The sequence below is a fragment of the Thalassotalea ganghwensis genome (genome assembly GCF_053485795.1).
Genome location: NZ_JBQRUM010000012.1, coordinates 57,672 through 115,342, shown reverse-complemented (window position 1 = coordinate 115,342; position 57,671 = coordinate 57,672). Strand labels below are relative to the sequence as shown.

Genomic DNA, 57,671 nt, shown 5'->3' with positions numbered 1-57,671 from the left:
TTTAAATTACTGGCTTGCAATTGCTCAGTCCGCTGATTAACAATCACCTCAAGCTCATGCTTACTGCGTTGAATATTGTCTTGGGCTGTTTTACGCAAAATTGCGGTGGCAATATGTTGGCTAACAAAACGAATAATCTCTAAGTCTTCCTGTTGATAGGCTTTATCGTCTTGATAATGTTGAATCGCTAAAACACCAATGGCTTTACCACGATCAATTAAAGGCGCGCCAAGCCATGCTTGCGGTAATCGCTCTAACGGATACTTCATGGTAAACGGCTGTGTTTCTATGCACCCGTCTTCTTCTAGGGTATGAATAACCCGATTACTAATCAGCAAGGGTTTGCCCATCTTAAGTGCAAGTTCAGTTAAACCATTAGCAAACTTTCTCGGTTTAGGATGGTCAATTTTTTCATCATGATAATAGGTAAAATCTAACATTGAAGTGCTAGCATTTAATAAAGCAATATAGAGATTACTTGCTGGCAACAATGTTTTTATCTGGCCATGTATGGTTTGATAAAAAATATTGATATCTTCGGTTGTTGCGGTTAATTCTGATATCGCTAACAACGCTTTATGCACTTTTACCGCACGTTGTCTTTCCGCAATTTCTTGTTGTAGCCTTAAGTTAGCTTCGGTTAATTTTTGCGTACGATGGCGAATTTTTTGTTCGAGCAGCTCACGGCCTCGCACCCTATCAATAGCGGTAACCAAATGCTCGGCAATAAACTCTAGCAATTGACAATCCCGATCATCAAAATAGAGCTTATTATTGTAGCTTTGCAGTGCAATAACGCCGATAACCTGATGACCTCTACGCAATGGTACCCCTAGCCAATCGACACAAGACGAACCATATAAAATTATCTTACCCGCTTTAGCTAACGCCATTCGTTCCGCAGAACTGCAATGCATAGGTTCTTCATTTTGAAAGACAATACCGGTGAGGCTTTGGCGCCATTGGCTCCAATCTATTTTATCGATAAGACGAGCATCTTCTTGATTTTGGCAGTAGGCCAGCTCTAATTGGCGATGTTGATTGAGTAAAGATATGTGAAAGCTATCAGTGATAAAGAGCGATTCAATCACTGAAGTTAGGGCAGAATAAAACGACTGCATATCGGTAACCTTGCTGGCTAATTCTGATAATTGCAGCAAACCAGTTTGCATCGTTTTAAAGTGACGATATTTTTTTAATAATGATTTTAGCTTGGGAAGCTGCCTTGCAGCCAATTCGTCACTTGTTGCCTTGACTTCCATTAAGGCGACCATCTCTTTTTAGTATTATTATTAGGCAGCTAGTCTATCAAATTATCAGAGTGAAACCAGCGTTATTGTCCAAAAAAACAGCGTTTTTGTTAATTTTTTTCTAATGATGTAAACACAAAGCATTCAAACTTAACATTTCGGCTAAAAACAATAATGCCGACATCTAGCCGGCATTATTATTAAAGAACCTGTTAAACACTAAGCTGCCATCGCACCTTTGAGTTTATTTAAAGCATTTTTTTCTAGCTGACGGACACGCTCAGCAGAAATTTGGTATTTATCAGCAAGCTCTTGCAGTGTACTTTTATCATCATCTAACCAACGAGTTTTAATGATATCTTGACTACGGTCATCAAGTGCCACTAGCGCGTTAGCTAACTGCTGATTGGCATGTTCTTCCCAGTTTTGATCTTCTACTTCTGTTGCAAGATCTGATTGTTTATCTTCTAAATACTGAGCTGGAGAGAAACTGCTACCACTTGCACTGTTATCATCGTCATCCGAAGACAACTCGAAAGCCTGATCTTGATTGCTCATGCGAGATTCCATCTCCATGACATCTTTCTCGCTCACACCAAGCGATTGAGCAACGTTGCTTATTTCATCATTGCTAAACCAACCCAAACGCTTTTTATTTTTGCGCAAATTAAAGAAAAGCTTACGTTGTGCTTTGGTGGTCGCGACTTTAACGATACGCCAATTGCGTAAAACAAACTCGTGAATTTCTGCTTTTATCCAATGCACAGCAAATGAAACAAGGCGAACACCAACATCGGGGTTAAAGCGCTTAACCGCTTTCATCAAACCAACATTGCCTTCTTGGATTAAATCAGCTTGCGGCAAACCATAACCTGCATAACCCTTGGCTACATGAACAACAAAACGCAGGTGCGACATAATTAACTCTTGCGCCGCTTGTAAATCGTCGTTTTCATGTAAACGAGTAGCAAGCTCATGTTCACGCTCAGCTGTCAGCATAGGAACGCTGTAGGCTGATTGTACATAGGCTTCAATGCTGCCGCTTTGCGGAACCGTAAGCGCCATAGATTGCATTGTATTACTCATTGAAAAACTCCTCTTTAATCATGCTCGCGATTTTAGCACAACAAGCTTCGGATCGCGAACGCTGACGGCAAACATTACCTTAGTAGACAGGGTTTCACAACCTTATCTTTCAAAAATATCCGCTTTTTTAAAGGATAGCTTTCGCGAACGTGAAATTTAACTTTGCTAAACAATAGATTAGTGAACATACATCTAAATGTTACAATTTATTGACATAAATTGTTCATCATCAATCAGCAGTAGGCTCTATCGCTCGAATATGCTTACGCACTGATATAAAGCTACCAGAAAGCCCAAGCAGTACGGCTAAGACAATCAAAAAGATCATTTCGCTTGTATCGAGGTTTTTCAATGAAAAGCTGCTGTGATACAACTCAGTTAGCTCGACTATCGATGCAGAAAAATAATAGACAAGGATGCTGACCGAGATACTCGCTACCAAGCCGCCTAGCACCCCATACCAAACCCCAGCATATAAAAAAGGCCTTTGAATAAATGCATCAGTCGCACCAACAAGCTTCATCACTGCTATTGCGTCTTTTTGATTAAGAATAGCTAAGCGAATGGTATTGCCAATAATCAATACTACCGATAAACACAATAAAACCGCTAGCCCAAGAACAACATCCTCGATTAATCGGGCAATTGCCTCAAGCCTGGTTAACCATTCAAGGTCGAGTTTTCCTTGTTCAACTTCTCGCTCTTGTTCTAATTTTTGTAGTAGCTCTTGTGCCGCTTCTGTCTTGCTGGAGCGACTTGTTGGCGTCACTAATACCGTTGCGGGCAAAGGGTTACTGTCTAAATAGGATAATGCTTCACCAAAACCCGATGATGCTTTAAATTGCGTCAAGGCATCTTGCGATGAAATATACTCTACGTTAGCAATTTCGGGATATAGCTTGATGCGTTCTACAAACTGTAACGCCTGTTTTTCAGAAATTGATAGTTTTAAAAACAAGCTAATTTCTGAAGCTGAATCCCACTGAGCGGAAATTTGATTCGCATTTTTAACAAAAACGTGAAGTGTTGCAGGCAAGGTTAAACTGATCCCCAAAACAAGCACTGTCATTATTGACGTAAAAGGAGTTCGCCACAAGTCACCTAGGCTGCCAATGCCTTGTTGCAGATGTCGAACAACACGACCCATTACTCTATCGATAAGATGACGCTTTTTCCGGCTTGAAGTAGGAGAATCATGCATAGTTATTACCTGATGATTGCATACCTTCGAGTAAGCCATCGTTAATCATGTTGCCTTGTTTTAGTGTTAATGTTCGATAGCGCAATCGAGCAATTAACCCCAGATCATGAGTGGCAATTAACACCGCAACCCCGACATCGTTAAATTCTTCAAATAGACGAATAATTTCTAATGACAGCTTAGGGTCAAGATTGCCGGTTGGCTCATCGGCAAGCAGAATAGGGGGCTTATTGACAATCGCCCGAGCAATACCGACGCGTTGTTGTTCACCGCCGGACAACATATTGGGGAAACTTTTAATTTTATGGCCTAAATGTACCTTATCGAGCGCAGCTTCGACACGTTTTTTTGTCTCTTTGTGGCTATATCCTTCGATAATTAACGGTAATGCGACATTATCAAAAACGGTTCTATCCATCAGCAGGTTATGATTTTGAAAAATCATCCCGATCCGGCGCCGCACATAAGGAATTTGATTGTAAGTGACCGAAGAAAGCTCTTGTCCATTAATGCGAATATTGCCACTGGTTGGCTTTTCCATCAAACTCATTAATTTCAATAACGTACTTTTACCTGCGCCAGAATGGCCAGTCAAAAAAGCCATTTCACCAGCAGCAAGCTGAAAACTCACGTTTTGTAGCGCAATAACGCCTCCGGCGTAAGTTTTACTGACATTATTGAAACGGATCATAAACTAGTTTGTTACCCTATGGTCATTACTCTTCTGTAAATAAGGCATCAATAAAATCTTCGCCGTCGAAAGGACGTAAATCATCTATGCCTTCACCGACACCTAAGTATCTGATAGGTATACCATACTTATCTGCTATCGCAAAAACAACTCCCCCTTTTGCGGTACCATCGAGTTTGGTTAACGTTAATCCGGAGAGGCCAACAGCCTCATTAAACAATTGCGTTTGACTCAACGCATTTTGTCCGGTTCCAGCATCTAAAGTCAGCATAATTTCATGAGGGGCATGTTCATCATGCTTTTTCATGACTCGAACCACTTTCTTCAGTTCCTCCATTAAATGGCTCTTGTTTTGTAAACGACCCGCAGTATCAGCGATCAAGACGTCGATATTACGCGCCTTGGCAGCACTTAACGCATCAAAGATAACTGAAGCACTGTCTGCACCTGTATGTTGGGCGATAACAGGGATATCATTACGCTCCCCCCATACTTGCAATTGCTCAACCGCTGCCGCTCTAAATGTATCACCTGCCGCTAACATCACTGATTTACCTTGGGCTTGATACTGCTTAGCAAGCTTACCAATGGTGGTCGTTTTACCAACACCATTGACACCGACCATAAGAATGACAAAGGGGCCTTGTGCATTTTCAATTGCCAACGGCTCACTTACCGGCTTAATGAGAGTTTGAAGCTCGACTTTTAGTAATTGGTACAAGGCTTCAGCATCTTTTAACTGCGAACGACTAGCACTTTGCGTTAATGAGTCAATAATTTTTGTGGTGGTTTCAACGCCAACATCAGCAAGCAGCAGATGTGTTTCCAATTCTTCAAATAAGTCATCATCGATTTTTTTACCACGAAACAAATCGAAAATACCGCCACCTAAGTTTTGGCGAGTCTTACTGAGCCCTTGTTTTAGGCGTGCAAATAAACCTTTCTTGGGCTCTGGCTCTGGCTCTGGCTCTGGCTCTGGCTCTGGCTCTGGCTCTGGCTCTGGCTCTGGCTCTGGCTCTGGCTCTGGCTCTGGCTCTGGCTCTGGCTCTGGCTCTGGCAACACAGTGTTTGCGATAACATCATCATTGTCATCTTTTTTCTCGGATATTTCTTGTGTTTTCTCTAGCAATTCTGGCGAATCTGTCTGTTCTTTTTCAGCAACATCAGCTTCTTTAGGGGCGTCTTTTTGACTACCAAAACCTAACCAAGAAAACATACCTTTTTTCTTTGACATACTTACAATTTCTTCTGAAAGCGCAGATTAATGATAGTAATTGCGCGGTAAACAAGGATAAAATTGCAGCTATAGTAACATCTAAATCGCCGATAAAAAAATAAAAGCCTCAGACAAATGACCAGAGCCAAGAAAACGCATCAAAAAAATAAAACAACCTGTAGCAAAATGGGCGCTATTAGAGTCATTGCTGGCAAATATCGCGGGCGTAAGTTGCCGGTACTGATGTCTGAGGGTCTTCGTCCAACCACCGATAGAGTAAAAGAAACCTTGTTTAATTGGTTAATGCCCTATATTCAGGATACTTGTTGCTTAGATTGCTTTGCAGGCGCTGGAAGCCTTGGATTTGAGGCGTTATCTCGCGGTGCAAAAGATGTTACCTTGCTAGAATTTGACCAGCAGGTCGCCAAACAACTCGATCAAAACAAGCAACGATTAGAAGCGACAAACTGCAAAGTCATTCAAACAAACACGCTTGCTTATTTAAGCCAACCCGCTGACCAGCACTATGACATAGTCTTTATTGATCCTCCTTTTCGAAAACAATATGTAGAACAGACCTGCCAGCTAATAAATGCCGGTTGGTTAGCGCCAGACGCGCTAATTTATGTCGAGATGGAAAACGAGCCTTGTCAATGGGTTGCCCCCAATAACTGGACGTTAATAAAGGAAAAGAACGCTGGTCAAGTCAGCTATCGCCTATATCAATACGATGCGAACGTAAGTGAATAGGTAAAGGTTTTGTCTAACGATAAGATAAAAATATATTGCTTACCTGGTACCATGTGTAACCAAAGATTGTGGCAACTGTTGATCCCTTTATTACCAGATCATTTAGCGTTGGTTCATGTTGAAATACCAAAAGGTGGTAGTATCGATGACATCGCCACTCAGCTTATCGATAATCTGCCGCAGCATCCATGTTATTTGCTAGGTTTTTCGTTAGGTGGGTACCTTGCAGCATATATCGCTTGCCATTATCCCGAGAGAATAAAAAGCTTATTTATTGTCAGCAATACGCCGACTCAGTTACCCGAACATGAACTATTGCTCAGAGCGCAAACATTAGCGTGGCTAGAGGAAAACCACTATCAAGGCCTAACAACGATAAAAGCGAAAAACCTACTGGATAAAAGCAGCGATCAATCAGCCCTGATAACAAGTCTGCAACTGATGGATAAAGAGTTAGGTGCAGAGACTTTATATTGGCAAATAAAGGCAACCACAGTGCGCAGTGATTTGCTTTCGCCATTAGCGCACAATCAAACTAGCGTCAGTTTCTATTACAGCGAACAAGATCCGCTCATCAATAATCATTGGTTAAAAAAGGCAGCTGCATATAAGAATTTTTCGCTATATCGAGGGCTCGGAACAGGACACATGTTACCGCTGGAGCAACCTAAGCAACTTGCCAAGCATATTACAACATGGGTTATTTAAAGGCTTTTTCAAAATAACGCACCGCTGGCTCGCCTTCGAAAAGTGGTTTCATATCTACGAACGCAAAACCAAGCTTTTCTAATACAGCAATAGACGGCTGGTTATTAGGGGACGTAATTGCTGCAATTTTATCGATACGGCAATCTACATGAGCACTTTCAAGAACGCCTGTAGCCGCCTCTTTTGCGTATCCGAGCCCCCAAAATTCAGGTAAAAGTGAATAACCTAGATCAGGTAAATCGAGCTCTGCTCGTTTGAGCACACCACACAGACCAACAGGTCGAAGCGTTTGCCGTTCAATAACCGCACTCAAACCAAAACCATTTGCTTTATAACTGGCTATTGGTCCTTCGATATATTCGATGGCATCTTCGCGATTGCGTACGCCTTTATCGCCAATATACTCAATAAATGCGGGCTCATTGAGTAAACGTATAATAAAGTCTGCATCGGCATGAGCTAAGTGGCGAACGATTAAACGTGAGGTTTGGCATACAATAGTCATCCGTGATCTCCAATCAATAAAGTAGATAGGCGGCTAATCGCTTAAGCTATACTTTGGATAGTGGTAAAGTCTGTACGGGATTGTAAGGGTAATTCATTAAAAATAGAATGACCGTGATGACAATATTTTGTCATAAAATATTGCAGATAAATGTAAAAATCATCGGCATTACGGAAAATAATACCGATGATACATAGTTAAAAGTAAACCTTCGTTGACTACTTAGCGGGTTTTAGCTTCAAATCATGAAAATCAAAACTAAAGTCCGTTAGATTAGAAACCGCTTTCATCGTTGCGTAGTCAATAGAACCATCAACATCTAAGGCAAAGTTAATAAAAGCATCCGCTTCTAAAGTTCGATCATCCCAACGAACGATAAAAGTATTATGTTGATAATGCTCTAACGTACCGCGAAGCTCTGCTGTTTTGGTAAATTGCATGTATAACTGACCATCTACTTCTATGATCTCAATTTCACCGTACCAATCATCTTTATAAACTTGCGCATATTGTTCCAGCGGCAATGAAGGAGATGAATTTTTATCAACCTCTCCCTCAGCTTTGGCTAGACGTTCTTTTTCTTTTGATAAACGATCATCCAGTCGCTTCTTATAATGAGCGATCCAATCTTTATTTGGTAAAGACAAATACTCAGTTAAGATAGTGTTTGCTATGGCGTTAAAAGCATAACCTGATTGTTGATTAGTTAAGATCACCAAACCTAATTTTTCTTCAGGAATTAATACCACTTTAGATACCATTCCTAAGATACCACCTGTGTGTTGAACAAGCTTAACGCCATGATAATCCTTCATAAACCAACCAAGCCCATAGGCAAGAAAGTGGGTTTTATCATTTTCCGTCATCGATGCTGACACGGGTAGTAACGTTCGAGGTTGCCACATAGTTTCACTTTGCTTTTCACTAAACAGCCTTAACTCTTTATCACCATCTTTTGCATAAACCCCTTGATTTAAAAGAGCTTGCAACCACTTACTCATGTCATTGACATTAGAAGCTACTGATCCTGCTGAGCTGAACTTTTCAAGAAAGTTACCACCAACGACGTTTAACTCACCGTCTAAAGGGACATGAGCACGGGCAACATTTTTATTGCTTGGAGGGATCAGCGAATACTTAGCTTTAGTCGTTTTCATCCCTAAAGGTTGAAAAATACGCTGAGTAATATTCTCTTGCCATGACTTACCAGTAACGCGAGCAACTACCTCGCCAGCAATAATGTACATTAAGTTATCGTATGCAAATTCACTACGAAAACTGCTGACTTCAGGCAAGTATTTAATGCCTTTAATAATGTCATCAATGGTATGAGTGGTTTCAGGCCATATCATTAAATCACCAGCACCTAAACCCAAGCCACTATTGTGGGCAAGTAAATCCGTTATGGTAAACTCGCGCGTAACATAAGCATCAGGCATTTGAAACTCTGGAATAATATCAATAACCGGTGTTGACCAGCTTATTTTTCCCTCATCGACAAGCTGGGCTAATAATGCAGCGGTCATTGCTTTCGTATTTGACGCTATACCAAACAAGGTATCAGCGTTGACTTTGTTGTTGGTGCCATATTGAGTCACACCAAAACCTTGACTAAGCACGGTTTGGCCATCTTTAACAATTGCAACAGCTACGCCTGGTACTTGAAATGTCTCCATAGACTTTTCAATGGCATTTTTGATATTGCTGACCTTGTCATCAGCGGCAAGCAGGTTAACACTAAAAAGCGCAACGAAACCAAGCACGAATGTGCGAACTAACTTCATATAAATATCCTTGGTATTGTTTTTTGCCATAACCTTAACGTAATTAGAAATCTAGCACTAGCATTTACCCATAAGTTCTTGATTAACTCGGTAAACAAATAGTTACGTAAAAACAAAAAAAGGCGCACCCAAAGCAGGTTCGCCTTACTATAGTTGCAGGTATTGAGTATCGGTTAAAATTCTATCCCTAAATTGCTGAGATTTTCCATTAATGCAAGTTTTTTAAGTTGTAGGCAAGTTGCTTTATTTTCAATCGCTTCTTTAGCGAAATCAAATAACGCATTTTGCATTTCTTTTTCCCAAACCATTAATGGATGTTGCTCAATCATTGCAGGTTCAACTAATTCGCTTTCAGCTAATTCTTGGCTAATTAATAATTCGATATAAAAGCTGACACTGTTATACGATAACCGAGATACCGCAATAAAACCTTCATTGTCTTCACTGTATTGCAAATTTTGAAATAAGGACATTAACGCCATGCAGGTATCAAGAGCCGGATAAACACCAAAAAAATCAAAATCCTCCGGTTCAGGGGTCTGATCTTCGAGTTTGGCAAGCTGTGCATCATAGTTAATTTTTATTTTCTGGCTTTTATCTAACCGTTGCCAAACTAAATCGAGTTGATTTCTCAGTACGTTAAAATCCCCAAAATCAGCAGCCTGCGAAAACATTTGATAATTAGGGAGCATACGCTCCAACAGTGCTGCACAAAATGCGGTTCGTTGCCATATAGACAACTTAGAGAAAGGGAGGTTAATAGCCACTGTAAATTTCTTTTAAAATGATAGTTAAGACATTATAACCAAGCGCATTAACCTTGTTGAGCTAATTGTTTTTGTGCGTATTCAAACCTGAGACGATATTCGGTTAGTTGCGTTTCTAAATCAGCGACTTGATTGGTTAATTTTTCATTAAGTTGATGGTTTTCATCACGCAAATACTTGATGGTTTCTCTGGCTTTATTATATTCCGCTTCTTGCTTATCACGGTTAGCGCTAAAACGCTCTGTGCTCGCTTCGACTTGCTGCTGAGCTTCTTTAAGTTGGTTACTAAGTGACTCTATCTGTTGCTCTTGATCAACAAATGCCTTTTGCATTTGCTCAATTCTAGCGGTTAACTCACTATGTTCAGCAGCCAGCTTCTCTTGCGCTTGTTGTTGTTCGGTTAATTTAACTTGGGCTTCTTCACGCTCTTTGGAGAGCTTTTCATTATTTTCCGTTAATTGCTTAATGACTGCTTGTTGTTGCTCTTTAGTTGCAACGAGCTCTTTTTCAAGCTTAGCAACTAAGTCTTCTTTTTCTTTTAAGACGCTGTCATGCGAAGACGTTTGTTCTGTTAATGCCGCAATTTTCGCTTTTGCTTCCTCAGCGGTCGATTTAGACTCAACCCTCAGCTTCTCTAATTGTTCAGTTAAACTATTACGTTGCTGCTCAAATTCTTTAGCCGCAGCTTCTTGTTTCGATGTTTCTTGGGCAAGCGCTTTAGTTAATGTTTCAACTTGCGCCTTCTCTTTAGTTAATTCATCTTTGACATCATTAACTTCTTTCGACAAGGCTTCACATTGTTTAGCAAATTGAATTGCCTGAGTTTGATGCTCTGAAACAGAATCTGAGGTAGCAGCAATTTTACTGGCAAACTCTGCTTTAGCGTGGGCTTGCTCGGCAAGCGCTTTATTTAATTGGTCTTTAAGGTCCGATATTTGTTGATTTTGAACACCTAAAGTTGCGGCTTTAGCCTGATCAGTCTTGCGCAGATTTTGTTCACTTTCAACCAACTCAGTGACCTTTGCTAATTGTTTATTTAATTCTAACGTTTGCTGATTAAGTAATTGTTCTTGTTGGGCTGCCTTTTCTTCTAACTGCTGAACTTTATCCTGTAATTCATTGTTTTCATTTAATTTTTCTTTTAATACCGTTTCGGTATCCGACAGTTTAGCGCCTTTCATATCAGCAGCATTCTTGAGTTCTTTTTGTTGCTGAGTACTTTGCGCTTGCAGCTGCTCGATTTGGGATTTTTGCGCTGCCAGTTGCTCATTTAATTGCTTAATTGCGTCCTGACTTTGTTTTTCTTGAGCTTCATTTTGCTGCTTTAACTCTTGAAATACAGGGTGCTGCTGAACAACATCGACTGAGATGGCGACATCTTTTTGAGAAGCTAAAACCAGTTCAGCAACTTTCTCTTCAATTTGCACATAAATATCACCAGCAAGACTTTGAATACTCTCTTCTAATTTGCCAGGAATTTTTTTTTGTTCAGCCATATTATCCCCTAATTTAAATACAGCAATAAGATAAACTAGCACAGCTTAAAAGCACTGTTAATCTTTATTAAAACAATTTAACGATGAATTAACAACAACGATAGAAGGGTTTTGTTAGATTGTTCTGCTTAAAAAAATAAAAAAAAGGAGCCATTCGGCTCCTTTCTCTGTGATTATTTTCTATTTAGCTTCTACTGGTCTAAATTGAATACCACTCACTTTTGCTGGGTTTTCACTTTTATTACGTAGCTGTGCTAAGCGATTTACTTGACCTGCTGAAATTAGCATTGCATTGATTGGGATAAACAAACCACGTTTATGGAAATCTAGTACTTTATCGTCTGGTAATGCTTGAAGTTTCTTTTCATCAATACCAAATAAGCCAACTAACTTTTTATTTTCACCGGTATTAATGGCTAATTGAAGTTCAAGTTCCATCAATAAGTCATTTTCTTCTAGTACTTTTAAGAAGTTTTCTGTTGTTACTTCATCTTCATACATACGACCTAAAGATTCTTGAACGCTTTTCAATAAATCAGTTTCGTTTCCTTCCGCATCAAATAATGCTTCATCTTTATCTTCACCAACAAATGGGCTGTCCATATCAACACACGCTGTTAATGTTTTCTCTTTTTCTGGATCTAAACCAAGCGCAAATGGCACTAACGAAATGCTTTGAGGAACATAGATAGCCTCCCACTTGTTATCGTTATGATATAAATTTTCGCCTGCTTCTAAACCAAGCATTGCAACGAAACGTGTTCTACCATTATCCGGATCTTTAACCGCAACAATTGGGTAGCTGGTTGCTGCTTGTGCAAATTCGCGAGCCGTTACAGGCACAATGTGTTGATTAGCAACGTGAGATAAATCACGCTTATTAGCAATTTTTATATTCTGATGAGTTTCTTTTTTAATAGGTACAATGTTCATAAATTATCTCTGATGTTCCATGCTGCGTTATAATAGTTATGCAGCCTTTTATTTTTGTTAAATAAGTTATGGTGACACTCTAATCAGCTTTCAATGGAAACAAAAGAAAAAATAGCGAAATCTACACTATTGTAATGGTTATTATCTACTCATATTAAAATTTACCTTTATATTTCAATTTGATAAAAGAATGAATTTTTATAAAAAAAAGGGAAATATTTTGCCGGCGAGCATCTTAAAAACGGTATTTTTGACACTGCTGTTCTATCTTTTGTCGATTTTTCATTCAAATCTATCGGCAAAGCCACATATTTCAATGTTATTTGGCAAAACCGCCCAAGGGTATATTCAAGCACGAATTAAAAATGAAACCACTGAAATGTTAGCCTGCTATATTGCGATTGATGGCTACAAACGAAAATTTCGCTTATCCGGCGGCATGACGTCACAATGGTATACGGCAACAGATAAGCGATTTACCTACACTAGCTTTAGCTCTTGGTGCGATTATTTGGATTTATACCCAGAATACAAAAAATACAAATTGGGCTAACCATTTTTACATTAGCTTAAACACATAAGACAGACCAAAACCGCCGCCGACTAGGAGCACCAACCCCATAATTGAAATAATATCTTTGAGTGGAGATTCAATATCGGCCGTTGATGTTAGCCTGTAAAAACGTCTTTGCTCACCAATAGGCTCGACATAACTGTCTCCCTTGTAGGTTGAGGTCAGTTCTATTTTTTGATCAATACGACTGGCATTTTTGTCCAAACGTTCCAACCATTCTTCTCGCGACTCTTTCACCAATTGCAAACGATGAATTGAAAACTGCTCATTGGTTTCGCCTTTATCAATTAAACCTTGAGATTCATACTGGTAAACCTTACTGGCAAATATTGACGAAGAGTTTCCCGACATGGTCATGGCGATACCTAATAAAATCACCAATACAGACACAATATAACCACGCTTTAACGATGCTTTCTTGGCGGCTTGTTTTGCTTCAAGTTTAATGGCAACTTCAGGAATATGACCCAGTTGAGCATTCAAGTGTTGCTCTGATATCGGTGTGATCAGGGTCATAAAGTCAATATCAAAAGCGAGTGCTATTTTATTTAAAATATCAAATGATGGCGTACTTTTTTCATTTTCCAATTTTGATAAATAAGATTGCTCGATTCCCGCTTTAACCGCCAATTCTGGTTGAGTAAGTTCAGCTTGGCTACGCAGCTGTTTAATTCGTTCACCTAATTTCATAACTATCCTCTATTGCTTGATGTTGTTAATTTTCAAGCAAATTCTTGTTTATCATATCAGGAATAAGAAGATGAATATCAGTAGATAATTAGGAATATTGATAATATTTATGGGGTGTTGGTTTTTTGAGGCTATTTTTGCAGCTATTGATGATCATTGTTTGGAGAACCTTGGCTACTTTTTTTACCTTCTTGCTCTCTTTTCACCAATAAAAACGTTAAATACATTTTTGTTGGCAACGAAAATATCAATCCTAATGCGATACAAGCCGCGCTAATGATCATGCCACTAACCCCCATTTTCTCAGGTAGATGCGCATAGGAGATAAAATAATGACCGAGTAACAGCAACACGATACCAATTGCGATCGAAATATTCAGTAATCGTATCGTTTGTGCTTCTGTCAATTGCACTCTCCGTTATCAAAGCCCAGAAGACAGTGTAATAAGATTTATCCGAATAAGGTTTGATTGACGTCAGCTTTTTGCAATTAAGTCGCTTTAATAGACAGATAATGCTGACGTTCGGCCTGGCTCAGCTTTTCAATAGCGTAGCGCAGCATAGTTCTGGGCATTAGCTTAGCATGGTCGTTCAAAAAACTTCTTAGCATTTGAATATTTTTCTTGCCCATTTCCCTTAGCATCCAACCAACCACTTTGTGAATGAGATCATGATTGTCATTCAACAACACCTTAGCAAGCTCAATAGTGGTTTGAAAATCTTGCGCTTTGATAAAGGTATAGGTCGACATCATCGCGATACGTCTTTGCCATAAATTTTTCGATTGCGCATAGGTCAATAATATCGTTTTATCTTGGTTTAGTAAGTGAACACCAACTATCTTGTGCGCTGAGCTATCAACAAGATCCCAGTTATTCACTAATTGACTATGTTCAAGATACGCTTGGTATACATTCTCTTTTTCATCTTTACTACCCCGTTGGTACAAAGCTACTAATGCCAGCACAGCAAACAAACGCACTTCGTGATAAGGGTTTTTCAAGAGGCCAATTGCTAAATTTAACGACAACTCAGCTTTAAAATGACTGATCGCTTGACGAATTGTCGGGACATTAATCCCTAAAAAGCGATCACCTTCTCCGTACTCTCCAACATCTGTTTTAAAAAAACGTGCCGAATGTTTGGCCTTTTTGTCATCTTTAAACTGCTCGAGATAGTCGATAATAACTTTTTCACTCATGATTACTATTTGAAACGTCTAGGCTTAAATGGCTTTACGTCGTCTGGATGTCGTTGATTATGGGTTTTAATTTTTTGGTTCTTACCTAACAAAACCAGAATTTGGTAGTAGCTTTCTCTCAATAAGGTTAGCCCGATAGATGACCACCAACTGCGGTTATACAGGCACTTGGTTGCCGCAACACTATCAGGAGATTGCTGTAAAAGTGTATTGAGTAACTCATCGACCATCGCCTGCGGTTGCTCACTCACGTTATCAATAAGCCCTAATGCTTTAGCATCACACGCCGAGATAATTCTCGCGGTCATAGCAAGCTCTTTAGCAACGGGTAAGGTTAAGCGTTCACGTAATGCCAACGTACCGCCCATATCAGGAATTAGCCCCCATCGACTTTCCATGATCGAAAACTCGGCTTGTTGATGGGCAACGATAAAATCAGCGCCTAAGGCTATTTGCAAGCCCCCGCCCCAACATTTCCCATGGATCATTGCGACAACCGGAACCGATAGATGGCGCCAGCCAGTCGAAACACGTTGTGCTAAATTAGCGCGCCAAGGCAACCACTTAAACAACAATTTAACTGCGGCAGTTGGAGAAGACATGACCGATTTAACGTCAAGGCCGCTGCAAAAGTTATCGCCCGCGCCAGTTAAAACGACAGCACGAATAGATCTGTTTTTGTTTATATTTTTAATTGTTCGATCTAAACCAATGAACATCTCTAGATCAAGCGCATTGAGCTTATCAGGGCGATTAAGCGTCACCCATGCCACCTGATTAATCACTTGATATTCAATTCTTGTATTCATTGCTTACCTATAAGTGGTTAGACCTGTATACAACGTACATAATCAATACGCTGTTGTCTATCTACAAATTATTCCAATGGCGTTGCATTTCGAAATACAAGAATGACGCTGACCAAGTGATCAAAACCAGTCCAGTTAAAGATTCAATACCGGTTAAATAGCGAATATTACCTAACGGTTCAATATCACCGAAACCGACGGTACTAAAAACAGTAAAAGAAAAGTAAGCACAATCGAGTAAGCTACCATCAAATCGTCCTTCAAGCGCTCCCCAGCCTTCCGTTTTATTCATCAAATAATAAGCTATAGCAAAAACCCAGACTTCGATAGCATGAGCGACCAATGCACCAAAAACCCCAATGACAATGCGTAATCGATGCTTAATAGTCATTTTAGGGATCCATAGGGTAATGCGATAGAGAAATTCATAATGAATCATTACCGCAATGGCGACGATTAAACAGTTAATCAAAAATACGGAAAACATAGCTATAAACACTCGCGACACTTGAAGTTCAATGTAAAAAACAATCAGTTTTATTACACCAACTTAACCTTAGCTTTGTATAGGAAACAGCACAAAACCAATACAATCATGCAATTCAATTTACCCGGTGCTTCTAACGCATCACTTTTTACTTAATAAAGGTATATTGTTGAAAGAGTAGTCCGAAATTAACGACAATATAACGCAAAAATCAGTAAAAATAGACGTTAGCAATACATTCTTGAGGCAGAGCTAAGGTTAACTTAGCTTACCCTATCACAGCCTAGCTTTATTGCTAATGATATTTTAGCGCTTTGCTCTCAGTTCACTCGGTGTTAAGCCTGTCCAGCGTTTCACTGAGCGCCTAAAATTCGCCAAATCTGAAAAACACATTCTTAACGCACTCTCTTCATTATTGAGTCGCTGCATATTAAGCCAATAGATAGCTTGCTGACTTCTCACTTGATCTTGAATTTGCTGAAAACTGGTACCGTGTAGACTAAGTTTGCGTTTAAGCGTTGATGGACTTAATAAAAAATACTGTGCTGCTTCTTGCAATGAGCAGTGAGAATGACGGTTAATCAAACGATGTAATGCCTCAATTAAACTGCAATAACGTTCAGCTGCTTTCACCTCTTTGATCGCGCACCATTTTAAGGTTCGACTATATAAAGGGTTTTCAGAGTGTAAATGTTTTTTATCAAAGCTAATGCTAGTAACCGGCATAGAAAACTCTATCTGTGAACCCAAATTTTCCTGATACTCTGGTAAATGACTCGGCTGAGGAAAAGCAAAATAAAACCGCAGAGGTATGCGATTGCCAAACATCCTTTTTATTGCACCAGATAACGCGGTACAATATGTTTCGATAATAAAACGCCACACCCTATCACTACCGAAGCTATCGTTAAGTAGTAAATTAACGCGCTGTTGATCATCATAGCGCTTTGCAAAAATAAACGGGCAAATTTGCCAGTGAAACACCGAAAGAATGCGTAATGCTTCGGCCAAATGTTGACTATATTGAAGCGCACTGGTGATAGCACCATAATTACTTGGAAACAAGCGATGACCAAGTAAGAACGCACAATCATTGCCGGGATATAGACGCTCTGCACGTTCGATTAACTTTAATAACTGTTTTGCTGACAGCAAGACATTACCATGACGGATATCCTGATAAAAGATACCCGTTCCTCGCAACAGTTTATCCTGATCAACTCCTCTGGAGCATACTAAATCAATTAAACATGCAGCAAGTTGATGAGCTGGAAAGAACTTATCATCTACCATTAATGTCAAAGGCAAGGCCATGGTCAGTAACCGCCTTTACATAATTCAAGCTGACGAGTTGCTCTAGCCAACAGTTGTTCTAAATTATCATCAGGCAAGGATTCTTCTGTCGCAAATGTCAATGATTGGTAGCACGCTTGCCCAGTCGCGGAGAGCTTAAATGAAAGGTGCTTAACAGCATTACTGATTTGCTTCGCTATTTCATTTGCACTAACAAAATCCGTGTCCGAAAATAACAACACAAATCTATCACCTGCGAAACGGCATGCTAAATCAGACTGCCGAAGATTCATTAATATCAACTCAGAGACTTCTCGCAACAACCGGTCGCCCTCTGCTGCACCATATTGACGATTAAAATCATCGAAATTATCCATATCAAGCAAAACAATTGAAAAAGCATCATGGTAGTTATCATTTAGTTTTTCTTGAATAAGAGCTTTCATGTATTCTGCTCGGTAGAGCTTAGTGACATAATCCACCTGATCATGGGCACGCAAACGATACTCTCGTCGCTTCAATTGCTGATTTAAAATGAGTTGCTCTTGGTGCCATAAGTATAAACCGTAGGTGATAACCACCATGCCAATGAGCGCTGGCATAGATTCTACCAAACTAAGCCACGAAGCAGCGTCTTGGTAGTAAACAAACTCGTCAAACAAATCAAGTAATGCCGAAAACATGTAGCAGCAAAGACCAACAACCAGTAAGTTCGTTACCCGTCCAGTTGGTCGGCTAACCAGCAAAAAAAACACCCATACCATGGTTAAAATGGCGATACCGCCTTCCCCTAGAACGTCTAGCCAAGCGACTTGTACCCAAGTTTTACTAACGCCTAGTCCAAAGCATAAAGCCACTGCAATACTAATCGTTCCAAACGCTAATGAAACCAAACGATTATGGTGTGATAACAAGGAGTAATTCATAACGTCACGTCAATAAGGCAACTAATGGAATTAATGCCTATCTTACTCATTTCGAAAATTTTTAGATAAGGTCATTTTGGCTCAGCGATATGACAATAAAATGAAGATAAAAGCAGTTACCAGAACACTGACCATCACACAGCGATAAAATTCGTCATCATTAGGAGGTCAAAAAAGCTCATTGCGACACAAATCCCTCGGAAAATTCGCAAAAATCAGGGTTGCTGATACCCATTGAATTTTTTCCGTCATAAAAAAGTCATTAAAGCCGCATAGGCTGCCTAGCAATCTTTTTCAATCAACTTCATTTAAAAGTGGAATTCGACATGCACCTGATTAGAAACAAACTGACATTGGCTTGCCTGATGGCCTTAGCTAGCCAAAACGCCTTTGCGCAGAATAACGGCAACATACATGGGCAGCTGAGTAGTGAAAACTTAACTCACTATTTTTCAGGTGCCCAACTCGAAATTAAAGAACTGGGGATCACAACCACCTCGAGACGCAACGGTTCATATCGTTTTAATAATATCCCCGAAGGTAGCTACACGCTCGTCGTATCATACATGGGTGCTAACCCAATTGAACAAACGATTACCGTAAAATCAGGTCAAACACTCGAACACAATCTTCAGTTGGTCACTAAACTTAACCGCATAGAAAATATCGTTGTTTACGGACAACGCAGCGGTCAAGCCTCTGCACTGAATCAACAACGCAGCGCTGATAGTATAAAATCAATCGTATCAGCGGATGCAATCGGCCAATTTCCTGACCAAAATGCCGCAGAAGCATTGCAGCGTTTGCCGGGACTATCGATTGAACGAGATCAGGGTGAAGGACGCTTTGTCGGCATTCGTGGTATTGATCCTAATCTAAATAATGTCACGATAAACGGCTTGAATGTGCCATCTCCCGAAGGCGGTGTGCGCTCTGTTGCTCTGGATGTCTTACCTGCAGAGCTGATCCAAGGACTTGCTGTTTCCAAATCCGTCACTGCAGATATGGATGCCGATGCCATTGGTGGCTCAATTGAAGTGATAAGCTTAAGTGCTTTTGACAAAAATGAAGATAGTGCCAGTTTAACCGTACAAACTAGCCATAACGAACTACGTAAAGAAACGAGCCCAAAACTATCAGGTAGCTATACGCATATTATTGACGATACTGTTGGTTTAGCCGCTGCATTATCCTATTACGACAGAGATTTCGGCTCTGATAACATTGAAACAAACGGCGATGATGAGATTGAGCAACGCTTTTATCAAATTAATCGTGAACGCCTAGGTGCCGCCATCAACTTAGATATTCGCCCCGACTTTAATAATCAATATTATCTGCGCAGTTTGTACAGCAAGTTTTCTGACAATGAGTATCGATTAGCCAACACTTTTACATTTGATGGTGAAGACTCTGAAGTCGAACGTGAAAGCAAAGATCGCTTTGAAAGTCAGACGATTCTATCAGTTACCGCGGGTGCCGAGCACGTCATTAATGATTGGCTTGTTGAATACCAAGTGGGTTACTCAAAAGCAGATGAAGATGAGCCTGACTCACTCTATTACGTATTCGCCAATGATGAAGTTACCATTGATTCCAGTATGGCAGGCCAAATTCCAACGATCAGCCAAAATGACAATGTCATGCGTATGAATCACTATGCGTTAGATGAAATTAGTTTTGAGGACAATTACACTAAAGATACCGAAACAAGCGCCAAAGTAGACTTTACTCACTTTAGCCAATGGAACAACCATGCAGTAGAAGTGAAATTTGGCGCTAAATTTCGCCAACGTGAAAAGCTTAACGATACCAGTATCTTTATCTACGATGGTGACTTTGATGAGATTGACTCAGCGCAATTCGCTACTACTGCACCCGATTGGAGCCTTGGCAACTTCGGTGATGGTTTAGACCGCTCAACCATGCGTTCTTTCTTTAAACGCAATCAATCTGAACTTGAACTGGCACAACTCGATTCAGAACTAGAGTCCAATGGTGCAACTTATCAAAATAATGAAGACATTTTTGCCGCTTACTTCATGTCAAAAATTGATATTAATGATTTACGATTAGTGGCGGGATTGCGTTATGAACAAACTCAATTTTCAACGCAAGGTATGCGCGTTGAACTAATTGAAAACGAACAAACCGATGTTGAAGAAGTTGTCAACAGCCAATGGACAGGTGAACAAGATTACAACCATTTACTACCTAGCATCAATGCCCGTTACGAATTTACCCAGAAACTCATTGGTCGATTTGCCTATACCCAAACAATTTCTCGACCAAAGTTTGAAGATATTGGTGCTTATCAAATTATTGAATCTAAAACTGAAGAAGATGACGGTACCTATATTACTGAACGAGAAGCAGAGGTCGGGAATCCAGATTTAAAACCCTACGAAGCCGACAATATTGATATTGCGTTAGAGTACTATCCTGGTGATATAGGCGTGATTTCAGCAGGCTACTTTCATAAAACTATCGATAATTTTGTCATTATTGCTGATGTTGCAGGAACCGAAGGTTGGGATGGATACAACGAGGTAATGCAGCCAATCAATGGTGAATCCGCCACCGTTAACGGCGTTGAGTTGTCTTGGGTGAAAGCTTTTGACAATGGTTTGCTCCTATCAACCAATGCCACATTTTCCGATTCTAAGGCGACAACCTTACTTGACGGAGAACGCTATGAAACTAGCCTTCCTAATCAGAGTGATACTGTTGGAAACGTTACTTTAGGCTATGAAAGCAACGCGCTGAGTTTACGCTTAACACTTTCTTATAAAAGCGAAAATTTGGAAGAAATCGATGGCGATATGCTGCGCATGGAAGATGCCCATCAACAAGTTGATTTCATGGGGAAATACTTCATAAACGAGAACATGCATTTATATTTCAACGCCGTGAATATTAATGATGAACCCTATTACCATTACTTTGATCGTCGTAATAATAACGCACAGTATGAAACCTATGGTCGCACATTTGAACTGGGCTTCAACTGGACAATGTAATCTCAAAAATAAGATCACCATGGCGCAGAACGATTAGGTACTGCGTCGCGACTATGTACACGAAGTAAAAAACACTAAACTTATGTTATTAATATTTAGCAAATTTATCGGTATTTTAGCATTACTACCGCTGCTCGCTTTTGGGCAGCAAATCTATGATGATGCTTATTACCAAAAACACCCGATCAACAATCTAGAGTTACTCGACAATAGCTTAAACTTTATGGTGATCGGGGATTGGGGCACCAATGGCCATTTTTCGCAACAGCCAGTTGCCCAGTGGTTAGACATTGCCATGCGTGCGTTTGACGGCGAATTTGTCACTACCACAGGCGACAATTTCTATGACAATGGCGTTGCGTCTATTGACGACCCCTATTGGCAAAGCTCATTTGAAGCTGTTTATCATGGGCCTTATTTGTTCAACGATTGGTATCCAACTTTAGGAAATCATGACTATCGTGGTAATTGGCAGGCACAAATTGATTACAGCCAAAAAAGCCGACGCTGGCAGTTTCCTGCTCCTTATTACGCCAAACATTTTACCCTAAACAATGGTGAGCAACTATTGCTGTTATTCATTGATACTAGCCCACTCAATCCAGAATATAAGACTCGAGCTAAATATGCGGCAACGCAGCGACAAGATAGCCAACAACAACTTAACTGGCTAGAACAGCAACTGACTCAGTCAAGCGCTAAGTGGAAGATCGTTATCGGTCATCACCCTTTATATTCGAGTGGTAAACGCTTTGGGCAAAACCAAGGGATAAGAAACGTACTCGAACCTATTTTTGAGCGCCATAAGGTAAACGCCTACTTTGCTGGGCACGAGCACGACCTGCAGCATAACCAACCGACAAACAAATTTACAGCCCACTTCGTTTCTGGTGCAGGCGCTAAGTTACGAACAGTGAGTCATCGGGCATTTACCCGCTTCGCGCAAGCCACCCCTGGCTTTATCGCCGTGTCGGTAAACGATGAAAAAATTCGCGTTCAAATTATTAGCGCAACAGGCGAAGTGCTTTACCGTACAGATTTATTACAGGAGTCACAGAAAAATGAAAACCGTTAATTACTTATTAGTCTGCCTTTTAGTTAGCGCGCTAGCTGGGTGCGAGAACACTCATAAGCAGCGTTTATCCATCTCTGATGTGCTAACACCGAGTGTTGAAACATTACCCGTCAATACCGAAGGAGATGCCGCTGACGACCCCGCTATTTGGATTAATATGCAAAATACTGAGCAGAGCCTAATTATTGGCACAGATAAAAAACTCGGTTTAAACGTGTATAACTTAGCGGGAGAATTAACCCAGCAACTCGCCATTGGACGACTCAATAACGTAGATTTACGTTATCAGATCTCGCTTGCTGGCGAACAAGTTGATATCGCAGCAGCGAGTAACCGTAGCAACAACAGCATTAGTTTATTGGCGATTAACACCGAAGGGCAGTTAACTCACCTAAATGATATTAAGACCAATTTAAATGAAGTGTATGGTTTATGCATGTACCAAAATAACGACAATAATTATGTCTTTATTAATGATAAAGATGGTCGATACCAACAATACCAACTGCACACAGAAAAACTCCCTATATCTGCAACCTTAGTGCGCGAATTTTCACTGCCGAGTCAGCCTGAAGGATGTGTTGCTGATGATAAAAGCCAAAAACTGTATATGGGCGAAGAAGCAAAAGGCATTTGGCAACTTTCTGCCGATCCGAAAATTAACGATCTAAACCAGGTTGCAGAGCTAGATAATATGCTTAATGCCGATGTTGAAGGAGTAGGCTTGTATTATCTTAATGAGCAACCCTACTTAGTGGTTTCTAGCCAAGGAACTAATAGCTATGTGATCTACCAACTTAACGATACTATAAAAGCGCTTGGTCATTTTAGAGTAGCAACCAATCAAACACACAATGTCGATGAAGTCTCAGAAACAGACGGACTCGAGGTTACCTCGATGAGCCTAGGTAAAGATTGGCCAGATGGCCTATTAGTTGTACAAGATGGTTATAATCAGCTTCCTGATGCCGCGCAAAACTTCAAATTGGTATCGGGCACAGGCATCAAGCAGTTCATTGAAAAATGGACGAATGCGGATTAATGTTAACGACAGGGTAAATTACTCTGTCGATAATTCTCCACATGTTAAATACACCATAATCAAATACTTTAATTCAGCAATGGTACGTTGCTGTTTTTGTTTATCTGCTTGGTACAGTACCGTATGATGCACAGTAGTTTCCACCAAGGTCGACAACAACTGTGCTGCTACATTTAGATCTAAGCCTTCACGGATCTGGCCTTTGTACTGACTAAAGGCTTCCGCAACTTTTTGATGAATGGTTGCACTCAGATCAGCTTTCTCTTCCAGCTCAAAATTAGCAACATCATGACTCAGTATCTTGTGCAAGGTTGGGTCAATTTCATGGCCTGCGACACTTGCATCTACAAAGCAACTGATCAGTTCAGATAACTGATTTGTTTTTAGTCGCTCTGGAACTTGACGAAAAAGGGAGAGTAATTCACTAAAGTGTGAGCGTTTAATTTCCGCGAGTAGGGTTTCTTTTGAAGTGAAATATTGATAAAGCGAACCAATACTCACGCCAGCTTCGTCAGCGACGGCATTAGTGGTAAATCCAGCAACACCCTCCGTTTTCAAAACGCGAGTCGCCGCCTCTAATATACAGTCAACCAAAAACTTAGATCTTTGCTGAAGTGGTTGTTTTTTAAGAGGTAAATCTAATTTCTGCATTGTTAAACCCTGCCATATAAAAGCGAGTATTTTCCCGAAAATATATCCGTAAGATATTAAAAACTAATCAACAACTTAGGTAGTGAATTAACATGAAAAAACGTAACAAAATACGTCTGACATTAGCTAGCGCACTTTTATTATCATTTACCAGTTCAGCGCAGACTGAAAAGCAGAACTTTGTCATATTTGGGCCTGCTTTAACCCCTGAATACCAAGGCAGTGATGATTATTCCACTGTCCCGATGATGGTCGCTGATTTATCTATTGGTAATTATGATCTTGAAATAGAGGGGTTAACTTTGAGAACTAGCCTCTTTGAAAGCAACAATCTTCAATTGGGTATTACCTCTGAGTTGGATTTTGGTCGTGATGCCGATGTCGAAAATTCGACAATAGCTAAATTTGAAGACATTGATTTAAGTGTTAATGTAGGCGCATTTGTCAATCATCAATTAAGTAACCTTTACTTAAATGGCGACGAGTTCAATACAAGGTTATCAATATTCACTGACGGTTCAAACAGTCACAAAGGCAGCTATTCAACCCTCGAATTTAGTTACACATTACCACTAATGATACCGTGGCGAATTGAATTCGAACTTTCTACCACCTACGCCGACAGCAACTATATGAACACGTACTTTGGTGTTAATCAAATGGACTCGGCGTTGTCTGGGTTACCAATGTATAGCGCTAGTTCATCAATTAGAGATATTACTTTCAATGCCAATATCGGGCTGTTTATGAGTCCTAAATGGGGAGCGTTTTTACGTACTGGCGCAACTCAACTCATGCAAGATGCCAAAGATAGTCCCATCGTCGCATTAGGAGATGACAAACAATATTTTATCGGCCTTGGCGTTTTTTACCGTTTTGGAGAATAACATGAAAAAAGCACTTATCTTGCTCACTTGGTTGCTTTCTCAAGCTACACAAGCAAATCAAATAGCCCCACTTGAAACCGCGTTAAGTTTATCGCATGTTGACATAGGTAATAGAGACCACACGATTGCGGTACTAAGTGATAGTAATGGCTTTATTACGGGTATCAACCTGAGTAGTTTAACAAAGCAATATTTAACGCCGGTCGCCATGTATCAGAAAATGGGCTATGAGCAAATAACAACCTTGATTAACAATGCAAATGAAGAGCATAAAGTCACTTTAAGCTATGACAGTTTAATCAGTCCAGCAGGGCAAAGTCGACATCATATTGCTTTGGGGTTTAATTACAGTGAGCATGCGGATGAAGTTTCTGCAGAGCGCAAGCCTTTCTTATTTGTGAAAAATGTTCTGCCCACTCGAGACCAAACGGTCGTTCATCAGCAGCAGCGACTCCTCGATTATGAAATAGAAATCTGTGCTAAACCATTAAAGACCCTCAAACCAAGTAATCTCGACAAGCTAGAACTTGGCTATTTTCTTTGTGGAGATTTTACCGATAGAGCAACCTTATTAAGGGAAATGAACCTTGATAATATTCGCTCGGGTGAGGGCTTTAGATCTGCCAAAAGTATGCCGGGGTATTTTCCTACCGGTCCTTACCTCGTTATTCCTAAACAGCAACGTAAATTTCTTGAGCAGATCGACTTTACGCTAACCCGTAATCAAAAAGTAGTACAACAAGCCAATGCTGGACAGATGATTTGGGAGCCAGCAACGGCGATCGAACAATTATTTTTACTTGCTGATAACCGACATAGCGAGCTAAGGTCAAATGAAAACTGGTTTCCTTACGGCAAATTTGATGAAAATATCACGTTGTTGACTGGCACGCCGGCGGGCGTGATCATGAGACCACCAAGTATTGGCTTCAAAATCCTTATGGGAACTTGGTATTTCCTTGGCTTTAACTTTTTAGATGATGATTATCAATCGCCACGAGACTTTGTCGTAAAGCAATATATTGAAACCTTGCTTGACGAAAAATCTTTTTTACAACCTGGAGAAAAAATCTCTATGTCGGCGGATTTTCTCGGCAGCATTGATATACAAATTAACTAACGTCAAGGGCTAGGTGATAAAAAAGGAAGCAAACGCTTCCTTTTTTAATCTTACAAATGGCTATTCAGCCACTTTACTCATATCGCCGGCTTTGATAATGGCAAACCCGTCTACGCTGAGGTATTTACGCATAACCTTATTAATATCTTCAGCACTTAAAGCCGCTATTTGCGCTTCATATTGCTTACCAAATTGCATGGTGCGATCAAGTAACAGGTTATCATTTAAGGTACCCGCCAACTCACGGTCTTGAGAACGACTTACTTTACGTCCTTGCAACAACCCTGATTTTGCCGCCGCAACTTCTTCATCCGTAAAGCCATCTTTTAATAAGCGAGCAATTTCTTCTTTAAAACCTACTTCAACCTTGGCTAGGTTTTGCGGAGCGCAAATCGCATAGGCCCCCATAGATGCTCGCTGATCAAAATCACTGATACTAATGAAAGAACCAGCCCCATAACTTAAACCATCTTTTTGACGCAATCGCGTTGCTAAACGACTATTTAAAAAGCCACCACCGAGCATATAGTTACCAATGGTTAGCGCCGGAGCATCAGGATGGCTTTGACCAACAGGTAGACTAATTGAAGCAATAAACGTCGCATTTTCTTTATCCGGCGTGTTAAATGTCATCGCTTCATTTGATAGCTTTTGGTAAGGACGAGCAATACGCTGATATTCATTTTCACTTGTCCAACTAGCCGTGATTTCATCAAGCGCCTTGGTGGTTGCTTGTTTATCAAAATCACCAACAACGGTTACTTGCATGCTAGAAGTGCCATAGAAATCCTGATGGAAACGCTTAACATCATCAAGCGACAAACGCTCTAATTCAGCTAAAGCCTCTTCAAACGTTGGCGTATAATGAGGATGTCCTTTTGGAAACGGACTTTGATGGCGCGAATACGCTCTAAAAGCAATTTGCTGAGGGTCTTGTAATTGTTGCTCTATCGCCACTTTGGTTTCGTTCTTATACAGCGTAAATTCTTTTTCGCTAAAAGCGGGCTTTTGCAACACTTCACCGACAAGTGTTAACGTATCAAGTAAATTTGCTTTGGTGGTATTGACTCTCACATAGGCATTTTGATGACCACCACCTATGCTAACTTGCGCCTCTAATTTATCAAACGCTTCTTTTAGCTGCTCGCGGGTATAGTTTTCTGTACCACGCATTAACATTGCACCTGTTGCGCTGCCTACTGCACGTTGACCTTGCAGTGACAGTAAGTCACCCATTTGCATGTCAATATTAACCACTACCGACTCGCCACGCGTTTTTTTAGGAAGTAAGGCAACTTTAACACCGGTATCTAGTTGGCTAATACCCGTACGAGCGTCAATATTATCGTGTGACGGATCAAATGCCTCACCTTGGGCGACCGCTTTTCGACCTTTATAATCTTTAACCATTTCTTCAACGCTAGTCACTTGTGGTATTTCAACTCGCGCTGGCTTATCAGCAGGAATAAATTTACCCAAGGTTCTATTATTCTGGGTGATGTAATGGCTTGCGACACGATTAACATCGTCAGCAGTTACCTTTTCTATACGGTCACGATTTAAAAATAGCAAACGCCAATCGCCCATACCTAACCATTCACTTAACTCAAGCGCAATACGCTCAGAGGAGTTAAAAGCAAGTTTGGTATTCTTAAGTATTGTGCGCTTGGCTTTTTCTACTTCAGCCTCGGTAATTGGTTTTGTATCAACACCTTCTAAGGTTGCTAATAAGGCAGTTTCTGTTTTAGTTAAATCCGCACTTTTATCTACTTCAGCCATAAAAATGGCAACACCAGGCTCAGCCCACTGAAAATTAAACCCAAAAGCGTTGCTCGCTAGTTCTTTTTCCACTAGCGCTTTATGTAAGCGCCCCGTCGCATCTGCTGATAACACTTCGTTAAGTATTTCGATTGCAGGAAAATCAGGGTGAGAACCTGCAGGAACATGATAAACGGCACCTATCATCTGCGCGTCGCCAACCCGCCTAACTGTTACTTCGCGCTCACCATCTTGAGCAGGCTCTGCGGTATAAAGCGGATTGATCACGCGAGTCGGCTTAGGAATTTTGCCGAAGGTTGCCTTTATTTTTGACAACATCGCGTCAGTTTCAAACTTTCCGGCAACAATTAATGTCGCATTATCGGGTTGATAGTATTTTTTATAAAATGCTTGCAGACGATCAATGGGGACATTTTCTAAGTCAGCACGCGAGCCAATGGTTGATTTACCGTAGTTATGCCATTCATAAGCAGCACCAAGCATGCGCTGCAACGTGATACGAAATGGACTATTTTCACCGCGCTCAAATTCATTTCTAACCACGGTCATTTCGCTGTCCAAATCTTTCTTGGCAATGAAGGAGTTAACCATTCGATCAGACTCCATGCTTAACGCCCAATCAATGTTTTTTTCTGTGGCAGCAAACGTTTCAAAATAGTTAGTGCGATCAGTCCAAGTTGTGCCGTTAGGCCTTGCACCATGAGCACTCAGTTCAGCGGGAATATCTTTATGTTTGGGTGTACCTTTAAAAACAAGATGCTCTAGCAAGTGAGCCATGCCAGTTTCACCATAGTTTTCATGCTTAGAGCCAACATGATAGGTAACGTTAACGGTGACGGTTTCTTTTGTCTGATCAGGGAACAATAAGACCTGTAAGCCATTATCCAAACGATATTCTGAAATACCTTCAACAGAGGTAATTTTTTTGAGTTCTGCCGCTAACGCAGACGGTGAAAGCATCGTCACGCAAAGAGAAGCAACCAGCAAAGGTTGCGAAGCCTTATACCATTTTTTTAGCATTTTAATTCCTTATAACCAACGGTAATCGCAATGTATCAGTTAAGTTACCTCTTGTTAACATTAAATTGTGAATATCCCAGTAACACAGGGAAATTTAGCGCTCAATGTTCGGTTAACGGGCTGAAAGTATTCGACGATACCGAGGCAGCGTCGCAAAACCGAGCATTATTTGTTTTTCTGAATAACGTTTTAGCTGCAATTACGCATGCTTAGATGCTAATAATTCACGCAATGCTACCGGTAAAAAGCTTCTCGCTTTAGTGGTAATTAGCGATTCATGTTTTTGCCAAAGAACGCCCAAATAAATAACGAATAATCCAAGTAGCGTTAAGGTAATAGGAAATAGCCAACTATCTTTGAATATAGTTGACGCTAAATACCCGATATAAACAGAACAACCAATTGCCCCAAATATAACAAACACCCTTCTGACAATGAGCACACCGGCAAAGATCATCAAAAGGTTAATGGAGAAATACATAAACTTAGACAATTCACTATCTGAATGTTGAAGTGACATCCCGCCCCAAAAAGCAATGACACCAAAAAGATATATCCAAAATGAATAGTCTGCTTTATTGTGTGATCTCATATCAACCCAAAAAGCGAGGGCGATCATCAGTAACCCAGTATACATAGAAACTATTTTTCTTAGTTCCCAGCTATAATCCCCTCCATTAATCATCACGGCAACATCCATTGTTAAATACCAAAGCGTCACTGCAATAGGCATGATTAAGAAAGGGTATTTGTATTTCCAGGCAATAATTGCACCTACGGCTAGGGTACTTAATTCCATGTAAAGCCAATGCCACTTGATGTATCGGTGGTATTCGCGATAAACACTTTCATCAGGCCAAACACCCAGTGTCTGTTGCAATCCATAAACGGCTAATGGAGTTAACGCGATAACAAAGGTGCCGCAAATACCAGCAGGAATAGCTAACCCTTTGGATTTGAAGATGTTAGTCAGTTGTAATCCAACCGCAGCATACAGTAGAGAAAGACATACTATGCCAATTCCTCCGAAGGACTCCCATCCTAAGTTCATAAACAGTGTCATTGCTCCAATTGCAATCATTCCGCCTAGGTAGTAAAGAACATGTGTAAAATCAAACTTAGCAGCTACGTTTGCTTGTTTATTTAAAAACTCGATTAGTTTCTCACACTGTTCTAATGAAATAATATTTTTACTGACAGCGTCTTCCAAATTTTTCTTATTGAAGTTCAATCAAAACCCCTTTCTATGATGTTCACCTAACGCCGCCAGTAGCGATACTGCTTAGCTGCGCCCCTCTAACAGCTTTGGTTAGGCATTATAGCCATGTCGCTGCACCCGCACCGAACAAAACAGCAATGGATATCAAAGATGCCCCAAACACAATTGAACGAAGGATTTGCAGATTTGCGTAATAGCACACTGCATATAGAAATCTTGATGCAGTGTAAGCCCATACCGCATATGCCACTAGGGTAGGTGAACCAGAAGACATAACACTAAAAGCTAGCGTAATGATGAAAATACCTAAACTTTCATTGGTATTTGCCACCGTCCGCGTCGCGCGAAAAAGAAGATCACTATGATCTGCAACCACTGGTGAACCAGGTATATGCTTATATTTTATGCCTAACAAGTCGGCAACGATCAGTTGGCAAAAGATAAGAAGAGCCAACACACCTAAAGCGGCTATGGTTTGACTGTAAGGTTCAAAAATTTCCATAAGTATTACCTAACGTCCTAACAAGGGATTAAAAATGCTTGGCTAAAATATGTTATGAAGCAAAAAAGCGCCAAGCTTTAACAATTCCACACTTAATTGACTTGTTGCGCTGCTGGCTATTCCTTACCTTCTAACACAGGACTGTAAATACCCCATACAGCAAATACAACCAGTAAAAATGATAAAGCAAGTAGCCAAACTAATAGCTTCATTGATTTACCACTATGACCTTTACTAACTTTATAAACAACAAAAGCTGAAACTAAAGCTAAAATGCCCCAGTAGCGATAGGTGCTAATTAAGATAGCCGTTTGAATGGGTAATTCAGCTTCAAGAGAATTGAATACATTTTCAAACTCTTGAATGATGAGAAAAGCTCCGTAGGCAAATAACCCAAAGTAAAGCGTAGACATAGTCGCCGCTACTACCTGAAAATTACTTTTAACTTGATTCATACTCTGCATCTCCTTTGCAATATAATGCTACATTGGGGGGCTGATAATAACTTACTAAAATAGTGTCGTAAAGCAGGACCTAACCAACTGTTTTTCCTTATTAAAAAATTTGTTAGGCTGATTTAATCCCCAATATACTTTACAACATTTTTTATAAACAACCCCGTACTTTCAACAGAAAGATGTAATATCCAACGGATATGAGGGGCTTCTTTAGATGATACAAAAATACTGAATGGATCGTTAATACTTGAACCTATTCTATTAACAACAAACTTCGAATTTGGTACAGCATTTATAAACTCCTTGCAGTCAGAACAAAACCACAAAGAGTAAAAAGGAATTCGGGTAATAACATCCAATTCATTGGCGTTTAGTCTTGATAAGAAGTTCGTTAAATTATCAAAAAACAGGTCTTTATTGTATTCACTAGGAAGGTAGTGCAGTGATACGTATTCATTTTCATTTATTCTAGGGCAAGCATTACCAATTGCAGATGACCATAGATACTTATCAGTTGTATCATCTTTCCCTAAGGCATACTTAGTAATCTGACAGTTCCCGAGAGGGGTTTTGCTCGGAGCAGATACGGCTAATGCCACGTTATGAAGAGTTAGTTTTTGCTGTTCAGAAGTCGGACAATATAATATTGCATCTATCTTTTCTTTAATTGCTACATTCAAGGAGAGTATATCTTCTTTGGTTGTAATATACTTACAGTGTGATACTGAGATTGTTTCAGCATACAATTCAGTAACAAAGCTAGTCATTAGAACAACAAAGACAATTAGTGTTTTACGATTTAAAATTGTTAACTCCCACTGGAAACAAACACCGCAACTGATTATAAACCTGACGCCCACTTAAGCGGACAAAAAACTATTGGTTAAAATGTGAAGTAAAACTTGACCTAACCAACTTTTTTTTCGTTTCAAGTACTTATCATGCTTATATTACAACCAACTCTTCGGCTGGTGTACCGACAAGCGTAACAGCACAACCACCGTGCTTATTAATGTATTCTGACACTAAATTAAAGCCAACCCAGTAGCCCGCTCGATTTGGAAATTTTGCAATATTTTGGCCACCGAAATACACAGGATAATCAAAATCAGTATTTTCCAAGTTAGCTTGCATTTTATTATATAAATCAAGCCACTCATATTTTCTGACTTCGTCAAAAAACTCTTTTACAACATGTGTATTAAATTTGGTCTCAAAATGACATGCAAGTCCTTCTGAAATAAGTACTTGAAACAGTTTTTTCTCTTGAACGCCAGAAGTTGCTCTTAGGACATGGTGCATTTCATGCGCCATAACGGCAGTGAGTTTATGATTTATGATATCAACGAGGTCTTTTCTGTCGGCATCTAACCCGATATCAATAACATAGATTTGAGAACTTGCAGATCCCATAATGCCACTCTCATTTTTGTACTCGTCAAGGCATGGACTTATTACAATATCTAGATTGGGTAATTCAATATGTTTTTTAATTTCAATCAGTGAATCCTGCGCTTTAGACTCCAAAAAACCTAAAACATGATTAAATTTTCCTGACGCATTTAAAACGGTTATTTTAGTAGGCATAACTTCCCATGTAACAGAAAACTCCAGATAAACATAACGGCTCAATTTGAGCGCACAAATACTTGGCTAAAATTAGCGACGAAGGAGCAAAAACCAAGCATTTTGCGTCCAATTGCCTTGATGGCCTTGTTAGGTACGCATTTCGACACGCCAAGGTGGATTAAGGCGATTTTCACCAGCCCAATAAAGTTTGATTTTATTACCTGATGGATCATGTACAACAGCTTCTCGCCATAAATAACTTTCATCTGTAGGTTCTTGGTCGAAATTAATACCTTTAGTCTTTAATTGAACGACCCATTCATCTAACTCTTCATGTTCAAAATAGATAACAGTTCGGCTCACAAAGTCAGAACTTTCTAAAGATAATGAAAAAGTTGAACCTCCTCCAGGACATTCAAAACGCGCATACTGAGGCGTATCAACTATTTGTGTAAAACCTAAAATACGATAGAATTCTGTAGCCGTATCCATATTATTTACGGGTAATGTAACTTGATTTAAATTCATCGAACTTCCTTGTGTACCTAACGCTCCATTCAGGAGCTGATAATAGCTTGCTAAAATTGTGTAGCGAAGCGGAACCGAGTAAGCTGTTAGCAGTCCCGTTACTGTAATGGCTTGTTATGGCTCAATTATCTCTGATATTTTATTGTGCATATAACTAATCGAAGATTCATATGCTTTGTGCTTAGCCAAAACCTGCTCTGTAATATTTTGTTGCTCTCGCTTAGATAAATGGTCAAATTGGTTTATAAGTATTTCTGCGCAGATTTTCCCAAAATCATCTTTAGCTTTAACATAGATTTCCCATGGCTCATTCAAGTCTCTTGCGTAAAGCTTTATAAGCATCTCAGCCTTACTGTTAGGAGCAATGTCAGTGTAAGTTTTCTCTTCGAAAGCAACATTATAATGTACTTTGTTGAGGCATTTACCAACTCTGCCAAAACCTTCCATTCTCAAGTTAATAAATGTTTTGTATAGCTCTTCTAGATTACTACGTTTTCTATCTTGAGATGCCTTATCTTCTGCTTTTCCTGCATTCCACCAAGCAGTTACAAAGCTTGTTGCAAAACCTACTATAGCTCCACCTAACGTTCCGATTACGGGTATCCATAAGTTTGATTGTGACACGAATTCTCCTTGAGGTATAACGCTTATTATCGAGACTAATTTTCATCCTATTAAATCGAAACGGATAACAACTTTCCACTAAAAATTAATCACTTAAACTTAGGGCTGAAGATAAACGAATACTCGTTTGATGAGTTAATAGGAAAACCCATTTTTATTGCCAAATTGAACTATCACAACGGTAAAAATCAGCAGCGAGTAGCCAGCTCAATGCTGAAATAACTGTTTAAACACCGAGGTCAACATCTTTAAACAATCGAACGAGCTTGCCGAAAAACCAACTTAGTAATCTAATCGGCAGTTCAATCAGTGCCTCGATAATATCCAAAACAGCATAGTATCCGTCGCGCTCACTTTTTCGATTTTTCGGCCAAATGTAATAAGCCACCATTAAACTAAAAAGCCCGGCCAACAAAAACCAAACACTCAAGTGGCCAATAAACACCAAGGCAACGAAAGTCAAACCCAAGACAAAAGTGAACGTTGCCGCGCTTGCTTTAAAAGTTTCCATCGGCCTTCTTCCTTAATTATCGTATTATCCATTAACGCTACCTCATTACCGTGCTGATTTGAAGCATGAGAAGGTAACAAAATATTGTTTACTTTAAAAAAGGTAAAATACGTTTACGCACTGCGTTCCGTTGTCGCTTTTTATATTCTCCATGGGATGCAAGCCCTTCGCGAGAGGCTAGATAACTATCTTGATCCATTAACTGGATTTCAAATGGGAAGAAAAAACATAAATTTTTGCCATTGGGTTGTAAAATTTTGATACGTTGACGGCAGGTGATTTGAACCGAATGGTATGACACTTCACTAAATGGATTCGTTGATTTATTTTTATCATCATCTGGATACGCCAAGCTCTGCATTGCCTCTTTAATATCAATAATCGGCATACCTTTATCAAAGCATTGATCTAACCATGCAAGATCGATAAGTGTATTTCGCGAACGAGACGGTTTAAGGTTAGCAAATGTGAGAATATGATTCATTCGTAAATAGGCCAACACATCAAGGACATCAGCTCTTGAATAAGTAATAAAACGAATGCCAATCCAGTCAAAGATATCAGCAGCAACATTCTCAGCTTTGTGCATTAACTTCATCGCAACCGAGCGCCTTGTTTTCACCCGTCTAAATTCGATATCAACCATGGCAACATCTCCCAAATAGCAGCTATCTCCCTGTTTGACAATGTGTTCATCAAACCGACCAAATATTTGCTGACGAATATCATCATGATACAAGTCATTTAAATATGAATGGCTGTGCGTTAGTGTATGTAACACACGCAAAATTGCGCCACTCCAAGGCGAAAGGCCTTTTTTACCATGGCCTGAAGCACTGAGAATATAGTTAACAACATCACGCTCTTCTTTGAGGGGTTTGGGGATAGCTTCGCCATCATTGAGCAGCTCCTGCTCAATTAACTCAATAGCTTCTTGACGTAGCACTTCAAGCTCTTGCAAGTCCGAAGGATCACTAACATCAAATCCATAGCAAGCCAAAAACGCTTTAGCTTCTTGCTCTGAATGAATATGAATGCGTTTGGCATCAATAAATGAACGCCCTTCTAAAGCAGTGCGAACCGAAGAACTACGCCAAGGGTTAATATTCATAAACTAACGGCCCTTTTATTGAAAGTGAATAATTAGCAAATGCAAACCACTTAATCCTTAAGCAGTCTTGCTAAACTAACTATAGCCGATAGTTTAGTATTTTTATTTGAGTGGAGTAGGCAATCGAAATAACACTTTCGCGAAGTTTTACTTTTCTACCAATACACTAATCGAACGATGCTGACACAACTGTGTTGATATCGACTGGTTGTCGATGACAATTTGAACCATTTTAGGCTTTAACGAAACCTGGTATTGCCCAGAAGTTAGTGGGTAGGCCTCCAATAGATTTAACGTAACAGAGACCTTCTCTTGAGGCGCTATTGTTATAAAATCTTGCTCTTGAGGGGTTGCTCTTTTGAACATAGGCCCTTGATAGGCTAGCTGATGACCTTCGCTGTCAGTGATTTCAAATAAGTTCGACATAAACCCTTCAAGCGGGGTATACCAAGTAAGTAATTTAAGCTGATGCGTTGAGGTATTCGTCAATTGATAGCTTACCTTAACGCCTTCAACATATTGCTGCTTATTTTCTGCGAATAACTCGCACTGTAATGAAGAATCTAAATTTAATGTCATGGCAGGAAAAGTGATAAAAACAAGCAAGCTCAATAACAGTACCGACCAACATACCTTTATGCGCTGATTCATTTTTATCACTCCTATAAAAGGTTAGCTACTGCTAAGTGTAGCTAACCTTGGGTTTAATTAATTTAGGTTCGGGGTGTTTTCTGCAAAGTATTCATGACTATCAGCATTATTCAATGCTTGATCTGGGTCTGAAATCGCTAAGCTCTTCGCACCGCTTTGACCATAAACCACATCATCTGTGCCAGCGACAGCATTGAAATGGCTAAGTTCGTGAATAATCGTACCCGCACGTGAATCTGTGCCTAGTTCATTAGCACTCCAAAATGCTCGACATAAATAGACTTTGTAAGGTTGGTTAGGATAAACATAAGCAAAGTAAGATTTTTTACAGCTACAGTCGAATGCAACTGGCTGATTATCAATTGCATCATTGATTGCTTCAAAGTTTGCTTTAGCCGTATTGAAACGAGATGAAGTAGCTTCACCGAACCACGTAGTATAACGAGGGGTAACATTGCTCGCTGAATGACCATTGAAGTAGCTTACCGCATTGTTAGCAATACCGTCTGCCGCAGCTAATGCACTCATAATTTCAGTTTGCTGACTGTTTGAACAACGACCAGTAAAACAAGTACCGTCGATACATGTGCCAGCACCGCCACCTCCTGGCTTACCTTTGTTAGCACCACCTTTCGATAGTAAACCGTCTAAGTAAATAGAAGTTGTGTTCGACGTTAATGATTCAACATTTAAACGCTCAGCTTTTTTTTGCTGTCCGCGGTTACTAAACAAATGAAGCGACTTAACATCGTAAGTAATTTCATATTGTCCAGCTTGAGACATGTCATAATTACTGGTCAATTCAAAAGTTTTTGTAATTGACTCACCAGATTTTAACTTGATGTAATCACGTTCAGTCGGTGCAGGGCGTTTATAATGAGGTCCCATAAATTCCACTTCAACACCATCACGTGTGATATGGAAAATATGCTCTTCTTCTAAATCAGTATACCAACCAAGTACTTTTTGCTGGCCTTTATGATTATTGGTAATGGTAAGGGTTGCGTTAACATCACCATTCGTTAAGGTTTGTACATCTACTTCAACATCTAATTGGGGTTTAGCTGCGCTTGCAGAAAACGCCACAGTAGCAAAGATGCTTAATAGAAATTTTTTTGACAATTTCATTATTATAATTCCTTGATTTTATATTTATTTTTATAGATTGGTTTTGTCGTTATTTTGCGTTCTCCCAAACAATTCGTAATACCCTGGTAAAGGGGCTGTTACAAAAAAACAACAACTAACACCAATCTCAAATACAATTAACACATTTTTGACGAAATGTACTAATAATTTTACTTCTAGTAAGTTAGCGAATAGCTTGCTATAACAGCATGGTCAAACTTTGAGGAACTACTTGTATGCTATCTCTCACTCCTATGCAGTGTCGTGTTATCGGTGTCATGTTAGAAAAAGAAACCACCACACCTGACCAATATCCTTTATCTTTAAACGGTTTAATGACGGCCTGTAACCAAAAAAGTAATCGCGAACCTGTGGTATCGTTAAGTGAAGTTGAAGTACAAAACATTGTTGATGAACTTATCGATATGCAATTAGTGATGGTTGATCGCCAATCTTCGAGTCGTGTACCTAAATATATTCATCGATTTTGTAATACGGAATTTGGCGATCTAAAATTTTCAGCTCAGCAACGGGCGATTATGTGTGTCTTAATGCTGCGAGGGCCACAAACACCGGGCGAGTTAAGGAGTCGAACGAATCGGCTTGCAGAATTTGCTAATGTTACCGAGGTAGAGCAAACTTTAAATGAACTACAACAATATAATGGCAAAATTCTGGTCAAACAGCTCGCTCGAGAGCCTGGCAAAAGAGAATCACGCTTTGTTCACCTTTTTTCTCCACAAACTTTAGATGATGCTGACAAACGTTCGCCTCAACAAACAACTGCAAGTTTTAATGATAAGCATGAGCTAACTGAAGGTGATAGCGAGAGTCTAGCGCAACGCGTATCAGACTTAGAACAACAAGTAGCAACACTCACCGAGCAAGTAAACTGGCTGCAATCGAAATTATCATAACGTCAATATGGATAGTTAGTTTTATTAGGTATTTCAAGAAAGTGACTAAATAAGTGTAACCACCTGTTTCATAAGCATTTAACGGCTTATATATCTTTACTAGAATAAACTCATTAAGAGTTTACTCAGTGCTATCAAGGATAAATGATGAAAGGTATATTAAAAGCAGGCTCACTTTCAGGTTTAGTCATCGTTATTGGTGAAGGGGTACTTAATGGCGCTTTGCTAAGTTCGCAATGGTCACAAGTTAATTCAGCGCTTGGCTTAGCTACGCCATCAAACGTGGTGATGGGTTTGGCGATGGTAAAGCTATTTATTCTTGGCTTTTTCATTATCTGGTTATACGACGCTTTATCGCACAAATATGGCCATGGCGTTAAAACAGCTCTGTTAGCAGGCTTAGTAACTGGTGGTATTATTTGGGGCTGGGCTTTATTCGGGTTATGGTTGGCAGGGTATATTAACAATACCATTGCCCTGTATACCTTTTTTTGGGGAATGATTGAGCTACCATTGGCAAGTCTTGCTGGTTTTAAGCTGTTAAACCTAAACGATAATGCCTTAAAAAAAGAAAGTTAACCTAATAACATTGTCGACAATGTGAAAGCCTTACGAGTATTCTTTATAAAGCGGTAACACTTTACTTCGGGTATACTACAAACCATCAACTTAGCGCAATTAACTAAACAAGCCTAGCGCTCTCGCGAATTGGTTTGGATAAAGACAAATGTAAAAGGAATAAGTAATGGCAACTGAGGTCTGGCTCTCGTTTATCGCGGCTTCAATGATACTTTGTTTCACCCCCGGCCCAACGGTTTTTTTGGTCATGGGGCAAGCATTAACTCATGGAAAGAAATCTGTGCTGCCTTTAATGGCGGGCACCTTGTCTGGTGATGTTATCGCCATGAGTTTTTCGCTATTAGGCATGGGCGCAATTTTAGCAACATCAGCTTGGCTTTTTTCAACACTAAAATGGCTAGGCGCAGCTTATTTAATTTTTTTGGGTGTTAAAGCATTTCGCAGTAAAGCCATTATTGATGATAAACAGACTCTCTCGGTTATAAAAGGCTCCGTTTTTATAAATGCATTGATTGTTACCGCACTAAATCCAAAAGGGATCATCTTCTTTATGGCATTTTTCCCATTGTTTATCGATGCAAATTCACCTGTCTTTCCGCAAATGTTGGTAATGGCTATCAGCTTTTTAACTATTTCGATGGCAAGTGTTACCTTTTATGCGACCTTTTCAGGGTTATTACGAAGCAAAGTTCGCTCTGTAAGCTTTCAAAACGGCTTTAACAAAGTTAGTGGTTCAATGTTAGTGGGTGCAGGAACGATTACAGCGACGTTAGAGCGTTGATCGGCTATTTTCACTTTTTGCTACTAGGGATAAAACCACATGATAAGCAGACGACTGCACAGAATTTTTGGGTTAACTTTACTTTTACCTATGATTGGCTGGGCGTTAACTGGTGTAGTATTTTTCATCAAACCCGGATATCAAGGGGCGTATGAGATGCTTAAGTTTGAACCATATCCGCTTGATCGCACCTTTACTATCGTCCCACAAGCGCAATGGCTAGAGTTTCGCTTGGTAAAATCAGTGATCGGTTATCATTTATTGGTCAAAACTGAACAAGGCTCATTGCATTTAGAGCCACAATCATTACAACCTCTACCGATCCCAGAACTAGGGCGTTTAACAGCATTATTTGAAAGTGCGATAGCAAAAAACCCAGAGCGCTATGGCAGCATAGAGCAAATCAATGACACCACGGCCATCACCACTACGGGTATTAATATCGAGTTAAACTGGCCTCGCTTAAGCTTTTCTCAGCATGGTATTGATAAGCGAATCATCAACACACTTTATAAAATTCACTACTTACAGTGGACACCTTGGTCAGCAGTAAACCAAGTACTCGGTATATTAGGCCTAGCGTTACTGATGGCGTTGTCATTTTTCGGGGTAAAAGTGTATCTCGCTAACCGTGAAAAATAGGTTGGTTATGAGAAATAAAACTAAAGTGATAGCAATAAGTGGGGCTTCAGGCAGTGGCAAAAGCACCCTTGTTTGCCTACTTGCCAAGCACTTTAGCTGCCCAAGTATCCATTTTGATGATTTTGTTGAAAAGAATACCTATCCAGTGGATATGGAAGCTTGGTTTAATGATGGTGCCGACTTTAATCTATTTCAAACCCCTAAAATGCTGACAACATTGCAACAACGGTTAACCGAAAATCATCAATACATTTTTATTGACGAGCCTTTCGGCCGCGAACGCGAGCAGATGAGCCACTATATTGATGAGGTTGTTCTACTCGCGCCAGCTTTAGAGCTTTGTTTAGCGCGTCTTCTTGCTCGAAACCTAAACAAACAAAAACCAAATCAAATACAAAGAGATCATCAACATATCCTTGCCTATTTAGCGCGTTATCAAGCGTATTTGCGGGATATTTATCGCTACCAAGTCGAGAAAATAAGCCTTAACTGTGATTTTCAAGTTGAAGCAGCTTCTGCTATCGAACATGCTCAACAAGAGATCTTAACTTGGCTTTCAACACGCTCTAATTTACCAATTAAAATAACAGTAATTTAAATCCAATGAGAATCAGTACGATACCACCCAAAATCTCGGCTTTACTTTCGAGCCACGTGCCACTTTTCGCACCAACATAGACACCGATATAGCTAAAAATAAACGTAGTGAGCCCAATGATCAAACATGCGCTTAACGGTTCAACCGCTAACAAGGTTAAAGAAAATCCTGCTGCCATGGCATCAACACTCGTAGCAATTGCCAAAATCAATAATACCCGTTGGGTAATTTGGGCAATGTCTTCTTCGATACCCTCGCTAAAGGCTTCGTAAATCATCTTAACGCCGATAATCAATAGTAAGGCGAATGCAACCCAATGAGCGTAGTGTTCAATAAAGCCAAGTAGCCCTTTGCCTCCTAGATAACCAATAAGAGGCATCAACGCCTGAAAAATACCAAAATACAAGGCCGCACTAACCGCTAACTTCGCCCTGTTTTGAATATGTTTAGCGCCAAGACCAATTGAAACTGCAAAGGCGTCCATACTTAACGCTATTGCCAAAATGATGACTTCTGTCATTACAACCCCTGTTCAACCATGGCTTTTATTTGAGTCGCTTTTACAAAATGATCGAGTTGATGCGTTTCAATCCACCAAGTCGCCGCTTCCATCAGAAGTTGTGGATCATCATTTTTATTGGCAAAAAACGCGTAAAAAGATAAGCCAACATTATGACCTTTACTGGCAATTTTTTTATCACATACGTTGATTATTTTGGCTCTAAGGGATGCTCTCATGGTAATTCACATGTCTAACTATTGGCAGTGAGCTAGCCACCACCGTTGGAATATCAATTTTCTCACAACCTAACCATTAACCACAAAAGTATTTTTACTTTTTCATTGACACTTTTCATAAAATATAACTCATTGATAAAAATAACTTTATCTAGCTCCAATTATTAAAAACTGATTATAAAAAAAAAATATAACAATTATGTTATTGACTAAACCTACTCACCCACCATATAGTATGGACTCCTAACTAAATAAATTTATATGGAGATTAATGATGAACAACGTCACTTTTTATCACGCAGGCTGTCCAGTATGCGTTTCAGCAGAACAGCAATTATTGGCGCTACTTGACCAAAAAAATATCAATCTAGAAATTGTTCACTTTGAGCATGCAAAAGAACGAATAGATGAAGCACTGAACTTAGGTGTTGAATCTGTTCCCGCGTTAGTAACAAACGGCCAAGTTTTACATATTAACTTTGGTGCGAGCATGGAAGATGTTAAGCAAGCGGTTGGTGTCGCCTAACGAAATCCATTGACTAATGAACATTAATTAATAATTTAACGAAAATGCCAGTTTGAACAGTAATTGCTCAAATTGGCATTAAGGAGTAAAGGCTCTACAATGAAATTTCACAAAAAAATTTTTACCGCTATGTTTGCCACATGGTTAATTTTCCCAGCACACGGACATAGCAATGACCATCAAGGTCATATACAAGCTCAAAAATCCCCTAACGTAAACGCCGAGTTTGATATTTTACATACCAAAGTGACAACCCAAGGCTCTCACCTTGTATTTCAACAAGAAGTGCGCGGAAGTGTCGGTACAAAATCACCTAACGCTAATGGCAAGCTTGCTGGTGCTGAGGTTTATAGCTATGTCTGGCCAACCAAACTTAATAGCGGAGCAGTAGGTTTTGAATCAGATCAAGGCATCCTAGCACTCGCATTGACTATTCACCCCGATTTTGATGACACACCTCTTTACGATGAAGACAATGATGGCAACAAAACCAATGACGGTGATAATTGGCACAGTCATTGGGTCGTATTAGTTCCTGATGATAGTTGTGGCTCTGGCGCATTAAAAGTTCGCGACATTCCAGAAGGGCAACAACCTAAAATGCCGGCAACTTGGCCAGGATTATCAATATTTATTGATAGTCCTGGGTATGACTTTAGTTTGGACGGTAGCGAAGTGCTTGTTCGTGTACCGCTCAAAGATATTGGTTTTAATCAAGCATTCAATTATGACGGTGTAACCGCGGCGCTGCGAGTCAATCAACAAGTTCATGCTCCACTACTTTGTGTTGTTGATGTTTTTGACATTGCTTCAGGAGATTTAAGTCTTCCGGGAAAAAGCAACTAATTAAAGAGATTGATTAGCCAAGCAACTTAATCAATCACCAATTAACAATATTTTAATTGTACAGAATAAAAGGAAATAAAATGACGGCTCAAACAGAGGCTTTAAAGGTTCACGTTTTTGATACCCATGTAACAACTCAATGCGGTAATTATTATCACTTTGATGTATTAGTATCAGACCAAAACGTTAAACGAGCGACAGAGTTTGCCGAAAGGTATATGCAGCAAATAGGCCTAGCAGACGCTGAGGTTGTTCAAAAACGATGTAATTTCTGTCATAGCGAAACCGCAAACCATGAAGTACAAAAAGAAATCATTAAAACAGGTTATTACATCATTCCAATGCAAGGCTGCCCAAAAGCATTGGTATAACTAACTAATTTTTACCATCAATAGAATGTATAGGAGGTAAGATTAAAGCCTCCTATTTGATTTAAACGACTCATTGCCAATAGAAAAAGTTGACGAGCAGAATAGACAACATTGACTTTGATTCATTTCTTGGCACTATGCATTAGAATTTATTTTTGCTTTTTTACTCTTTTGGTATTCTTATGAAAAATGTTTTTTCTCCTACTGTTCAAATTAACAATTTAGAAGCCAAATTAATTGCCAGCATTGAAAGAATAGCAACCCTCTTTAAGAGTAGCCTTCAAGATACTGCTAAAAGCCATCGGCTCACCCCGTTGCAAGCACAACTATTACTATTTATTGCCGAACATCCCAATAAATTCTGCTCTGTAGGTGAGTTAGCAAAAGAGTTTTCTGTGACAAAAGCAACAGCAAGTGATTCGTTAAAAACACTACTCAAAAAATCTTACATTGAAAAAACTGATAACGCCGCTGATGCTCGTAGTTTTAGCTACAAAATTACCGACAGTGCTAAGACTGTTGTAAGCGAGCTAAGTCAATTAGGTAATAAAATGACTGATGTCATCACTACCTTAGATCAAGAAGAATTATTATCCCTGTATAACTTAAACCTAATTTTACTTAATAAATTTAGTCAAACAGGCTTAATCAATACTCGCATGTGTTTATCTTGCCATTATTATCAAGAGAAAGAACAAGGCTTTTATTGCCGCTTAATGGAAAAATCGCTTCCACAAGTTGATTTACGAATTGATTGCCCTGAGCATTTACCCTCGCTCGAATAACAATTATTGGTAATTGCCACTATTGCAGGTACTGAAACCCTTATCCATTGATTTAATAATGATATTGCTTATTAAATCTATGTTAAATCGACTACTTTAAAGTATTTTTATCAACTAAAAACACTTAAAAAAACCATTAGAACACTACTCAACAACCAATTATATATTAAATAGGCTGCTTTACGCTTGGTCACCCACAAACACCACAATAGCATTAAAAACTGGCAAAAAGCATAAGTCGGCTTGCCAGATACAAAAGTAAAAACGCTAAAAATCATCAAACCAAATAGGACTAGAAGCCAATCTCTTGCTTTTGAAAAAGCGGGAATCGTTTGATAGAGATGATAAAAGTTGGCGTGTTCAGCCTTTATTTTGTTGAGTTCAACTTGCAAACCGCACACCACCAACACTAAAAACTGCCCAGACACTAAAAATACAATGTTAGACAGATCTGGCCTTTGCAAGACAAACCCTTGTGCAATAAACAGGATCATTGCAGTTAACGCCAAAACAAACAAAGGAACTCGAATATTTGCCCGCCAAAAATCTAGCCAAAATGCCCAAACCGAATACTTCTTTAATGCTATGTTGAGTTTCAATGATGGGAAAAAGTACAGGCCAATAGTCATCATCAAAATGATCAGAATAGTTACTTCAATCTCATGAATAATAGAAATAACACTAAGGAAAAAACAGCAAATAATTAACAGGTAACCCTTCAAAGGAGATTTGAAAATTAGCAGGGTCAGAACAATTTGCACCAACAAAAACAAAAACATATGCGGTATAGTAGACCAATGCATAACTTTTACTGAAGCCAACAACAATAGATTAAGCAGAATCATAGGGTTACACAACAGAGTAAGCAGGGCGTCGCAACCAACCATCAACCACCTTTTTTCTGTTAGTGAGGCATTGAATTTTTTATAGCGCGCTCCCTTAATAGCACTTTTACTCATATCTAAAAATATTGTCTGAAAGAGCAATATACCGGCGATTGTAAGCGTCGCATCATTCGGCTCTAGACTTCTCTTGGCCAACATACCAAAGCCAACCATAGCGAAATAAAAGAGTACGGGAAGGGCAGTGCCAAGGACGGTTACTAGAAATAAAGTCATCCCTGATAGCTGCGCGAGCCAGTGTTTAATTTCATAAATAAACAACTGCCAGCGATAAACTAAATAGCTACTGATCATTGTTCACCGCATGAAAACAAAACCCCAAATCAGCAAAGCGCTCAGGTTCATTACTGGCTACCACAACAGTGCCTTGATATTCCTGGATCGCTTCGAAAAGTACATTGCAACTTTTATCATCAAGGGCAATATTGGGCTCATCCAATAACAAAACTTCAGGGTTGCGCATAAAGGCATTGACTAGCTGTGTTTTCTTGAGATTTCCTGCTGATAATTGTGATATTTTTTTATGTAAATGGAGGTCGAGTGCAAATGCTGACAACAATTTCTGTGGAAACTCTGTCTGCCACATTGACTGGGTTAATGACAGCAGCTTTTTTACCGTCAAGAAACCTGGAATACTAATCGCATCTGACGCGATAGCGCTAATTTTTTGGGGTTTCGTCACCGCACTACCTTGCCATAACACTTGGCCCGCATCAGGTTTTTCTATACCCGCGAGGATGAACAACAAGGTGGTTTTCCCTGAACCGTTTGGCCCAACAATACAGGTCCGTCGCTCTGAGAATACCATGGACATATCAGCTAACACTTGCTGGTGTCCGTAGTATTTTGAAATATTGCTGATACTTAACATTTGGTTTTTCCTAAGTATTTAGCGCTAACCTGCCAACCTTTTGTTTAATGAAAGAAATGTGGTTAAATCGCAAGGATTAAAATTTTTCTTTTTATATTAATACATTATTTTCTTCCAAACTATGACACTACTATCATTTTTTGACCCTAAAACACCTCGAGTTTTTAATACAGTGCATCGCCTGCTTGCTGTTACAATTTCACTCATATTTCATTACATTAACTTCATTCTGTTTTAAACGTTACAGCCCATTTATAAAACCAGTGAGGTTGACCCATATTTTGATCATGGCAACTTTCAAATGAATAAAATGTGCAGAACCTAAACAGCGTAATTACATTCGACTCATTTAAACCACACAGGATCAACACAATGCCTAAGTTACGTTTTCTCGCCATGCTTTTATCAATCACTATCTTCTCACAGCTGAGTGTCGCAGAAGAAGCACATAAACATCATCATGACGGTCAAACGAGGTTATCACTTAATAATGGAGTTAAATGGCAAACAGATGCGCCGTTACGTGAAAATATGGAAACTTTACGGATGGCTTTCAAACAGCAACTGAACGCAATTCATTCTGATACCCTAGACGAAAAAGAATACATTAAGCTAGCGGCTCTAACAGAACAGATTGTGAACAACATAATTAAAGAATGTGAGCTACCACCTAATGCCGATGCGCAATTGCATATTATCGTCGCACAAATGTTAACAGGAGCAGCTCAGATAAAAGCAAAAGATAACGAGCCTTCGTTTAAACAAAGCGCTCATCAAATCGCGGTCGCACTTATTAATTATGGTGAATACTTTAATCATGAAGGTTGGCAAGGACTAAAATAAACTTGCCTCAAATAGCGACATAAGAAGCTAACAGCTTATTTATATAATAATTAAGGCTAGCCATAACCAATGGCTAGCCTTAAATTTTACCGATTATTGTCTGAACCACAAAATCGCGTAATAGTGTTCTAACTTACGATGCCGCGATTTCAGTAAACTACTCCACCGTAACCGATTTTGCTAAGTTACGTGGTTGATCAACGTCTGTACCTTTGATAATCGCCACGTAATATGACAATAACTGCAACGGCAAGATGTATACGATTGGTGCAATAATATCGTCGCAATGTGGCACGTTTATTACAGTCAACGCTTTATAACTAAACAAAGCCTAGATACATTACCTAAGATTGATAGCTTACAGTTTACTTTATCATATCTTGTTAAAAATGACCTTTATCAACTCCATTGTTATTCTTTGTAAACAAATGATAATATCGTTTAAACTGTTCAACTGTATTTGTCTTGATAAAATGAGGCGGGTTCATGTCATACGTCTTAGCCCAACTTGCTTGCTTGATCTTTAAAGAATCGATATGAGCTTCTAACGTTAACTTAGAAGTATTATTTATATGCCCTTTAATCGTTTCATTACACAACATCCAATGATGATATTGCAATATAGAAGACTTATCCTTAGTCTTAACAAGCTTATACATTTTGTCGGTTTTATCAAAAGATACCAAAAATTCTTTTTTATGTTTCTCATCGCCAGAACAAGCAAAAATTAAAGCATCTAGATAATTTATACCTCTATATTGATGTGCGGCGTCTGAAATACCATGATAAACACTGTTTAGAACTTCCATTTTATTTTTATGTAAACTGTCATCGCAATGCAGCGAGCTAAGATCATAATCTGTTCTTTTTTTAATTTCTTCTAAGATCTTATCTTTTTTACCGTCGAGATACCCTTTAATAACAACCGCACACAACCTAAAGTACGCAGCCATTTCAAATGCCTCCTTAGCCGAATTTATATAGCATTCTATATCTTCATATACGGCTCCTTGAGATAATAAACAACCAACGGTGAACTCATCTTGATTACCTCGATGACCCCAGTAATGCGCTGCTCTTAAGATGAGGGGGTAATCGTCAGGTTTAATATCAATACCAATTTGTTTAAGGGAGTTTGGTAATATTGACAAAATTTCGTCATTTATTTCATTACAATCATCAAGTTCTAATATAGGTACATGAGGCTGTTGTTCTGGTTTTCTTTGCCTACCCTTGGTGTTCATTTCCGCATCTAAAAAATAAAGCCATATATTAATAATTTCACTGGGCCATTTGCTTTGTCTCTCACCCTTCATTACATCATTAACTACTTTATAGATTTCTCGTAGTTGTCGCATTGCTCCTTCTGTCTCAGGCTTTGAATATAGCTGTTGAGCTCTCATTTTCAACAATACTAAATGTTTAAAACAAACATCTTCTTTATTTTGAGAATGTTCTTTTATAAATTGTTCAAATTTCTCAAGTCGCTCCTCATGAATATCAAATATAGTCCGATCATATGCTATTTGTTGATATTGAAAATTGTCATACCAAAACTGTAGACACTTTTTTATCCTTCCAGGGATACGCTTTAACTTTTTACCTGCTTCTACTGTGGGTACATGAGGAATCAAAAAGCCAAATATAATCTCAATAAATTTATTAGATTGAAGTTGTTTAATTACCCCTTCGGTCAAATGACACTCTTGAGCATCAAAGTCAAATTTCTCCTCGAGATAATCTTTTTCCCACCTTCGCTGCAGATAATCAAACATTAGATCATGAAATTCTATTTCGTCTTTGGTTCCGATAAAAGAAAGAACAGACCTTTTAACTAGGTCAGATATTTGCGCTCTACTTATTTTTCCATCAAATGTTTTTATTAACATAGGGACATTTAGCGGCATATTTGGAAATAAGCTTAGAAGTCGCAGCTTTTCTTGGCTTTTAGCGGCTAACTTGTCAATACTTATTTTTAATACTTGATCAATGTTTTGTTTTATTTCTTCTTCATCATAAGAGCCTGATAAAGTATGAAGACCTTTGTTTTTTAATTCTTTTATAACCGCTTCTGCCCGCTTATCTTCCAGTTGCTCAACAAATGAAGCAACAAGAACAATCATGAAAGGGTGCCCCCCCAGATAATCAACCAATAACTTCAAGGTTTTTTCTTTTTCTTCAATGCTTAGCCCACTAGGGTTATAAAGCGCTAGCGCATCTTCCGAATTCAGTTGTTTTAATTCATAAGTACCAACCATAGTATCCTTGTGATTATCAACATCTCTGAGGGTGACGATAAAATCTATACTTCTCGTTTTTTTACAAACGTTACGCAATGTATCATTTATATTTTTGGCGCCATCATCGATTATAACCAATAATCTGCCGTTCAAGTGTTTGTCCATTAAAACTAAATGCTGTTCTAACGCAATAGAAGGTGTACCACTTTTAGATTTGATACCCCTCTTTGCCTTTATAATTTTATCTATCTCCTTAGCAAACTCTTTACCTTTAACTCTTACAATGTGTCTATACTGGGTTGAAACTGAATCCGCATACATTTGACTTAAGAACGTTTTACCTAGCCCTCCCATCCCTTTAATTATTACAGCTCTTTTTTTCTTCTTTTTGAAAAAGCTCTCTAATTCAGCTAATTCATTTTTTCGACCAATAGCAGAGCTAGGTTGACTTTTAAAACTGATATTCTGAAAATCTTTTTCATTCAAAATGCTCTTTTCAATATAGGAAGTGATATGTGCTTGTGCATTTTTTTCAACATCTTCTTTGGCTTCGGTTTTAATCAATTTTAAAGTCGCTAGGCTATTAATAAGCTCTTTCGCGAAGCAACCCGCAAATTTTTTCTCTGTCTCTGATAAGCTCAATTCTTTTGTTAGCTTTTTAAATATTGATTTATCTTCAACGTTCTTTAATAACACGTCGCCACAATGGTTAAACAAACGAATTTCAATATTAAAAGAACGGTTTAATCTTCCCGAGTAATTTTCTTTTTTATCGTCTAGCGCTTCATTCTTTGAATCCACAAAATTTAAGCTATTGTTTTTTTTTCTCAAGTAATTATCTTTTACTTTGTCTAACGCTTCGTTATATGACTTTATAAAATCATCTTCCCAAACTTTATATGGATTTTTCTTAGAATCTTCACACTTTTGCTCTGAGGCTTCACTCTTTTGCTCTGAGGCTTTATTCTTTTGCTCCGAGGCTTTATTCTTTTGCTTCAAGTCTTCCCAATAATTTTCTTCTCCCAAGCAATCCTTTGCCGGGTGAGTGATTTTAAATAAAAAATTAATGAACACATACCAATGAATATGATCCTCAATAACTAAATCATCTTTTTGATTATCTTCAAACATAAAAACTCCTTTTATTAAAAAAAATTTACTTTTCTCCGACCGGAATATCGTTTTAAGCCAGCTGTGATAAAGCTTCCATTGGCTTGGTCAATTAGCTTTATTGATCTGTCCAGTGAATCATTAAACAAAATCAAAATAAAGAGGAGAAGAGAAACGTATAAACAACACTAAGCAAAATACTCTAACGAAACTACTGCAAAAAGAAAGAGGTACATATGAATACCAATGTTGATAATTCCTTAATAAATTATATACAAATAGAAGAAGCGCTTAATTCAGAATTTAAAAAAAAGCTTTCTTTAATTAATTTGCAGCATGAATCTGGAAATAGGGCTAGAGCAACTGCCAATGCAATAGTATGCGCAAAAACTAAAAGTATCATTCCCTTAGATGGTATAAAAACAGAAAACGGAGAGTTTCACCCATATTGTCTCCCTAAAAACTTAAACAGCGATTATAATGGTAACATTAGATACTATAATTGCATGAATAAGCTCATGAACGGCGAGAGTTTTTGGGATTTAGATCTAATAATAAACCTAAAAAATCAGCTACTAGACGACCACCCAATAATAGCACCATATTATGCTCTTAATGTGATGATAATCAGTTATCAAGTCGATGCGAAAACTTTTGCGCAAGTAACCCCAAACCATCTTCACTTTGATGAACTGAACAGTGATACTCGAAGTTGTGTTTATACGGTTGAACGTAATAATGTTCGTGGTGGCTCATTTGCTATTGCCTCTGGGAAATATCATAGAAGTCATATCAATGAAGTTGCTAAAACAGAATTTTTATTTCATAAAGCGATTCCAGAAGGCCAAGGTATAATCCTTGATGAAAGGGTATCTATCGATAATTTGCCCGTTTGCCATTCAGCAACAGAAACTTATGTTGATAACCCCAAGCTTTCTGGTACTCGAACAATATTAGTGACTGAGATGAAACCTATATTTCCAATTATTCACTAATCAATAGTATTTAATAAACTCGGAAGAAAATTCAATAGGGATATGGCCAAAATTAAGGCCGTTATCCCTATCTTTCACCAGTATATACACCATACCAAATTTGTCACGAAACCACACCGCCAATCAAAAGATGTCAACTCACCAATAGCTTTTTACCACGGTTGTTAACGTATAGTAGGATTGAGATACAAAAAGTCAATAATCAAATACGAATGAGACACAAGCCTCACCGCTCCCTTTTAAAACAACTATATAGATGTGTGAAAGTTTCTCGCACGATAAAGGTTAATTAGCAGTAAAACGCCCACTATAGTGCCAATAGGAAACATAGACACAAGCACAAATGCGTAGATCCACACCCCGAAGAAAGCTGCTTTTTTTCGGCTTCTAATACCAAAAAACAAAATAGCTGTTATAAAACCAGCAATTGTACCAACAGTTGTTATGATCATGTCGCCTTTACTTAGTGAGCCAGCGACTAAAGCCAAACAGGCAATAAAATTTATGACCAAAGCAAAGCTTGATAATTTAACTACGTTATCATAAGCATTTAGAACCAATGCTACTTTTTCTTCACCAGATTGATTTGCTCGGTGTTGTTTTTTTATCACGCCACCTTTTACGGATTGTAAAAGTTGATCTTCGCGAGTAGCCAAACTTTGGCTATTAATATCTTTATATAGCCTTTTGGCTATATCTTCACCCAAATAATGAATTACCATGTCGAACTGACTAGACCAAGCAAAAATGGAATCCAAATACACAAGTACATCAGCTTTAACTGCAGCTCTTGTATCACGGTAAGTATGACCTTTTCGCCGCTTTGTAATAATATTTTTCTGGTTATACTCATCAATATAACTCAGGACAAACAAACCTAGCTGTTGATTAAAATGTGGATCTAGAATGTACTCTGATTTGGTGATGAAAGACCAAAATGAAAGACTATTTCTAACCAAGTCATCATGAATAGTCTCTTCTATTTTTGCTTTTAGTTTCTGATATTCCTTCTCTGCCTTGTCTTGATAGATCTGTTGCTCTTCACTCAATTCCACGTTATGTGAAACAGTGTTCTGCTCTGCTATTTCATTGGTATTTTCGACTTTTTTAACCTGCTCAACAGAGATATTCTTTGTTATCTTTTCTTTAGCAAGATAAAGCGCATATTTATAAGCTTCACTTAATTGTTGAAAGGCTTCTTTATCGTCTTCAGGGCGAGTAAATTTAAGCTTTTTTGCGTAAGCAGATTTTATATCTTTTAAACTATCCGTTTCATCAATATCTAAAACTTCCCAACAAGTTATCACACCCAATCCTCCTGCTCGAATTGTTCCAGTACTTTTTCAAAACTAGTGACAGCTTTAGCTATTTCAATTGGGTTTTGATTGTTTAAGACCGCTTCAAATTGACCGAGTAATCGACTAATTTCTTCTCTTTTTTGCCCTATACTGGTGGCAAAAATTCTTTCAGCTTGTGCGATAAGTTTCTTGTTAACTTCATCTTCTCTCGGATGAAATTTGAGTTTTTGTAATCGAGCTTTTGAAGCCTCTATTTCAGATTGAGATAATGCGCCAGGAGCATTTTCAATAATTTTGTTATATTTCTTGCCTGTCGATTGAACGGTTGCGTCAACTTCTAATAAGCCACTCATATCATAGCTATACCTAATAATGACCGATTCCTTAGCGGCTTTATTTCTAGGTACCTTTACCGTAAGCATCCCTAAAAATACGTTTTGCTGAACGTTCCTATGCTCACCTTGATAAACTTTAATCGTCATCAACTCCTGATTATCTTGAACAGTTACTAGTCCACGCTCAATACTTATCGGAACAGTAGAGTTGCGTTCGATAATAGGCATAAACGAACTCGCACCATGTTCGTTTTGAATTTCAGTTCCTAAAGTATAGGGACAAACATCAGTAAGCACTATATCTTCTAAAGCGGAATTTTTTCCAATGAGCCCTGCTTGAATTCCAGCACCAATTGATACCACTAAATCAGGATCTACATTACATGAAGGCAACCTACCAAACAATTTGGCTACGAGCATTTTAAAAAGTTTAAGACGAGTAGCACCACCGACTAAAATGACTTCATCAATATCAGATACTCGCATTTGAGCATCACTTAATGCTTGAATAATAGGCTGTTTAACTTTGAGAAGAATAGGTGTAACGACCTGTGAAAACCACTGTTGAGTAACTGACCACTTGAATGACTCTTTAGCTAATGTCAATTCTATGGTGTTACCATCAAACGTTTCTATATTTTTCTTAACATTTTCCATTTGCTGAAAGAGTTGATGCTTTTCTAATGAAGACAGTGATTTTTTTTCTATTGCAAGCTCAGATAAAACGCTATCAACTAAACTATCAACAATGTCTTCACCACCTAGATAGTTATTGCCTGCACTCGCGTGAACTTCCATAACTCCATCAAAATACTCCAATATAGAAACATCAAAAGTACCGCCCCCCATATCTAGTATCATGAACGTACCCTGAGCCCGCTCATCCAATCCATACGCCATTGCGGCTGCCGTGGGTTCATTAATTAGTCGTTTAACAGTAACTCCGGCTAACTCGCCAGCTAACTTAGTAGCAGCTCTCTGATTTTCATTAAAATAGGCAGGAACACTTATCACGACTTCTGAAACCTTTTTATCTAAAAAGTGTTCAGCATCTTCAATGAGAGACTTAATTACCAATGAAGATAGCTCTGGTGCAGAAAAGCTTTTTTTACCGAGTATTACTCTATGTTCGGTCCCCATAAGCCGCTTAAATATTGAAACGGTTTTTTCAGGGTATGAAATTAAACGTTCTTTCGCGACCTCTCCAACGACAACATTTCCTTGCTCATCTAGACCGACAATGGAAGGAGTCAAAAACTTCCCCAAACGATTGGAACATTGAACTAACTCATTTTCTTTCCAAACAGCAACTGCACTATTAGTTGTGCCTAAATCAATACCTATAATTGTCATCATCTACACCCTAAAAACAACTTCACAAAACTAAGTGAAAAATTTCCATATAACCAAAGAACACTTAAGCGATAGCGTTTCTTCTTATAATTTTTAATCGTTCAAGCTAAAAAAGCCCTGCTTTTCTTGATAAAGAAAGGGCTTAGATATCTTCTCTTATAGCTTAACCTTAAAAGCTATTTTTACTCAACGGTTACCGATTTTGCCAAGTTACGTGGTTGATCAACGTCTGTACCTTTGATAATTGCCACGTAATATGACAATAACTGCAACGGCAAGGTGTATACGATTGGTGCAATAATATCGTCGCAATGTGGCACGTTTATGACCGTCATGGTGTCATCACTTTCAAATTTTGCATCGGTATCAGCGAAAACATACATTAAACCGCCACGAGCACGAACTTCTTCGACGTTAGACTTTAATTTTTCAATCAAATCGTTTTGAGGCGCTACTACTATTACCGGCATTTCTGCGTCAATTAACGCGAGCGGGCCATGCTTTAATTCGCCGGCAGCGTATGCTTCAGCGTGTATGTAAGAAATTTCTTTGAGCTTTAAAGCACCTTCCATGGCAATAGGGTACTGGTCGCCACGGCCTAAAAATAGCGCATGATGTTTATCAGCAAAGTCTTCCGCTAAATCTTCAATAGATGCAGCGAGTGAGAGCACTTCATCTAACTTATTTGGTAAAGTCATTAACGATTGGGCAATTTCTTGTTGCGTAGATTCTAACATACCATGATGCTGGCCAATGGCTAAGGTCATCATTAACAAGCCAACTAATTGCGTAGTAAACGCTTTGGTAGATGCTACACCAATTTCTGCGCCAGCCTTGGTCATAAAAGCGAGATCTGATTCACGCACTAACGACGAGCCTGGAACGTTACAAATGGTTAAACTGGCGCGATAGCCTAAATCTTTCGCTAAGCGCAATGCGGCGAGGGTATCCGCTGTTTCACCAGACTGTGAAATCGTTACTAACAAAGCATTTTTAGGGACATGTGATTTACGGTACCTAAACTCACTGGCAATTTCGATATTACAAGAAACGCCAGCCATAGCTTCCAACCAATAACGCGCCACCATACCAGAGTGATAACTGGTACCGCAGGCGATAATTTGCACATGTTCAATCTCTTTGAAAATATCATCAGCGCCTTGACCAAAACTATTTTGATCAAGCTTGCCACCAATTAACCTACCTTCTAAGGTATTGCGAATTGCTGTTGGCTGCTCATAGGTTTCTTTAAGCATGTAATGACGGTATTCACCTTTATCACCGCTGTCTTGGCTTACTTCATGCTCTTTTGCTTCACGCGTTACTGGTTGGCCATTCGTATCAAAAACGCTCACTTCATATCGTGTTACTTCGGCAACGTCACCTTCTTCTAAGAACGCAAATTTACGCGTAACAGGTAATAGTGCCATCATATCTGAAGCAATGAAGTTTTCTCCTAAGCCATAACCAATAACAAGTGGGCTACCAGAGCGCGCAACAACGAGGCGACTGTTATCATTACTGTCCATAACCACCGTACCATAGGCACCTTCAAGTTGTTTAACCGTTGTTTGCACGGCAGTCAGTAAAGAAGACGCAGTTTTTAGCTCGTGATGGACTAAGTGGGCAATCACTTCCGTATCAGTCTCAGAGCTAAACTGATAACCTAAGTTTTGTAGTTTTTCTCTCAGCTCCTGATGATTTTCAATAATACCATTGTGAACCACGGCAATATTGTCACTGGAAATATGTGGATGAGCATTAATTTCACTTGGCGCGCCATGTGTAGCCCAGCGAGTATGAGCGATACCGGTGCCACCAGAGATAGGTTGTGCAATCAATGCATCTGCTAATTCTTGTACTTTACCTAAACGGCGGGCACGCTTGAGTTGCTGATCGTGGTCGATTATCGCAACCCCCGCTGAATCATAACCTCGATACTCTAACCGCTTTAATCCTTCAACCAAGATATCAGCAACATCACGTTGCGCTACTGCACCAACAATTCCACACATACTCTTATCCTTTACCTATTACTTGGCACAAACAAGGTTTACACCTTGCGCCACTAACTGTTCTCTTATTTCTGGCGACAAATCATCATCGGTGATCACCGTATGTATCTGTTGCCAAGGAATTTCTAAATTCGGGATTTTCCGATTAAACTTATCGGATTCAACCATGACAATCACTTCACGTGATACCTGCGCCATAACTTGGCTTAACCCTAATAATTCATTAAACGTTGTTGTACCGCGCTCTATATCGATACCATCTGCACCGATAAACAACTGATCAAAGTCATAAGATCGCAGAACACTTTCAGCAATTTTTCCTTGAAATGATTCAGAATGGGGATCCCAAGTACCGCCGGTCATTAGCAAGGTCGGTTCATCTTCAAGGGCATGAATATCTTGCGCAATTGACAATGAATTGGTCATCACCACTAAACCGTCTTTTTTACCAATTTGCTGAACCAAGGCTGACGTCGTACTACCACTATCAATAATAATACGGTTGTGATCTCTGATCAGGCTGGCTGCTTTCTTTGCTATTGCTACCTTTCGTTTCGAAACTTTTTCATTTTTTGGTTCAATGAGTTCTGTAGGTAAGGGAACTGCACCACCATAACGACGCAATAATAACCCGCTATTTTCAAGCGCTGCCAAATCTTTTCTGATAGTAACTTCTGAGGTATCAAACTTCTTCGCCAACTGATCAACGCTAACTTCACCATGTTGGTTAAGTTCTGTGATGATAATATGACGACGCTGCTTGGTATTTCTTTTTGACATATCTTTCGATTGACCACTTTAAATTTCAAAACGAAAGTTATTATAAGTTTTTTGACTATTTAATCAATATTTTCTTTTCGGTGACACCAATAATATTGATAAGACGCAAAGCGTAAGGATTTTACTCACTAATTAAAGGCTTATATTTGAGAAGTCGTTGGTAGTTATCGCTTTTCTTAACGGCAGAGCTCGCTTTAATCAACATTTCAGCTAGTGCAGGATCGGAAGCTTTATTAAGAGCGATATATCCTTCCTTCTTAGTTTCAGGAAAGCTTGAGTAATGAATATAGTCTTCACCTTTTAAATTTTTGGCAGCAAAATAATTGGCGAACACCGCTGGAGGCGTAAAAACAAGGTCAACTTTTTTATTAAGTAGCATCGATATCGTCTCATCCACCGAACTAACCACATATAAGTTAACGCCTTCACTGAAGCTTTTAGATGTTAAAAAGTGATGGCTAGCCGATCCTCTAACGACAGCAACGACCTTTGTTTTCGCTTGTTCGATGGAAGTTATATAGTTCTCTGGCAACGCTTTTAAAGAAATAAAAGACTTAACGACATCACTAACCTTCAACAACCAATGAAACAATGCTTCCCTTTCAGGAGTTCTAATAACAGTTAATAGCATGGTATTAGGACGGTTTTTAGCAATATTAAACGCTCGAGACCAGGGCATAAATTCGATACGTCCATGCAAACTAGCTTGCGCGAGTATCATTTGAAGTAATTCAGCACTTGGCCCTTGAGCGGTATTATTGACTTGATATTGTAAAAGCTTTCTCTCATCAGCAACAATTCGTAATGGCAATTGCTCAGCTTTCAAATAGCCGGTAAATACCAAAGTGATAATCAATAAACTTTTACTTAATAGCTTCATCAGT

61 protein-coding genes (2 of these 61 cut by a window edge) are annotated in these 57,671 nt (G+C 39.1%); 19 read left to right on the top strand and 42 right to left on the bottom strand.

All coding sequences use genetic code 11. The annotated features are described in order from the left end of the window. From ACSLUH_RS13295 to ftsY, 5 genes are all read right to left on the bottom strand, one after another. On the bottom strand, positions 1-1,262 hold the 5' end (the start) of the coding sequence (locus ACSLUH_RS13295) for a bifunctional diguanylate cyclase/phosphodiesterase (RefSeq protein WP_448567770.1). It extends 1,357 nt beyond the left edge of the window; only the first 1,262 of its 2,619 coding nucleotides appear in the window; its start codon is at positions 1,260-1,262; its stop codon lies off the left edge, out of view. Positions 1,263-1,469: 207 nt separating this feature from the next. Beyond that, a complete protein-coding gene (rpoH, locus tag ACSLUH_RS13290) occupies positions 1,470-2,336 on the bottom strand; it encodes an RNA polymerase sigma factor RpoH (RefSeq protein ID WP_448567768.1) in 867 nt (288 codons plus the stop codon). 229 nt (positions 2,337-2,565) lie between these two features. Beyond that, entirely contained in the window at positions 2,566-3,537 is a 972-nt protein-coding gene (gene ftsX, locus ACSLUH_RS13285) for a permease-like cell division protein FtsX (RefSeq protein ID WP_448567766.1), read from the bottom strand. Continuing rightward, positions 3,530-4,228 carry a cell division ATP-binding protein FtsE gene (gene ftsE, locus ACSLUH_RS13280; RefSeq protein ID WP_448567764.1) on the bottom strand — a complete coding sequence of 233 codons (699 nt, stop codon included), beginning with the start codon at positions 4,226-4,228 and terminating at the stop codon, positions 3,530-3,532. Before ftsE ends, ftsX begins: the two co-directional genes overlap by 8 nt. Positions 4,229-4,253: 25 nt before the next feature. Continuing rightward, positions 4,254-5,462, bottom strand: a complete 1,209-nt coding sequence (gene ftsY, locus ACSLUH_RS13275; RefSeq protein ID WP_448567762.1) for a signal recognition particle-docking protein FtsY — start codon at positions 5,460-5,462, stop codon at positions 4,254-4,256. 117 nt (positions 5,463-5,579) lie between these two features. Here ftsY and rsmD point away from each other — a divergent pair, with 117 nt between their 5' ends. Together rsmD and ACSLUH_RS13265 are read left to right on the top strand one after the other, a co-directional pair. Continuing rightward, positions 5,580-6,194: a 16S rRNA (guanine(966)-N(2))-methyltransferase RsmD gene (gene rsmD / locus ACSLUH_RS13270; RefSeq protein WP_448567760.1), complete on the top strand. Its 615-nt coding sequence runs from the start codon at positions 5,580-5,582 to the stop codon at positions 6,192-6,194. A gap of 9 nt (positions 6,195-6,203) precedes the next feature. Further along, positions 6,204-6,902 (top strand): alpha/beta fold hydrolase, encoded by a 699-nt coding sequence (locus ACSLUH_RS13265; RefSeq protein WP_448567758.1) that lies wholly within the window; start codon positions 6,204-6,206, stop codon positions 6,900-6,902. On the opposite strand, the gene ACSLUH_RS13260 is transcribed toward ACSLUH_RS13265, so the two are convergent. The 5 genes from ACSLUH_RS13260 to ACSLUH_RS13240 all read right to left on the bottom strand — a co-directional run bounded on the left by ACSLUH_RS13260 (position 6,895) and on the right by ACSLUH_RS13240 (position 12,387). Then, positions 6,895-7,407: a GNAT family N-acetyltransferase gene (locus tag ACSLUH_RS13260; RefSeq protein ID WP_448567756.1), complete on the bottom strand. Its 513-nt coding sequence runs from the start codon at positions 7,405-7,407 to the stop codon at positions 6,895-6,897. The genes ACSLUH_RS13265 and ACSLUH_RS13260 overlap by 8 nt on opposite strands. Positions 7,408-7,625: 218 nt before the next feature. Beyond that, a complete protein-coding gene (locus ACSLUH_RS13255; RefSeq protein ID WP_448567754.1) occupies positions 7,626-9,191 on the bottom strand; it encodes a serine hydrolase in 1,566 nt (521 codons plus the stop codon). A 173-nt stretch (positions 9,192-9,364) separates the two neighbouring features. Then, positions 9,365-9,958, bottom strand: a complete 594-nt coding sequence (locus ACSLUH_RS13250; RefSeq protein WP_448567752.1) for a YjaG family protein — start codon at positions 9,956-9,958, stop codon at positions 9,365-9,367. A gap of 47 nt (positions 9,959-10,005) precedes the next feature. Next, positions 10,006-11,454, bottom strand: coding sequence for a coiled-coil domain-containing protein (locus tag ACSLUH_RS13245; protein ID WP_448567750.1), 1,449 nt, complete (start codon positions 11,452-11,454; stop codon positions 10,006-10,008). Between the two features lie 180 nt (positions 11,455-11,634). Then, entirely contained in the window at positions 11,635-12,387 is a 753-nt protein-coding gene (locus tag ACSLUH_RS13240; protein WP_448567748.1) for a SapC family protein, read from the bottom strand. Between the two features lie 220 nt (positions 12,388-12,607). On the opposite strand from ACSLUH_RS13240, the gene ACSLUH_RS13235 reads away from it, so the two are divergent. Further along, the gene (locus tag ACSLUH_RS13235; protein WP_448567747.1) at positions 12,608-12,940 is read left to right on the top strand and encodes a hypothetical protein; all 333 of its coding nucleotides are present in this window, start codon (positions 12,608-12,610) and stop codon (positions 12,938-12,940) included. A 6-nt stretch (positions 12,941-12,946) separates the two neighbouring features. Here ACSLUH_RS13235 and ACSLUH_RS13230 read toward each other — a convergent pair whose 3' ends face one another. The 7 genes from ACSLUH_RS13230 to ACSLUH_RS13200 all read right to left on the bottom strand — a co-directional run bounded on the left by ACSLUH_RS13230 (position 12,947) and on the right by ACSLUH_RS13200 (position 18,367). Beyond that, the gene (locus ACSLUH_RS13230) at positions 12,947-13,651 is read right to left on the bottom strand and encodes a helix-turn-helix domain-containing protein (protein WP_448567745.1); all 705 of its coding nucleotides are present in this window, start codon (positions 13,649-13,651) and stop codon (positions 12,947-12,949) included. 143 nt (positions 13,652-13,794) lie between these two features. Further along, complete coding sequence (locus ACSLUH_RS13225; RefSeq protein ID WP_448567743.1) at positions 13,795-14,058, bottom strand: hypothetical protein; 264 nt, start codon at positions 14,056-14,058, stop codon at positions 13,795-13,797. An 83-nt stretch (positions 14,059-14,141) separates the two neighbouring features. Beyond that, complete coding sequence (locus ACSLUH_RS13220) at positions 14,142-14,852, bottom strand: DNA alkylation repair protein (RefSeq protein WP_448567741.1); 711 nt, start codon at positions 14,850-14,852, stop codon at positions 14,142-14,144. A gap of 5 nt (positions 14,853-14,857) precedes the next feature. Continuing rightward, positions 14,858-15,661, bottom strand: coding sequence for a crotonase/enoyl-CoA hydratase family protein (locus ACSLUH_RS13215; RefSeq protein ID WP_448567739.1), 804 nt, complete (start codon positions 15,659-15,661; stop codon positions 14,858-14,860). A 61-nt stretch (positions 15,662-15,722) separates the two neighbouring features. Beyond that, the gene (locus ACSLUH_RS13210) at positions 15,723-16,148 is read right to left on the bottom strand and encodes an ion channel (protein ID WP_448567737.1); all 426 of its coding nucleotides are present in this window, start codon (positions 16,146-16,148) and stop codon (positions 15,723-15,725) included. A gap of 306 nt (positions 16,149-16,454) precedes the next feature. Further along, positions 16,455-17,462 (bottom strand): AraC family transcriptional regulator ligand-binding domain-containing protein, encoded by a 1,008-nt coding sequence (locus ACSLUH_RS13205; RefSeq protein WP_448567735.1) that lies wholly within the window; start codon positions 17,460-17,462, stop codon positions 16,455-16,457. A gap of 2 nt (positions 17,463-17,464) precedes the next feature. Then, positions 17,465-18,367: a GGDEF domain-containing protein gene (locus ACSLUH_RS13200; RefSeq protein WP_448567733.1), complete on the bottom strand. Its 903-nt coding sequence runs from the start codon at positions 18,365-18,367 to the stop codon at positions 17,465-17,467. Positions 18,368-18,693: 326 nt separating this feature from the next. Here ACSLUH_RS13200 and ACSLUH_RS13195 point away from each other — a divergent pair, with 326 nt between their 5' ends. The 3 genes from ACSLUH_RS13195 to ACSLUH_RS13185 all read left to right on the top strand — a co-directional run bounded on the left by ACSLUH_RS13195 (position 18,694) and on the right by ACSLUH_RS13185 (position 23,504). Then, entirely contained in the window at positions 18,694-21,387 is a 2,694-nt protein-coding gene (locus tag ACSLUH_RS13195) for a TonB-dependent receptor (RefSeq protein ID WP_448567731.1), read from the top strand. 82 nt (positions 21,388-21,469) lie between these two features. Continuing rightward, positions 21,470-22,462, top strand: a complete 993-nt coding sequence (locus ACSLUH_RS13190; RefSeq protein WP_448567729.1) for a metallophosphoesterase — start codon at positions 21,470-21,472, stop codon at positions 22,460-22,462. Further along, positions 22,449-23,504, top strand: coding sequence for a phytase (locus ACSLUH_RS13185; RefSeq protein ID WP_448567727.1), 1,056 nt, complete (start codon positions 22,449-22,451; stop codon positions 23,502-23,504). Before ACSLUH_RS13190 ends, ACSLUH_RS13185 begins: the two co-directional genes overlap by 14 nt. Positions 23,505-23,522: 18 nt before the next feature. Here the strand turns inward: ACSLUH_RS13185 and ACSLUH_RS13180 are convergent, their stop codons facing one another. Continuing rightward, positions 23,523-24,155: a TetR/AcrR family transcriptional regulator gene (locus ACSLUH_RS13180; protein WP_448567725.1), complete on the bottom strand. Its 633-nt coding sequence runs from the start codon at positions 24,153-24,155 to the stop codon at positions 23,523-23,525. Positions 24,156-24,247: 92 nt separating this feature from the next. Between ACSLUH_RS13180 and ACSLUH_RS13175 the strand changes: the two genes are divergently transcribed. Continuing rightward, a complete protein-coding gene (locus ACSLUH_RS13175; protein WP_448567723.1) occupies positions 24,248-25,042 on the top strand; it encodes a MipA/OmpV family protein in 795 nt (264 codons plus the stop codon). Position 25,043: 1 nt separating this feature from the next. Next, positions 25,044-26,162 carry a fumarylacetoacetate hydrolase family protein gene (locus ACSLUH_RS13170; RefSeq protein ID WP_448567721.1) on the top strand — a complete coding sequence of 373 codons (1,119 nt, stop codon included), beginning with the start codon at positions 25,044-25,046 and terminating at the stop codon, positions 26,160-26,162. Between the two features lie 60 nt (positions 26,163-26,222). Here ACSLUH_RS13170 and ACSLUH_RS13165 read toward each other — a convergent pair whose 3' ends face one another. The 12 genes from ACSLUH_RS13165 to ACSLUH_RS13110 form a co-directional block, all read right to left on the bottom strand. After that, a complete protein-coding gene (locus ACSLUH_RS13165; RefSeq protein WP_448567719.1) occupies positions 26,223-28,961 on the bottom strand; it encodes a M16 family metallopeptidase in 2,739 nt (912 codons plus the stop codon). A 199-nt stretch (positions 28,962-29,160) separates the two neighbouring features. Then, a complete protein-coding gene (locus tag ACSLUH_RS13160; protein WP_448567717.1) occupies positions 29,161-30,192 on the bottom strand; it encodes a DUF2157 domain-containing protein in 1,032 nt (343 codons plus the stop codon). Between the two features lie 85 nt (positions 30,193-30,277). Further along, complete coding sequence (locus tag ACSLUH_RS13155) at positions 30,278-30,682, bottom strand: MAPEG family protein (RefSeq protein WP_448567715.1); 405 nt, start codon at positions 30,680-30,682, stop codon at positions 30,278-30,280. A 116-nt stretch (positions 30,683-30,798) separates the two neighbouring features. After that, on the bottom strand, positions 30,799-31,137 hold the full coding sequence (locus tag ACSLUH_RS13150; protein ID WP_448567713.1) for a hypothetical protein: 339 nt from the start codon (positions 31,135-31,137) through the stop codon (positions 30,799-30,801). A 122-nt stretch (positions 31,138-31,259) separates the two neighbouring features. After that, complete coding sequence (locus tag ACSLUH_RS13145; RefSeq protein ID WP_448567711.1) at positions 31,260-31,907, bottom strand: hypothetical protein; 648 nt, start codon at positions 31,905-31,907, stop codon at positions 31,260-31,262. A 178-nt stretch (positions 31,908-32,085) separates the two neighbouring features. After that, complete coding sequence (locus ACSLUH_RS13140; protein WP_448567709.1) at positions 32,086-32,727, bottom strand: DUF2268 domain-containing putative Zn-dependent protease; 642 nt, start codon at positions 32,725-32,727, stop codon at positions 32,086-32,088. 129 nt (positions 32,728-32,856) lie between these two features. Continuing rightward, positions 32,857-33,237 (bottom strand): VOC family protein, encoded by a 381-nt coding sequence (locus ACSLUH_RS13135; RefSeq protein ID WP_448567707.1) that lies wholly within the window; start codon positions 33,235-33,237, stop codon positions 32,857-32,859. A gap of 114 nt (positions 33,238-33,351) precedes the next feature. Then, complete coding sequence (locus tag ACSLUH_RS13130; protein WP_448567705.1) at positions 33,352-33,861, bottom strand: hypothetical protein; 510 nt, start codon at positions 33,859-33,861, stop codon at positions 33,352-33,354. Between the two features lie 226 nt (positions 33,862-34,087). Continuing rightward, the gene (locus ACSLUH_RS13125) at positions 34,088-34,372 is read right to left on the bottom strand and encodes a hypothetical protein (RefSeq protein WP_448567703.1); all 285 of its coding nucleotides are present in this window, start codon (positions 34,370-34,372) and stop codon (positions 34,088-34,090) included. Between the two features lie 88 nt (positions 34,373-34,460). After that, on the bottom strand, positions 34,461-35,483 hold the full coding sequence (locus ACSLUH_RS13120; RefSeq protein WP_448567701.1) for a TIGR04552 family protein: 1,023 nt from the start codon (positions 35,481-35,483) through the stop codon (positions 34,461-34,463). Positions 35,484-35,630: 147 nt separating this feature from the next. Continuing rightward, positions 35,631-36,134 (bottom strand): hypothetical protein, encoded by a 504-nt coding sequence (locus tag ACSLUH_RS13115; protein ID WP_448567699.1) that lies wholly within the window; start codon positions 36,132-36,134, stop codon positions 35,631-35,633. A gap of 57 nt (positions 36,135-36,191) precedes the next feature. Then, positions 36,192-37,262, bottom strand: coding sequence for a M35 family metalloendopeptidase (locus ACSLUH_RS13110; protein WP_448567697.1), 1,071 nt, complete (start codon positions 37,260-37,262; stop codon positions 36,192-36,194). A 236-nt stretch (positions 37,263-37,498) separates the two neighbouring features. Here ACSLUH_RS13110 and ACSLUH_RS13105 point away from each other — a divergent pair, with 236 nt between their 5' ends. The 5 genes from ACSLUH_RS13105 to ACSLUH_RS13085 all read left to right on the top strand — a co-directional run bounded on the left by ACSLUH_RS13105 (position 37,499) and on the right by ACSLUH_RS13085 (position 40,779). Further along, positions 37,499-38,179: a YceH family protein gene (locus ACSLUH_RS13105; protein WP_448567695.1), complete on the top strand. Its 681-nt coding sequence runs from the start codon at positions 37,499-37,501 to the stop codon at positions 38,177-38,179. A gap of 144 nt (positions 38,180-38,323) precedes the next feature. Beyond that, a complete protein-coding gene (locus tag ACSLUH_RS13100; RefSeq protein ID WP_448567693.1) occupies positions 38,324-38,758 on the top strand; it encodes a hypothetical protein in 435 nt (144 codons plus the stop codon). Between the two features lie 166 nt (positions 38,759-38,924). Then, on the top strand, positions 38,925-39,539 hold the full coding sequence (locus ACSLUH_RS13095; RefSeq protein ID WP_448567692.1) for a LysE family translocator: 615 nt from the start codon (positions 38,925-38,927) through the stop codon (positions 39,537-39,539). A gap of 39 nt (positions 39,540-39,578) precedes the next feature. Continuing rightward, on the top strand, positions 39,579-40,181 hold the full coding sequence (locus ACSLUH_RS13090) for a hypothetical protein (RefSeq protein WP_448567690.1): 603 nt from the start codon (positions 39,579-39,581) through the stop codon (positions 40,179-40,181). Between the two features lie 7 nt (positions 40,182-40,188). Next, entirely contained in the window at positions 40,189-40,779 is a 591-nt protein-coding gene (locus ACSLUH_RS13085) for a nucleoside/nucleotide kinase family protein (RefSeq protein WP_448567688.1), read from the top strand. Here ACSLUH_RS13085 and ACSLUH_RS13080 read toward each other — a convergent pair. Together ACSLUH_RS13080 and ACSLUH_RS13075 are read right to left on the bottom strand one after the other, a co-directional pair. Beyond that, on the bottom strand, positions 40,760-41,299 hold the full coding sequence (locus ACSLUH_RS13080) for a manganese efflux pump MntP (protein ID WP_448567686.1): 540 nt from the start codon (positions 41,297-41,299) through the stop codon (positions 40,760-40,762). The genes ACSLUH_RS13085 and ACSLUH_RS13080 overlap by 20 nt on opposite strands. Further along, the gene (locus ACSLUH_RS13075) at positions 41,299-41,517 is read right to left on the bottom strand and encodes a DUF6500 family protein (protein WP_448567684.1); all 219 of its coding nucleotides are present in this window, start codon (positions 41,515-41,517) and stop codon (positions 41,299-41,301) included. The genes ACSLUH_RS13080 and ACSLUH_RS13075 overlap by 1 nt, the downstream gene beginning before the upstream one ends. Positions 41,518-41,788: 271 nt before the next feature. Here ACSLUH_RS13075 and ACSLUH_RS13070 point away from each other — a divergent pair, with 271 nt between their 5' ends. The 4 genes from ACSLUH_RS13070 (at position 41,789) to ACSLUH_RS13055 (ending at position 44,045) form a co-directional block, all read left to right on the top strand. After that, the gene (locus ACSLUH_RS13070) at positions 41,789-42,043 is read left to right on the top strand and encodes a glutaredoxin family protein (protein ID WP_448567682.1); all 255 of its coding nucleotides are present in this window, start codon (positions 41,789-41,791) and stop codon (positions 42,041-42,043) included. A gap of 99 nt (positions 42,044-42,142) precedes the next feature. Beyond that, positions 42,143-42,889, top strand: a complete 747-nt coding sequence (locus tag ACSLUH_RS13065; RefSeq protein ID WP_448567680.1) for a hypothetical protein — start codon at positions 42,143-42,145, stop codon at positions 42,887-42,889. Between the two features lie 80 nt (positions 42,890-42,969). Beyond that, positions 42,970-43,260, top strand: coding sequence for a DUF2024 family protein (locus ACSLUH_RS13060; RefSeq protein ID WP_448567678.1), 291 nt, complete (start codon positions 42,970-42,972; stop codon positions 43,258-43,260). A 182-nt stretch (positions 43,261-43,442) separates the two neighbouring features. Further along, on the top strand, positions 43,443-44,045 hold the full coding sequence (locus ACSLUH_RS13055; protein ID WP_448567676.1) for a MarR family winged helix-turn-helix transcriptional regulator: 603 nt from the start codon (positions 43,443-43,445) through the stop codon (positions 44,043-44,045). Between the two features lie 110 nt (positions 44,046-44,155). Here the strand turns inward: ACSLUH_RS13055 and ACSLUH_RS13050 are convergent, their stop codons facing one another. Together ACSLUH_RS13050 and ACSLUH_RS13045 are read right to left on the bottom strand one after the other, a co-directional pair. Continuing rightward, positions 44,156-45,241 carry a DUF6136 family protein gene (locus tag ACSLUH_RS13050; RefSeq protein ID WP_448567674.1) on the bottom strand — a complete coding sequence of 362 codons (1,086 nt, stop codon included), beginning with the start codon at positions 45,239-45,241 and terminating at the stop codon, positions 44,156-44,158. Next, positions 45,231-45,818 (bottom strand): ABC transporter ATP-binding protein, encoded by a 588-nt coding sequence (locus ACSLUH_RS13045; RefSeq protein ID WP_448567672.1) that lies wholly within the window; start codon positions 45,816-45,818, stop codon positions 45,231-45,233. Before ACSLUH_RS13045 ends, ACSLUH_RS13050 begins: the two co-directional genes overlap by 11 nt. Before the next feature lie 372 nt (positions 45,819-46,190). On the opposite strand from ACSLUH_RS13045, the gene ACSLUH_RS13040 reads away from it, so the two are divergent. Further along, positions 46,191-46,661 carry a hypothetical protein gene (locus ACSLUH_RS13040; RefSeq protein ID WP_448567670.1) on the top strand — a complete coding sequence of 157 codons (471 nt, stop codon included), beginning with the start codon at positions 46,191-46,193 and terminating at the stop codon, positions 46,659-46,661. Between the two features lie 157 nt (positions 46,662-46,818). On the opposite strand, the gene ACSLUH_RS13035 is transcribed toward ACSLUH_RS13040, so the two are convergent. Continuing rightward, complete coding sequence (locus ACSLUH_RS13035) at positions 46,819-46,971, bottom strand: hypothetical protein (RefSeq protein ID WP_448567799.1); 153 nt, start codon at positions 46,969-46,971, stop codon at positions 46,819-46,821. A gap of 73 nt (positions 46,972-47,044) precedes the next feature. Continuing rightward, positions 47,045-50,032, bottom strand: a complete 2,988-nt coding sequence (locus ACSLUH_RS13030; protein WP_448567668.1) for an NB-ARC domain-containing protein — start codon at positions 50,030-50,032, stop codon at positions 47,045-47,047. Positions 50,033-50,247: 215 nt separating this feature from the next. On the opposite strand from ACSLUH_RS13030, the gene ACSLUH_RS13025 reads away from it, so the two are divergent. After that, on the top strand, positions 50,248-51,006 hold the full coding sequence (locus ACSLUH_RS13025; RefSeq protein ID WP_448567666.1) for a 2OG-Fe dioxygenase family protein: 759 nt from the start codon (positions 50,248-50,250) through the stop codon (positions 51,004-51,006). Positions 51,007-51,254: 248 nt separating this feature from the next. Here ACSLUH_RS13025 and ACSLUH_RS13020 read toward each other — a convergent pair whose 3' ends face one another. From ACSLUH_RS13020 to glmU, 6 genes are all read right to left on the bottom strand, one after another. Beyond that, entirely contained in the window at positions 51,255-52,313 is a 1,059-nt protein-coding gene (locus ACSLUH_RS13020; RefSeq protein WP_448567664.1) for a J domain-containing protein, read from the bottom strand. Continuing rightward, positions 52,310-53,995, bottom strand: a complete 1,686-nt coding sequence (locus tag ACSLUH_RS13015) for an Hsp70 family protein (protein WP_448567662.1) — start codon at positions 53,993-53,995, stop codon at positions 52,310-52,312. Before ACSLUH_RS13015 ends, ACSLUH_RS13020 begins: the two co-directional genes overlap by 4 nt. Positions 53,996-54,174: 179 nt before the next feature. Continuing rightward, on the bottom strand, positions 54,175-56,007 hold the full coding sequence (gene glmS / locus ACSLUH_RS13010; protein ID WP_448567660.1) for a glutamine--fructose-6-phosphate transaminase (isomerizing): 1,833 nt from the start codon (positions 56,005-56,007) through the stop codon (positions 54,175-54,177). An 18-nt stretch (positions 56,008-56,025) separates the two neighbouring features. Next, on the bottom strand, positions 56,026-56,787 hold the full coding sequence (locus ACSLUH_RS13005; RefSeq protein WP_448567658.1) for a DeoR/GlpR family DNA-binding transcription regulator: 762 nt from the start codon (positions 56,785-56,787) through the stop codon (positions 56,026-56,028). A gap of 121 nt (positions 56,788-56,908) precedes the next feature. Then, positions 56,909-57,667, bottom strand: a complete 759-nt coding sequence (locus ACSLUH_RS13000; protein ID WP_448567656.1) for a substrate-binding periplasmic protein — start codon at positions 57,665-57,667, stop codon at positions 56,909-56,911. Between the two features lie 3 nt (positions 57,668-57,670). After that, position 57,671: a 1-nt sliver of a bifunctional UDP-N-acetylglucosamine diphosphorylase/glucosamine-1-phosphate N-acetyltransferase GlmU gene (gene glmU / locus ACSLUH_RS12995; RefSeq protein WP_448567654.1), read on the bottom strand. The gene runs 1,358 nt beyond the window's last position; a 1-nt sliver of its 1,359-nt coding sequence is all that appears in the window; the start codon falls outside the window, past its right edge — the gene reads right to left on this strand; its stop codon straddles the right edge of the window (only 1 of its three bases is visible, at position 57,671).

Coding starts and splice junctions, on each gene's coding strand:
- rpoH (WP_448567768.1), bottom strand. CDS start 2,336: ATGAGTAATACAATGCAATCTATGGCGCTTACGGTTCCGCAAAGCGGC.
- ftsX (WP_448567766.1), bottom strand. CDS start 3,537: ATGCATGATTCTCCTACTTCAAGCCGGAAAAAGCGTCATCTTATCGAT.
- ftsE (WP_448567764.1), bottom strand. CDS start 4,228: ATGATCCGTTTCAATAATGTCAGTAAAACTTACGCCGGAGGCGTTATT.
- ftsY (WP_448567762.1), bottom strand. CDS start 5,462: ATGTCAAAGAAAAAAGGTATGTTTTCTTGGTTAGGTTTTGGTAGTCAA.
- rsmD (WP_448567760.1), top strand. CDS start 5,580: ATGACCAGAGCCAAGAAAACGCATCAAAAAAATAAAACAACCTGTAGC.
- ACSLUH_RS13260 (WP_448567756.1), bottom strand. CDS start 7,407: ATGACTATTGTATGCCAAACCTCACGTTTAATCGTTCGCCACTTAGCT.
- ACSLUH_RS13255 (WP_448567754.1), bottom strand. CDS start 9,191: ATGAAGTTAGTTCGCACATTCGTGCTTGGTTTCGTTGCGCTTTTTAGT.
- ACSLUH_RS13245 (WP_448567750.1), bottom strand. CDS start 11,454: ATGGCTGAACAAAAAAAAATTCCTGGCAAATTAGAAGAGAGTATTCAA.
- ACSLUH_RS13240 (WP_448567748.1), bottom strand. CDS start 12,387: ATGAACATTGTACCTATTAAAAAAGAAACTCATCAGAATATAAAAATT.
- ACSLUH_RS13230 (WP_448567745.1), bottom strand. CDS start 13,651: ATGAAATTAGGTGAACGAATTAAACAGCTGCGTAGCCAAGCTGAACTT.
- ACSLUH_RS13220 (WP_448567741.1), bottom strand. CDS start 14,852: ATGAGTGAAAAAGTTATTATCGACTATCTCGAGCAGTTTAAAGATGAC.
- ACSLUH_RS13215 (WP_448567739.1), bottom strand. CDS start 15,661: ATGAATACAAGAATTGAATATCAAGTGATTAATCAGGTGGCATGGGTG.
- ACSLUH_RS13210 (WP_448567737.1), bottom strand. CDS start 16,148: ATGTTTTCCGTATTTTTGATTAACTGTTTAATCGTCGCCATTGCGGTA.
- ACSLUH_RS13205 (WP_448567735.1), bottom strand. CDS start 17,462: ATGGCCTTGCCTTTGACATTAATGGTAGATGATAAGTTCTTTCCAGCT.
- ACSLUH_RS13200 (WP_448567733.1), bottom strand. CDS start 18,367: ATGAATTACTCCTTGTTATCACACCATAATCGTTTGGTTTCATTAGCG.
- ACSLUH_RS13195 (WP_448567731.1), top strand. CDS start 18,694: ATGCACCTGATTAGAAACAAACTGACATTGGCTTGCCTGATGGCCTTA.
- ACSLUH_RS13190 (WP_448567729.1), top strand. CDS start 21,470: ATGTTATTAATATTTAGCAAATTTATCGGTATTTTAGCATTACTACCG.
- ACSLUH_RS13185 (WP_448567727.1), top strand. CDS start 22,449: ATGAAAACCGTTAATTACTTATTAGTCTGCCTTTTAGTTAGCGCGCTA.
- ACSLUH_RS13180 (WP_448567725.1), bottom strand. CDS start 24,155: ATGCAGAAATTAGATTTACCTCTTAAAAAACAACCACTTCAGCAAAGA.
- ACSLUH_RS13175 (WP_448567723.1), top strand. CDS start 24,248: ATGAAAAAACGTAACAAAATACGTCTGACATTAGCTAGCGCACTTTTA.
- ACSLUH_RS13170 (WP_448567721.1), top strand. CDS start 25,044: ATGAAAAAAGCACTTATCTTGCTCACTTGGTTGCTTTCTCAAGCTACA.
- ACSLUH_RS13165 (WP_448567719.1), bottom strand. CDS start 28,961: ATGCTAAAAAAATGGTATAAGGCTTCGCAACCTTTGCTGGTTGCTTCT.
- ACSLUH_RS13155 (WP_448567715.1), bottom strand. CDS start 30,682: ATGGAAATTTTTGAACCTTACAGTCAAACCATAGCCGCTTTAGGTGTG.
- ACSLUH_RS13150 (WP_448567713.1), bottom strand. CDS start 31,137: ATGAATCAAGTTAAAAGTAATTTTCAGGTAGTAGCGGCGACTATGTCT.
- ACSLUH_RS13145 (WP_448567711.1), bottom strand. CDS start 31,907: ATGACTAGCTTTGTTACTGAATTGTATGCTGAAACAATCTCAGTATCA.
- ACSLUH_RS13140 (WP_448567709.1), bottom strand. CDS start 32,727: ATGCCTACTAAAATAACCGTTTTAAATGCGTCAGGAAAATTTAATCAT.
- ACSLUH_RS13135 (WP_448567707.1), bottom strand. CDS start 33,237: ATGAATTTAAATCAAGTTACATTACCCGTAAATAATATGGATACGGCT.
- ACSLUH_RS13125 (WP_448567703.1), bottom strand. CDS start 34,372: ATGGAAACTTTTAAAGCAAGCGCGGCAACGTTCACTTTTGTCTTGGGT.
- ACSLUH_RS13120 (WP_448567701.1), bottom strand. CDS start 35,483: ATGAATATTAACCCTTGGCGTAGTTCTTCGGTTCGCACTGCTTTAGAA.
- ACSLUH_RS13115 (WP_448567699.1), bottom strand. CDS start 36,134: ATGAATCAGCGCATAAAGGTATGTTGGTCGGTACTGTTATTGAGCTTG.
- ACSLUH_RS13110 (WP_448567697.1), bottom strand. CDS start 37,262: ATGAAATTGTCAAAAAAATTTCTATTAAGCATCTTTGCTACTGTGGCG.
- ACSLUH_RS13105 (WP_448567695.1), top strand. CDS start 37,499: ATGCTATCTCTCACTCCTATGCAGTGTCGTGTTATCGGTGTCATGTTA.
- ACSLUH_RS13100 (WP_448567693.1), top strand. CDS start 38,324: ATGATGAAAGGTATATTAAAAGCAGGCTCACTTTCAGGTTTAGTCATC.
- ACSLUH_RS13095 (WP_448567692.1), top strand. CDS start 38,925: ATGGCAACTGAGGTCTGGCTCTCGTTTATCGCGGCTTCAATGATACTT.
- ACSLUH_RS13090 (WP_448567690.1), top strand. CDS start 39,579: ATGATAAGCAGACGACTGCACAGAATTTTTGGGTTAACTTTACTTTTA.
- ACSLUH_RS13085 (WP_448567688.1), top strand. CDS start 40,189: ATGAGAAATAAAACTAAAGTGATAGCAATAAGTGGGGCTTCAGGCAGT.
- ACSLUH_RS13080 (WP_448567686.1), bottom strand. CDS start 41,299: ATGACAGAAGTCATCATTTTGGCAATAGCGTTAAGTATGGACGCCTTT.
- ACSLUH_RS13075 (WP_448567684.1), bottom strand. CDS start 41,517: ATGAGAGCATCCCTTAGAGCCAAAATAATCAACGTATGTGATAAAAAA.
- ACSLUH_RS13070 (WP_448567682.1), top strand. CDS start 41,789: ATGATGAACAACGTCACTTTTTATCACGCAGGCTGTCCAGTATGCGTT.
- ACSLUH_RS13065 (WP_448567680.1), top strand. CDS start 42,143: ATGAAATTTCACAAAAAAATTTTTACCGCTATGTTTGCCACATGGTTA.
- ACSLUH_RS13060 (WP_448567678.1), top strand. CDS start 42,970: ATGACGGCTCAAACAGAGGCTTTAAAGGTTCACGTTTTTGATACCCAT.
- ACSLUH_RS13055 (WP_448567676.1), top strand. CDS start 43,443: ATGAAAAATGTTTTTTCTCCTACTGTTCAAATTAACAATTTAGAAGCC.
- ACSLUH_RS13050 (WP_448567674.1), bottom strand. CDS start 45,241: ATGATCAGTAGCTATTTAGTTTATCGCTGGCAGTTGTTTATTTATGAA.
- ACSLUH_RS13045 (WP_448567672.1), bottom strand. CDS start 45,818: ATGTTAAGTATCAGCAATATTTCAAAATACTACGGACACCAGCAAGTG.
- ACSLUH_RS13040 (WP_448567670.1), top strand. CDS start 46,191: ATGCCTAAGTTACGTTTTCTCGCCATGCTTTTATCAATCACTATCTTC.
- ACSLUH_RS13030 (WP_448567668.1), bottom strand. CDS start 50,032: ATGTTTGAAGATAATCAAAAAGATGATTTAGTTATTGAGGATCATATT.
- ACSLUH_RS13025 (WP_448567666.1), top strand. CDS start 50,248: ATGAATACCAATGTTGATAATTCCTTAATAAATTATATACAAATAGAA.
- ACSLUH_RS13015 (WP_448567662.1), bottom strand. CDS start 53,995: ATGATGACAATTATAGGTATTGATTTAGGCACAACTAATAGTGCAGTT.
- glmS (WP_448567660.1), bottom strand. CDS start 56,007: ATGTGTGGAATTGTTGGTGCAGTAGCGCAACGTGATGTTGCTGATATC.
- ACSLUH_RS13005 (WP_448567658.1), bottom strand. CDS start 56,787: ATGTCAAAAAGAAATACCAAGCAGCGTCGTCATATTATCATCACAGAA.
- ACSLUH_RS13000 (WP_448567656.1), bottom strand. CDS start 57,667: ATGAAGCTATTAAGTAAAAGTTTATTGATTATCACTTTGGTATTTACC.